This is a genomic window from Enterobacter sp. Res13-Sevr-PEC09-46, from assembly GCF_015672585.1.
In the GTDB taxonomy this organism is placed as follows: domain Bacteria; phylum Pseudomonadota; class Gammaproteobacteria; order Enterobacterales; family Enterobacteriaceae; genus Enterobacter; species Enterobacter hormaechei_C.
This window is the reverse complement of sequence record NZ_JADABR010000020.1, coordinates 1-57,671: the sequence shown is the minus strand read 5'-3', so window position 1 is coordinate 57,671 and position 57,671 is coordinate 1. Positions and strand designations below refer to the sequence as shown.

Below are 57,671 nucleotides of genomic sequence, written 5' to 3'. Positions count from 1 at the left end.
GAGTAGGTGTTGTGCAGGGTATGGGTCACGTCCTCTGCGGCTTCGATCATTTTCTTCTCTTTGACATACCACAGCATTTCGGACGGGGCTTCTGAGCCCGGCGCCATCATAAAGTCGTAGGTCAGCCCGTCAATCACTTCCTGCTGGCCGGTATGGGTAATGTAGTTGGTCGGCGGGATCAGGGTCACCGTACCCGCAGAGGTGGTGGTGCCAAGACCCGCCCCCACCTGGCCTTTTGCATCCGGCTTCAGCAGGTTGCCGTACATATAGCTCGCACGGCGGCTCATCGCATTCCCGGCCATAATGTTTTCGGAAACCGCTTCTTTCATAAAGCCTTCCGGGGCGTAGATCTTCACTTTGCCGGACTTCACGTCGGCTTCGTCAACCACACCGCGCAGGCCGCCGTAGTGGTCGACGTGACTGTGGGTGATCACCACAGCGACGACCGGTTTCTTGCCGCGGTTTGCATAGTAGAGATCCAGCGCTTCTTTCGCCGGTTCAGCGCTTAACAGCGGGTCGATAACGGTGATGCCCTTCTCGCCTTCAATGATGGTCATGTTGGAGAGATCGAGATTGCGGATCTGATACACGCCGTCGGTGACCTTAAACAGCCCGCCAATGTTGATCAGCTGTGACTGACGCCACAGGCTCGGGTTTACCGTATCCGGGGCTTTTTCACCCTCTTTCACGAAATCATATTTCGCCGGGTTCCAGATAACGTTCCCCTGCTCGCCTTTAATCATGTTTTGTGGCAGCGGGGCGATAAAACCTTTATGGGCGTTCTCAAAGTCGGTTTTATCGGCAAACGGTAATTTGTTATACAGGGCGTTATTTGCCTGCCGGGTTGTGGCAGTGGCATCCTGCGGCTGCACTTCCGCAAACGCGGAAAGCGACAGCGACGTCAACACACCGGCAAGCGCCAGATGTTTAGCAATTAGGGTTAATTTCATTGAATGGCCTCGTAGATTAATTGCGCCGCCTGGATATTTACTGTTGGCGGATAATTTTAATGCGAACTCATTGACGACCATTCTAATCAGAATACTTTCTCATCATAGTCCCATATGGGACTGGTTATTTATCGGTTCGTAATCCGGGGGCTATTGCTGCTATACTCGCTACCACGGCAGACGTTGCGGGGAGAGGCTTAGCGTGAATTTTCAGGATATCCATACCTATTATCAGCAACTCAATATTGGGCAATTCTTTCCGCACATGCTTTGTAAAGGCGAGGCCTTAACCGTTGCCGCAAATAAAAAATTCACCATCGAGCCTGGCTATATCTATTTTTGCACTGAAGGGTCGCTGACAATATTAATGCCTGATGATGGCCTAAATATTGGCAATACTATCGAGTATATGCCGATAGGGTTAATGGAAAGGTATTGTCCACTGGCGAAGTATGAATATCGCAGCAGTGCGAAGGTGAAGCTGGTGAGAATAGCCTGGGCCGACTTCGACCAGCTATTTTTCGAGGGCGGATCTGAGCGCATGCAGGCGCTGGCCACCATACTGACCTACATGTCCATTTTCACCATCGACCTGCACAATGAACGCAGGCAGGTCACCAGCTACCAGACCATCAAACCGATGCTGTACCGCTATCTCTATCGGCAGGAGACCCACACGGGAGAGAATGAGGGCCTGGCGCTGTTTATCATTAAGCGCACTAACCTGTCACGCACGCATGTCTTTCGCGTGCTGGCAGATCTCAAAGCCGGGGGCTATATCACCATGAAGCGCGGAAAGCTGGTGTCGATTGACCGGCCCCTGCCGGAAGCGTATTAAGCTCATCTTCACGCCTTGAGCAACATGCGGGAACGAACGGCCTTATTTATCCCGGCCAGCCGACTTGGGCCGTAAATTCTCATCGAAGACCAGCCGTTTGCGTCCGGGCTCTTCTTCCCGCAGCGGCTCCACCTGATGCAGCGTCTGCTTACAGCGATCCACCAGTACCTGATACTCCCGCGTGCCCTGCTTTTTCCACTCTATTTCCTGCGCGCTTAACTCACGAATCGCTTTCGCCGGACTGCCAAGAATTAAGTGATTCGCAGGCATCTCCGCTTTGGCCTTCACAAACGCCGCCGCCCCGACGATGCTGTTTTCGCCGATCGTCGCCCCGTCCATCACGACCGCATTCATCCCCACCAGCGCATTACGGCGGATAATGCAGCCGTGCAGGATCGCGCTATGGCCGATATGCCCGTCCTCTTCCACCACCGTGTCCTGCTCCGGAAAACCGTGCATCACGCAGTTATCCTGGATGTTCGCGCCGTCTTTCACCACGATCCGGCCAAAATCACCGCGCAGGCTGGCGTTAGGGCCCACGTAAACACCTTTTCCGAGGATCACGTCGCCAATCAGCACCGCGGTCGGGTGAACATAGCTCTCTTCAGGCACGACCGGCGTCAGACCATCAATTTGATAAACAGGCATACCCTCTCCTTATGTGATATTCAGACCACCAAAGCGCTGGTGATAAAGCGTGCCGGGAGCGGGCAGCTCGCCCACGGAGGTTTCCCCCTTCTCACTGACAAACGCCAGGGCTCCCGCCGCCACGCGCTGGTAGATGTTAATACACAGCTGTCGCGCGCTCTGTCCCGCCCAGTGCGCAGGAAGTAACTCCTCCGGCAACAGCGGATCTTTCAGCACCACGCGACGATAAAAATGAATGAGTAACAGCTGGATCTGGAAGCAGCGTTCCGGGGTCAAATCCTCAGGCGGCGCCTCTTTCAGCAGTGGCAGCAGCGGACGGAACGAGTTGATAAACGTTTCGTACATCGCGTTTTGTTCGGTCAGCTGCCAGCACTCTTCCACACGGGATCGTAGCGCCGCGCGTGACAAGGCCAGCGGCGAATGGGCTTCAAAGAAAATGACGTTTTCCGCCACGCCCGCGTCATGCAGCAGAGACTGCACGTCCGCCAGGTTCTGCGACGGCGAGGCCATCAGGCTCGGCGCAAGCGTGCCGAACCCTTGCCAGATGAGCTGTTTTTTCACGTCCGCGAGCGTGGTTTTATCCAGCCCCTCGGAAAGAAGCAGCAGCCATTTACCATCCCACGCCGGCAGTTCCGCACGGTAGATTTTATTTTCCGCGCGGCGGGTCAAACGCAGCCCCTTGTCGCTGAGACGGTAAAAGCTGCGACGGCCAATGCGGGACACGTCCAGCCAGCCCTCTTTGTTGAGGCGAAACAGCGCGGTGCGCACAAAGCGCTCCCCGAAACCCATCCCTTCCAGCAGAGCCGCCAGGCTGCCGAGCCAGATCTCTCCGCCGCGATGGGAAAGCGCATCGCCATACAGCGAGGAGATAAGCGACGTTCCGCTGACGGGAACAGAGCTGACTGCGTGCTGGATAAAGGCATCAAGTTTATTCATGTGATTCATTCTGTTGTTATTTTTTTCCTGGATGAATCATAGCATACGAATCTGGGGTGTACCCTCACCCTAACCCTCTCCCAAAGGGAGAGGGAACTTAATACACCCTCTCCCTTTGGGAGAGGGCTGGGGTGAGGGAAATTCAACCGTTGGCTGCCACTTTACGCAAATCAAACACCCGGCAGGCTTTACCCTCGGAGCGCGGTATACTGCCGCAGTTCACGATCATCACGTCGGTCGAGATCCCCACCATCGATTTAATCCGATGACGCAGCTGATGGCAGACCTGACAGCGCTGTTCATGGGTCAGCGTTAAGCTGCTCTGTTTCAGCTCGACCTTCACCGAAAGTGAATCAAGATGCCCGCGGCGGTTCACCTCCAGCTGATAGTGCGGCGAAAGGTGTTCGAACTTAACGATCTCCTCTTCCAGCTGTGACGGGAAGACGTTAACCCCGCGAATGATGAGCATGTCGTCGCTGCGCCCGCTGATGCGATCCATCCGGCGCATGGTGCGTGCGGTGCCCGGCAGCAGGCGCGTCAGGTCGCGGGTGCGGTAGCGGATCACCGGCAGCGCCTCTTTGGTCAGCGTGGTGAACAGCAGCTCACCCTGCTCGCCGTCGGCCAGCGGCGTGCCGTCATTCGGGTTGACGATCTCCGGGTAGAAGTGATCTTCCCAGATGGTCGGGCCGTCAGCGGTTTCAAGACACTCCATCGCTACGCCCGGCCCCATCACTTCGGAGAGACCATAGATATCCAGCGCGGTAATGCCCAGCCGTTTTTCAATTTCGCGGCGCATCGCCTGCGTCCACGGCTCGGCGCCAAACACGCCGACGCGCAGGGAACAGGCGCTGGCATCACCGCCCATCTGACGCTCCAGCTCTTCAATCAGGTTCAGGCAGTAAGACGGCGTCACCATGATCATATCCGGCTGGAAATCGCGGATCAGCTGCGCCTGCTTCTCCGTCTGGCCGCCGGACATCGGGATCACCGTCGCTCCCAGACGCTCGGCACCGTAGTGCGCCCCCAGCCCGCCGGTGAAGAGCCCGTAACCGTAGGCGACGTGAATTTTATCCTTCGCGCTGCCCCCGGCGGCGCGCAGGGAACGGGCGACGATATTGGCCCAGTTGTCGATATCATTCTGGGTATACCCCACCACGGTCGGCTTTCCGGTGGTGCCCGACGAGGCATGGATGCGTACCACCTGTTCCATTGGCACCGCAAAGGTATCAAACGGGTAGTTGTCGCGCAGATCCTGCTTGGTGGTGCACGGGAATTTTTGCAGGTCCGCCAGCTCGGTGAAATCGTCAGGGTGAACGCCCGCGGCATCAAACTTGCGTTTGTACATCGGAACGTTGTTGTAGGCGTGGTGCAGCGTCCACTTCAGGCGCGCGGTCTGCAACGCCTGCAATTCATCAATGGACGCGGTTTCGATCGTATCAAGCTTTGTTGTATTTATCATCGCAGGGTACTCACATTATTGTTCGCTCAAACACGCTCAAGGATCATGGCAATGCCCTGACCCACACCGATGCACATCGTACACAGCGCGTAGCGCCCGCCGCGTCGGTGCAATTCATTGCTTGCGGCCAGCGCCAGTCTGGCACCGCTCATTCCCAGCGGATGACCTAGCGCGATCGCCCCGCCGTTCGGGTTGACATGCTCCGCGTCATCCGGCAAGCCCAGCTGACGCAGCACACCCAGCGCCTGTGCGGCGAAGGCTTCATTAAGCTCAATGACGTCCATATCGGTGATACTGAGTCCGGCACGCTCCAGCACCTTGCGGGTGGCGGGCACCGGGCCTAATCCCATCAGGCGCGGCTCGACGCCCGCTGTCGCCATGGCCACAATGCGGGTGCGCGGGGTTAACCCCTGGGCAAGCGCCATCGGCTCGCTGGCGATAATCAGCGCCGCCGCCCCGTCGTTGACGCCAGAGGCGTTCCCCGCCGTCACCACACCGTTCTTACGGAACGGGGCTTTCAGCGCGGCAAGCTGTTCCAGGGTGGTTTCGGCGCGCGGATGCTCGTCCACGCTCACTTCCGTTACCGCACCTTTTTTCCCCGCCACCTGTACCGGGATAATCTCCTGCGCCAGAACGCCATTCTGCTGCGCCCGCGCGGTGCGCTGCTGGCTGCGCAGGGCAAATGCGTCCTGATCGGCACGGCTTATATTTAACAATTCCGCTACATTCTCTGCCGTTTCCGGCATGCTGTCAGTTCCGTATTGCTGATGCATGAGCGGATTCACAAATCGCCAGCCGATGGTGGTGTCGAAGATCTCCGCCTGACGCTGAAACGCCGCCGTGGCTTTGCCCATCACGAACGGCGCACGGGACATGGATTCGACGCCACCGGCGATCAGCAGATCGCCATCCCCGGCCCTGATGGCGCGCGCCGCAAAGCCAATGGCATCCAGACCGGAGCCGCACAGGCGGTTAATGGTGGTGCCGGATACCGTCTGCGGCAGCCCGGCCAGCAGCGCCGACATGCGCGCCACGTTGCGGTTATCCTCCCCGGCCTGATTCGCGCAGCCGAAGATCACGTCATCTATGCGCTCCAGATCGAGCTGCGGGTAACGCGACAGCAGCGCACGCAGCGGCACGGCACCTAAGTCATCGGCGCGCACGCTGGATAATCCTCCGCCGTAGCGACCAACCGGGGTACGCACCCCCTCACAAATAAATGCGTCACGCATCAGGCTTCTCCTGTCACACTGCCGCCAGTGCGGTGCGATTTCCCGCGAAAAAGAGCGACGGTTTTCTGGTGTTGGTTCTGAATTTCAATGTCGTAGACGCCGGTAAGTTTGCCCTGATGCTTCACCCGCGCGGTGGCGGTGAGCTTATCTCCGGCAAAGCCCGGACGCAGAAAATCGATGGCGCAGCCTGAGGCCACCGCCGCCAGCCCCTGACTGTTGCAGGCGTAGGCAAAGGCCGTATCGGCCAGCGAGAACAGCTGTCCGCCGTGGCAGGTTTTATGCCCGTTGAGCATCTGCGGGGTGATGGTCATGGTCACCACCGCGTAGCCCTCGCCCATGTCGATAATGTCCATCCCCATCGCCTGCGCGCAGGCGTCCCGTTCATACATCGCGCGGGCGTTATGCCAGGCGTTATGACTCATAGCTACTCTCCAGAAGCGCACGCTGGCGCAGCAGTGAACAGGGGCGATAGCGTTCCTCGCCGTAGTGACGTTGCAGATTCTCCAGCAGCGTTAACAGACGCTGCCAGCCAAGGCGCTCGCCCCAGGCGATGGGCCCGCAGGGATAGTTGACCCCTAAGCGCATGGCGGTATCGATGTCTTGCTCGCTGGCGACCCCTTTTTGCAGGGCGTCCAGCGCTTCGTTGGCAATCATCGCTACCGTGCGCCAGACCAGCAGGCCGGGGTAATCAGCAATCTGTACCACCCGTTTCTCCTGATGCTGCAACCAGTAAATGGCTTTCTGCGTGGCGGCGTGCGGGTTGCCAGGCGCGGCGGCTATCACAGCTACATCCCGCTCGATGCGGTCGACCACCACCACCGGGCAGCCGTGGCGCAGCGCCAGCGATTGCGCGGTTTCACCCTGCGTTTCGATCAGCAACAGATCGTCAATTTCCGTGACACCGTCACTTCTTCGCTGTACGCGCATCGGGCTGAAGCTGTCGCTGACCGGGGCGAGCCAGCTGACGGCGGGTTTCTCCTCCAGCCAGCGGTAAACGCCCTGCCCGCTTTTCTTACCCAGACGCCCCGCCAGCACCAGCTCCTGCTGCACCAGCGACGGCAGAAAACGACGCTCCTGCCAGAAGGCGTTAAACACGGAGCAGGTCACGGCAAAGTTGACGTCCTGACCAATCATGTCCGTCAGCTCAAGCGGCCCCATCGGGAAGCCTCCGCCGTCTCGCAGGGCGGCGTCGATCACCTCGGGCGTTGCCACCTGCTCTTCCAGCGCGCGCCAGGCTTCCGAGTAGAACGGGCGCGCCACGCGGTTGACGATAAATCCCGGCGTGGACTGGCAGCGTACCGGCTGCTTTCCCCAGCTCAGCGCCAGCTCGCACAGTGCATCGGCCACTTCGGGAGAGGTCGCAAGCCCGCTGACCACTTCCACCAGCTTCATCACCGGGGCAGGATTGAAGAAGTGCAGCCCGGCGACGCGTTCAGGGTGGTTTATCTCCGCCGCAATCGCGGTAACGGAAATGGACGAGGTATTGCTGGCAAGCAGCGTCTGCGGCGGGCAGATCTCTGCCAGCTGGGTAAACAGCGCTTTTTTTACCTCAAGCCGCTCGGAGGCCGCCTCGATCACCAGATCGGCTTTCGCCAGAGCACTGATAGTCGTCACCGGCGTCAGGCGGGCGAGGATCAGTTCCCCGGCGTCGGCAGAGAGTTTTCCGCGCGCAACGCGAGAGGAGAGCCGCTGACGAATGCCGTCGATGGCGCGGGAAATCGCCGCTGCATCAATGTCGTACACCAGAACCGGATGACCGTGGCTGGCTGCCACTTCGGCAATACCGGCGCCCATGGTGCCGCTGCCAATGACGGCGACCGTATGGATATTCACCATCTTATTTCCCCGTAAAGTTCGGCGCGCGTTTTGCCAGGAACGCGCTGACGCCTTCCCGGTAGTCGTCGCTGCGTCCGGCCAGACGTTGATAGTCGCGCTCCAGATCAAGCTGGGCGTCGAGGGTATTGGTTTCGGCGGCGTTAATCGCCTGCTTGATCAAGCCCAGGCCAAAGGTCGGCTGCGAGGCAAAATGCAGCGCCATCTGCTGTGCGGTGACGGAGAGCTGGTCGTCGTCCACCACCTGCCAGATCATTCCCCAGGCCTGTGCCTGCCCGGCGCTGAGCTTATCGCCCAGCAATGCCAGCCCCATGGCGCGGGCGCGTCCGGCCACGCGCGGCAGCAGCCAGGTGCCGCCGCAGTCCGGTACCAGCCCGAGCTTGCTGAAGGCCATCACAAAGCTGGCTGAACGGGCCGCAATCACCATGTCACAGCCGAGGGCCAGCGTGGCCCCCGCGCCCGCCGCCACGCCGTTAACCGCGCAAATCACCGGCTTCGGCAGTTTTGCCAGGCGGCGCACCAGCGGGTTGTAAAAAGTCTCAACGGACATGCCCAGATCGGGCGCGGGGCCGTTCGGGTCGACGTTACGGTCGTTAAGATCCTGCCCGGCGCAGAAACCGCGTCCTGCCCCGGTGATCAGCAGGCAGCGGATGGCGTCATCGCGCTCGGCCTGCTTCAGGCATTCGGAAAGCTGCTGGTGCATGACGTCGTTAAAGCTGTTCAGGCGCTCCGGGCGGTTCAGCGTAATGGTCATTACGCCCTGCTCAACATGGCTCAGAATAGATTCCACAATTAGCGTCCTTTAAAGTCTGGGGTGCGTTTTTGTAAAAAGGCGTTGATACCTTCCCGGCGATCGTCGGTGGCCGCGAGCAGCGCAAACAGCTGACGCTCCTGCGCCAGCCCGGCCTGAAGCGGGACTTCCTGCGACTGGCGAAGCGCCTGCTTCGCCGCCTGTAGCGCCAGCGGCGAGTGGCGCGCCATCAGCGCCGCCTGCTTCAGGGCGTACTCCAGCGTCAGCGAGGCCGGGTAGACGTCGCTGACCAGCCCGGCGCTGAGCGCCTGAAGCGCCGTGATGCTTTCGCCCGTCAGCACCATTTTGCTGGCCAACGATTTGCCCACGCTGCGGATCAGCCGCTGGGTGCCGCCTGCGCCCGGCATGATCCCGAGGGTGATTTCCGGCAGGCCAAAACGGGCGTTATCGCCGGCAATCACGACATCGCAGAGCAGCGCCAGCTCACAGCCTGCCCCCAGCGCGAAGCCGTTCACGGCGGCAATCAGCGGTTTGGTGAAGGCGTTGATCCGCGCCCACAGCTGCGGGCGGATATCGTTCAGGGTGGCGGGCAGGTCTTTCTCCGCCATTTCGTTGAGATCGGCCCCGGCGGCAAAGCAGCGTTCGTTGCCGGAAATCACACAGACGGCGATCTCAGCATCCGCGGCGGCGGCCTCAAGCTGCTCCGCGATTTGCAGGAGCAGCGCATTGTTGAGCGCGTTGCGCGCCGCCGGACGGTTAAGCGTCAGCTGCAACACGCGGCCATGACGGGTGACAATCAGTTCACTCATGCCATCCCCTTCGCATCAAAATCGACGATAACATCGGCGGTTAACGGCAGCGCCTGACAGCTCAGCACATAGCCTGCGGCCAGCTCGTCCGGCTCCAGGCTGTAGTTGGTCGCCATATCGACTTTTCCGCGCAGCACTTTGCATTTGCAGGTGGCGCATACGCCGCCCTTGCAGGCGTAAGGCAGATCCGCCCCCTGACGCAGGGCCGCGTCAAGAATGCTCTCGTCGTCCGCCGTCAGGGTGATCTCCCTGTCGCGCCCGTCCTGACGGACGGTGACCTTCTGCCCGTCGGCCTGCACGCTGGCTGTCCGTTTAACGGCGGTACCCGGCGTGTTAAAGCGCTCAAGATGGATCGCTTTTTCCGGCATACCCAGCGCTTGCAGCGCCGCTTCGGCCTCATCCATCATCGCCGACGGGCCGCAGATGAAGGCTTCATCGTACTGACGGAAATTCACCAGCGTTTTTGCCAGCGCCTGGAGCTTTTCCCCGTCAATGCGGCCATGGAGCAGATCGCTGTCGAGCGTCTCCTGGCTGAAGATGGCGATCAGCTGCAAACGCTGCGGGTATTTATCTTTCAGGTCCGCCAGCGCCCGGCGGAACATCATGCTCTGGCTGCTGCGGTTGCCGTAAATCAGGGTGAAGTGGCTGTGGGCTTCAGTGGCCAGCGTAGCGGACATAATCGCCAGCATCGGGGTGATCCCGGACCCGGCGGCAATCGCCAGATAGTGGCCTTCGCGTTCGGCCTGCGGCTGATAGCCAAACTGCCCCTGGGGCACCATCACCTCCAGCGCCATGCCCGGTTTGATCTCGTCCCGGGCATAGCGGGAAAAACGTCCGCCCTCGATGGCTTTGACCGCCACGCTGATCTCACCGCACGCGGTGCTCCGGCAGATGGAGTAGCAGCGGCGCAGTTCATCCCCGCCAGGACTGGCTTTCAGGGTCAGATGCTGACCGGGACGGAAGCGGTACGCCTCCTGTAACGCCTGCGGCACCGCGAAGGTAATGGTCACCGCGTCGCGGGTTTCGGGTTCTACTTTTGCCACTGTTAATGAATGAAACGTTGTCATGGCAGCCTCAAATACATTTGAAATAGTCGAAGGGCTCACGGCAGGTATTGCAGCGATAGAGCGCTTTGCAGGCCGTAGAACCAAATTCACTGATAAGCGAGGTATCGGTGCTCGCACAGCGCGGGCAGCTCACCTCTGCGGGAACGTGGGCATGGCAGCTATGGCCGACAGGCGGGCTGATGCCATATTCACGCAGGCGCCTGCGTGCATCGTCGGTCATCCAGTCGGTGGTCCAGGCTGGCTCCAGTTGCAGCACAATATGTACCGGGCTAAAGCCGTTTTCGGTCAGGGTTTCGCGGATCGCCCCCAGCAAATGCTCCGTTGCCGGACAGCCCGAATAGGTTGGCGTGAAGCCGATGACCCAGCCTTCCCCCTGCGCCTTCACGCTGCGCACCATGCCTAAGTCGGTGATGGTCAGCACCGGCACTTCCGGGTCGGGGATCTGGCTTAACAGCGCCCAAATCTGCGGGATTTGTGCAGGCGCGATGTCGACGAGGCGTTGCATGGCGTCCTCCTTTACCACTGCTGGCCGGGGTAAACGCGCTGGAGATACTGCATCTCTGCCAACATCGGCCCGAGGTGTTCAGTATGTAGCCCCTTCTTGCCGCCCGTGCGATACGCCACCTCTTCGGGCACGCGGAGGGTGGCTTCCGCCAGGCCAGCAAACACTTCGCGCTCCCACGGGTCCCGCAGGTCGCGCGGATCAACCGCCACGCCGTCATCAATTAGCGCCAGCTCGACGTCGTCGGCGTCGAACAGTTCAGCCGTAAAGCGCCACAGGCTATCCACCGCCTGCTGCATTTTTTGTGCGGAGGTTTCTGTTCCGTCCCCCAGCCGCACCAGCCAGCCGCGGCTAAAGCGCAGGTGATAGCGTGCCTCCTTAATGGCTTTTGCCGCGATGGCGGCAAGCTGACTGTCGCTGCTATGGATCAGCCGCTCGTAGAGCGCCACGTTCCACGCATCCATCAGATACTGACGGGCAATGGTGTCAGCGAAGCTGCCGTTTGGTTGTTCCACCAGCAGCAGATTGCGGAACTGACGCTCATCGCGGCCATAGGCCAGGGTGTCTTCATCGCCCTTACCCTCCCGTTCAGCGGCGTAGGTCAGGAAATTGCGCGCCTGCCCGAGCAGATCAAGGCCGATATTGGCGAGCGCCAGGTCAATTTCCAGCTCCGGCGCATGGCCGCACCAGGCGCCCAGACGCTGTGAGAGCACCAGACCGTTGTCGCCCAGACGCAGGGCATAAGCAGATACGTTCTTCATCCCCAACCTCACATATGCTCAATGCCATCAGGGATGGTGTAAAACGTCGGATGGCGGTAGACCTTGCTTTCCGCCGGATCGAAAAACTCCCCGCTCTCTTCCGGCTGGGAAGCGACGATTTCACTCGCCTTCACCACCCAAATGGAACAGCCTTCGCTGCGGCGGGTATAGGCATCGCGCGCGTTTTCCAGCGCCATGCGGTCGTCGGCAGCGTGAAGGCTGCCCACATGCCGGTGCGACAGCCCCTGCTTCGAACGGACAAAAACTTCGTATAACGGCCAGTAAACATTGCTCATGGTTGATTCCTCTTATGCGGCCTGGCGGGCGCGTTGTTTTTCCGCGTGGGCCAGAGCGGCTTCACGCACCCATGCGCCGTCGTCCCAGGCTTTACGTTTTGCGGCCAGACGTTCGTGGTTGCAGATCCCGCGCCCGGTGATCACCTCGTCAAATTCCTGCCAGTCGATTTCGCCGAAGCGGTAGTGGCCGCTCGCTTCATCGAAACGCAGGTCGGGGTCCGGCACGGTCATACCGAGCATCTCCACCTGAGGCACCGTGTTGTCCACGAAGCGCTGGCGAAGCTCATCGTTGCCAAAGCGTTTGATCTTCCAGGCCAGGCTGCGGGCGCTGTTTGGGGAGTTGTCGTCGTTGGGTCCGAACATCATCAGCGCGGGCCACCAGAAACGGTTGATGGCGTCCTGCAACATCTGCCGCTGGGCTTCGCTGCCCTGCGCCAACGCCATGCAGGCCTCAAAACCCTGACGCTGGTGGAAGCTCTCTTCTTTACAGATTTTCACCATCGCCCGGGCATACGGACCGTAAGACGTACGGCACAGCGCCACCTGGTTCACAATGGCCGCCCCGTCCACCAGCCAGCCAATGACGCCGATATCGGCCCAGCTCAGGGTCGGATAGTTGAAGATGGAGGAGTATTTCATCTTGCCGTCGAGCATCTTTTGATAGATGTCCTCCCGGGCGCAGCCCAGCGTTTCCGCCGCGCTGTAGAGGTACAGGCCGTGTCCGGCTTCGTCCTGCACCTTCGCCAGCAGAATGGCTTTCCGGCGCAGCGTCGGCGCGCGGGTGATCCAGTTTCCTTCCGGCAGCATGCCGACAATCTCAGAATGGGCGTGCTGTCCAATCTGGCGGATCAGCGTCTTGCGGTAGGCATCCGGCATCCAGTCCTGCGGCTCGATGGCCGTCTCCTGTGCGATGCGTTGCTCAAAGCGTTGTTCTTGCGTCACATAACCACCTTTGTGATTCGTTAAATCACCACAAATAGCAAAATGGTGAATCATTTGGTTTCTTAAAAGTTACACAAAGGTTAAATATAACCCCAAGAAGCGTTTGTTTATTTTGTGACGACGCTCGCAAGCCTTTTCATGAAAGGCCGATAACGCAAGGCTTCTGGGTGGTCAGGTTAAGCAATACAGATCACAGCGTTAACAATTCATTAAAACTCAGCTTGATTTTTATGATTCACGATCAAACTATTGATAGTGAAATCACGAAACATCTGGAGAGAAGAAATGCAGCAGTTAGCCAGCTTCTTGTCCGGCACCTGGCAATCGGGCCGGGGCCGCGAGCGCAACATCACCCACGCCATCAGCGGGGAAACGCTATATGAAGTGACCAGCGAAGGGCTGGATATGGCGGCCGCGCGCCGTTACGCCATTGAACACGGCGGAGAAGCGCTCCGTGCAATGAGCTTTATCGAGCGCGCCGCCATGCTGAAGGCGGTGGCCAAACATCTGCTGAGCCAGAAGGATCGCTTTTATGCCCTGTCAGCCCAGACCGGCGCGACGAAGGCCGACAGCTGGGTGGATATTGAAGGCGGTATCGGCACCCTCTTCACCTACGCAAGCCTCGGCAGCCGTGAGCTGCCGGACGATACCCTGTGGCCGGAGGATGAACTGATCCCACTGTCGAAGGAAGGCGGCTTTGCGGCACGTCACGTGTTAACGTCGAAATCCGGCGTGGCGGTGCATATCAACGCGTTCAACTTCCCGTGCTGGGGGATGCTGGAAAAGCTCGCGCCCACCTGGCTTGCCGGGATGCCCGCCATCATCAAGCCCGCCACCGCCACCGCGCAGGTGACTCAGGCGATGGTGAAAGCGATCGTCGAGAGCGGACTGGTGCCCGACGGCGCCATCAGCCTGATCTGCGGTGGCGCGGGCGATCTGCTGAACCAGCTCGACAGCCAGGACGTGGTGACGTTTACCGGATCGGCCAGCACCGGGCAGAGTCTGCGCGTCCACCCGAATATCGTCGCGCATTCCATTCCGTTTACCATGGAAGCAGATTCTCTCAACTGCTGCGTGCTGGGTGAGGACGTGACGCCGGAACACCCGGAGTTTGCGCTGTTTATCCGAGAAGTGGTGCGCGAGATGACCGCCAAAGCCGGACAAAAATGTACCGCCATCCGCCGCATCATCGTGCCGGAAGCGCAGGTTGACGCCGTCAGCCAGGCGCTGATTGCGCGGCTGGAGAAAGTGGTCGTCGGCGATCCGGCCCAGGAAGGGGTGAAGATGGGGGCCCTCGTCAACGGTGAGCAACGTGCTGACGTGCAGGAAAAAGTCGATCATCTCCTTGCCGCGGGCTGTCAGATCCGTCTGGGTGGTAAAGCTGATTTGCAGGCGGCTGGCGCATTCTTCCCGCCCACCCTGCTGTTCTGCCCGCAGCCGGACGAAACCCCGGCCGTCCACGCCATCGAAGCCTTTGGCCCCGTTGCAACCCTGATGCCCTGCCGTAACACCGAACACGCCATGCAGCTGGCGCGGGCGGGCGGCGGCAGCCTGGCGGGAACGCTGGTTACGGCAGATACCCGCGTGGCGCGGCAGTTTATTGCCGGGGCAGCGCGCGCCCACGGACGTATTCAGATCCTCAACCAGGAATCCTCGAAAGAATCCACCGGCCACGGTTCACCGCTGCCGCAGCTGGTGCACGGTGGTCCGGGACGTGCGGGCGGCGGCGAAGAGCTGGGCGGCCTGCGCGCGGTGAAGCACTATCTTCAGCGCACGGCCATTCAGGGCAGCCCGTCCATGCTCGCCGCGATCGGTAAACAGTGGGTCCGTGGCGCGGAGGTGCAGGAAGATCGCGTTCATCCCTTCCGTAAATACTTCGAGGAGTTACAGCCGGGCGACAGCCTGCTGACCCCGCGTCGTACCCTGACGGAAGCGGATATCGTGAATTTTGCCTGCCTGAGCGGGGATCATTTCTACGCCCATATGGACAAAATTGGCGCGGCGGAGTCGATTTTTGGTGAGCGCGTGGTACACGGTTATTTCCTGATTTCCGCCGCGGCGGGGCTGTTTGTCGATGCCGGGGTTGGGCCGGTTATTGCCAACTACGGCATGGAAAACCTGCGCTTTATTGAGCCGGTCAAGCCGGGTGATACCATTCAGGTGCGCCTGACCTGTAAACGTAAAACGCTGAAGAAACAGCGCAATGCCGAGGAAAAACCCACCGGCGTGGTGGAATGGGCGGTGGAGATCTTCAACCAGCACCAGCAGGCCGTGGCGCTCTACTCCATCCTGACGCTGGTGGCGCGCCAGCAGGGTGACTTCTGACCCACCTCTTTCTTGCCGGGTGTCGCTCCGCTTACCCGGCCTACAACTACCTGACCGGGGTGTGATATCCCCCGGTCTTTTTTTAACCTGGCAAGACTGACAAACAACCTGGCAGATGCAGGCAAACGCTTTTCGTGCGCGCCTGTCAGGATAAGGCTGACACAACACAATAAACACAACAAGATGAGGTCTGCGATGGGAAGCAATTCTTCTTTTTCTGCCCGTAGAACGGCACTGGCCATGGCCGTTGCGCTCTGTTGCGCCTGGCAATCCCCTGTTTACGCTCACGGCAGCGAGGCGCATATGGTCCCGATGGACAAAACGCTTCAGGCGTTTGGCGCGGACGTGCAGTGGGATGATTACGCCCAGATGTTCACCATCGTCAAAGACGGTGCCTTTGTGAAGGTCAAACCCGGCGCAAATACCGCCATCGTTAACGGCAAACCGCTGACGCTCCAGGTGCCCGTGGTGATGAAGAACAATAAGGCGTTTATCCCGGAGACCTTTATCAACGATGTTTTTCAGTCCGGTCTTGATCAGACATTCCAGGTTGAAAAAAGCCCCCACCCGTTAAACGCGCTGACGGCTGATGAAATCAACCAGGCCGTAGCCATTGTGAAAGCCTCTGCGGATTTTAAACCCAATACCCGCTTTACCCAGATTGCGCTGGCTGAGCCAGAAAAGGCCAAAGTCTGGGACTTTGTGCTTAACGGCACGGCGGTGGATGCGCCCCGCCAGGCCAATATCATCATGCTTGATGGTAAACACATCATCGAAAGCCGGGTGGATCTGAAGGACAAAAAGATCCTCCGCTGGGAGCCGATCAAAGACGCGCACGGCATGGTGCTGCTGGATGACTTCAATACCGTGCAGCAGATCATCAATGAAAGCCCGGAGTTTGCCGCCGTGCTGAAAAAGCGCGGCATTACCGACCCGAAGAAAGTGATCACCACTCCGCTTACCGTCGGCTTTTTTGACGGCAAGGATGGGCTGAAACAGGAAGACCGCCTGCTGAAAGTGATCAGCTATCTCGACGTGGGCGACGGTAACTACTGGGCGCACCCGATCGAAAACCTGGTTGCGGTGGTGGATCTCGAGCAGAAGAAAATCCAGAAGATTGAGGAAGGCCCGGTCGTGCCGGTTCCGCTCACGCCGCGCCCTTATGATGGCCGCGACCGCGTTGAAACTGTGAAAAAACCGCTGGAAATTATCGAGCCGGAAGGCAAGAACTACACCATCACCGGGGATAGGGTGCACTGGCAGAACTGGGATTTTCATCTGAGCCTGGACTCACGCGTCGGCCCGATAATCTCCACCGTGACCTATAACGACAACGGCAAAAAGCGACAGGTGATGTATCAGGGATCGCTCGGCGGCATGATTGTGCCGTACGGCGACCCGGACATCGGCTGGTACTTTAAAGCCTATCTGGACTCCGGCGATTACGGCATGGGTACCCTGACCTCCCCGCTGGTGCGCGGCAAGGATGTTCCGTCTAACGCCGTGATGCTCAACGAAACCATCCCGGATTACACCGGCGCGCCAATGGAGATCCCCAGGGCGATCGCCATTTTCGAGCGTTACGCCGGGCCGGAATATAAGCATCAGGAATTAGGTAAACCCAACGTCAGCACCGAACGCCGCGAGCTGGTGGTGCGCTGGGTCAGCACCGTGGGTAACTACGATTACATCTTCGACTGGGTATTCCACGAAAACGGCACTATCGGCATTGATGCAGGGGCTACGGGCATTGAAGCGGTGAAAGGCGTGCAGACGAAAACCATGCATGATGCCACCGCGAAGGATGACACCCGATACGGAACGCTGATCGACCATAATATTGTCGGTACCACCCACCAGCACATCTACAACTTCCGTCTGGATATGGACGTGGACGGCATCAACAATAAGCTGGTGGCCATGGATCCGGACGTCAAACCGAACACCGCTGGCGGACCGCGCACCAGCACCATGCAGGTTAATCAGTATGATATTGATACCGAAAAGCAGGCGGCACAGAAGTTTGACCCGGGCACCATCCGCCTGCTGAGCAATACCAGCAAAGAGAACCGCATGGGCAACCCGGTCTCGTATCAGATCATCCCTTACGCGGGCGGTACACACCCGGTAGCGTCCGGCGCGAAGTTTGCCCCGGACGAGTGGATTTATCACCGCCTGAGCTTTATGGATAAACAGCTGTGGGTGACGCGTTACCATCCCGACGAGATGTACCCGGAGGGAAAATACCCGAACCGTTCCACGCACGATACCGGCCTCGGCCAGTACAGCAAAGATAACGAGTCGCTGAACGACCAGGATAACGTCATCTGGATGACCACCGGCACCACCCATGTCGCCCGTGCCGAGGAGTGGCCGATAATGCCGACGGAATGGGTGCACACGTTACTCAAGCCGTGGAATTTCTTTGACGAGACGCCAACGCTCGGCAAGAAAAAAGAGCAGAAATAACCCACCGACCGGGCGTAATGCCCGGTTTTTCATCCGCTTACTTGCTGAATTACTCTCCCCGATTATAGTTATTGTTACCTCGCTTAATCCTTTTGCATTTCTTGACACACTTTCACCAGGATTCGAAGTCCCCACAAACAACGTCACAGTTTACTGAGAGGTTTTAGGATGAGAATCAATGAGATCGTCAGGAGTCTCGCGCTGGCGGGATGTTTTATTTCTGCCAGTTCCGCCTGGGCCGCAGAAGCACCTAAGGATGCCACCGCAGCAACGCAACAGGCCAACAACGCACTCTTCAACCAGCTTCCTTTCTCCGATAACACCGATTTTACCAACGCCCACAAAGGGTTTATTGCCCCGCTGCCTCAGGACATTATCAAAGGTGAGCAAGGCAACACCGTCTGGGATCCGCAGCAGTACGCTTTTATCAAAGAAGGCGATAAGGCGCCCGACTCGGTTAACCCGAGCTTATGGCGTCAGTCCCAGCTGATTAACATCAGCGGTCTGTTTGAAGTGACCGAAGGCGTCTACCAGATCCGTAACCTCGACCTGTCAAACATGACCATTATTGAAGGTAAAGAAGGCATTACCGTGGTCGACCCGCTGGTGTCGGCGGAAACGGCCAAAGTCGGGATGGATCTTTACTATAAAAATCGCGGTAATAAGCCTGTGGTCGCCGTTATTTACACCCACAGCCACGTTGACCACTATGGCGGCGTGCGCGGCGTGGTGGATGAAGCAGATGTGAAGTCCGGTAAGGTGAAAATCTACGCGCCCGCCGGATTTATGGAGGCCGCCGTCGCGGAGAATATCATGGCGGGTAACGTCATGAGCCGCCGCGCCAGCTATATGTACGGCAACCTGCTGAAGCCGGATGCGAAGGGCCAGGTCGGCGCGGGTCTCGGCACCACCACCTCCGCCGGGACGGTGACCCTGATCGCCCCGACCAATATCATCGAGAAAGATGGTCAGAAAGAGGTGATCGACGGCCTGACCTATGATTTTATGCTCGCGCCGGGATCGGAAGCGCCTTCTGAGATGCTCTGGTATATCGAAGAGAAAAAGCTGATCGAGTCAGCGGAAGATGTCACCCATACCCTGCACAACACCTACTCCCTGCGCGGCGCGAAAATTCGTGAGCCGTTGCCATGGTCGAAATACATCAACCAGGCGATTGTACGCTGGGGTGATAAAGCCGAAATCATTATGGCGCAGCACCACTGGCCGACATGGGGCAACGACAACGTGGTTAACCTGCTGAAAAGCCAGCGCGACCTGTATCGCTACATCAACGACCAGACCCTGCGCATGGCGAACGAAGGGCTGACCCGTGACGAGATTGCCGCCAACTTCAAACTGCCAAACTCCCTGGCCAATACCTGGGCAAACCGTGGCTATTACGGTTCTGTCAGCCATGACGTTAAAGCGACCTACGTGCTCTATTTAGGCTGGTTTGACGGCAACCCGGCGACCCTGGACGAACTGCCGCCTGAAGAAGCCGCGAAGAAATTTGTGGACTACATGGGCGGTGCGGATGCCATCCTGAGCAAAGCGAAAACCGACTTTGACCAGGGGAACTACCGCTGGGTGGCTCAGGTGGTCAGCAAAGTGGTCTTTGCCGATCCAAATAATCAGGCCGCGCGAAACCTGGAAGCGGATGCGCTGGAGCAGCTGGGTTATCAGGCTGAATCAGGCCCGTGGCGTAACTTCTACCTGACCGGCGCCCAGGAGCTGCGTAACGGCGTGGTGAAAGGACCGACCCCGAACACCGCCAGCCCGGATACCGTGCGCGCGATGACGCCAGAAATGTTCTTTGACTATCTGGCGGTGCACATTAACGGTGAAAAAGCGGCGGATGCAAAATCGGTGTTTAACATCGACCTCGGCAGCGACGGCGGTAAATACAAGCTGGAGCTGGAAAATGGCGTGCTGAACCACACGGCGAACGCCGAAGCGAAAGACGCTGACGCGACCGTGACCCTCAACCGCGATACGCTGAATAAAATCATCCTGAAAGAAGTGACGCTTAAACAGGCGCAGGATAACGGCGATATCAAAGTGACCGGCGATGCCGCAAAACTTGATGCCATGCTCGGTTACATGGATAAATTTGAATTCTGGTTTAACATTGTGACCCCGTAAAGGCAGCACTCGCGGGCGGACGTTCCGCCCGCTCAAGGAAAATTCTCTTCAATGGAAAAAAGACATCCAGCCACACCCGAACCCGCGATATGGCCTACCCGTAAATCAATGGTTGTTCACGGGCTGGCCGTGAACCTGCCGTGGCTCGCCTTTGTGAATGCCAGCTTTGCCCTTATGGTCCTGCTGCGCAATTCGCTGTTCGGCCATATCGATGCCCTCCTGCACATCAGCCCCCCTCTGCGGCAGATGATTGACGCCTCCATGCTGGGCGTGGTGATCCTTTCCGTGGCGCTGGTGATCATGGCCTGGCGCCACATCCGCGGCGTCAGCGCCGTTTTGTTTATGTGCAGCCTGCTGTGGTCGATAAGTTGTTACTGGTTTATCAACGTGTTACAGCTTCCTCATCCCTGGCCTATATTCGTTACCCTGCTGATGGCCGGTATGACCGCGCTCTATTTTCACCCGGTGGCACTGCTCTGCTTCACCGTTCCGCTATGGGTAAGCCTGCCCGTTGCCAGCATGCTGCTGAATCAGGAAATTAATTATCGCTTTGCCGGGCTGTGGGTGGTGTTCACGTTCATTCTCGTGTGCGGGCGCTATATCCTGTTGAGCTGGTTTGAAGAGGCGTGGCGTCGCAACCAGCAGAATCAGCGTTTAATTTCACGGCTGGATGCGCTGGCCCATCAGGATCCGCTGACGAAAACGGCCAACCGCCGGGCGATGGAGCTGGTGCTGGAAAATGCCGTAGAGCAAGGCAAACGCTTCGCGGTGCTGATGCTGGATGTCGATTACTTCAAACTGTATAACGACACCTACGGTCACCAGGCGGGAGATGCCTGTCTCGCACGGGTGGCAGAGGTGCTGAACACTTCGGTGCGCACGCCAGAGGATGTGGTTTCGCGCTACGGTGGCGAGGAGTTTGTGGTGATCCTCTTTGACTGCGAAGAAAGTATTGCTGAGAAAGTCGCCGCGCGGATCCAGGCTGGCCTGCGCACCGCAGCCATTCCACACAGCGCGTCGAAGGTGAGTGAATGTGTGACGGCGAGTATAGGCATTGCAGGCTATTCCGCAGGGCTGGCTGGCCCGGAAATCATCGCCCGCGCCGATGCGGCGCTGTACAGGGCGAAAGAGGCCGGGCGGGATCGGTGGTCGCTGTAAGTTACGCCGGGTGGCGCTGCGCTTACCCGGCCTACAAAACCAACCTTTTCCTTGCTCCCGTAGGCCGGGTAAGGCGTAGCCGCCACCCGGCGTTTTTTTAATACCGCACACACACCGACTTGGTTTCACACCAGCCGTCCAGCCAGTCGGGGCGGAAATCATCGCCCGCGCCGATGCGGCGCTGTACAGGGCAAAGGAGGCCGGGCGGGATCGGTGGTCGCTGTAAGTTACGCCGGGTGGCGCTGCGCTTACCCGGCCTACAAAACCAACCTTTTTCCTCGATCCCGTAGGCCGGGTAAGGCGTAGCCGCCACCCGGCGTTTTTTTTAATACCGCACACACACCGACTTGGTTTCACACCAGCCGTCCAGCCAGTCGGGGCGGAAATCATCGCCCGCGCCGATGCGGCGCTGTACAGGGCGAAGGAGGCCGGGCGGAATCGGTGGTCGCTGTAAGTTACGCCGGGTGGCGCTGCGCTTACCCGGCCTACAAAACCAACCTTTTTCCTCCATCCCGTAGGCCGGGTAAGGCGTAGCCGCCACCCGGCGTTTTTTTAATACCGCACACACACCGACTTGGTTTCACACCAGCCGTCCAGCCAGTCGGGGCCGAAATCGCGCCCGGTGCCGGACTGCTTCATGCCGCCGAACGGCAGGTTGGCGTCTATCAGCGTGTGGCTGTTCACCCACACTGTTCCGGCCTGTAACCTGTCGGTATACGCCAGCGCTTTACTGATGTTCTGCGTCCAGACGCTGGCCGTTAAGCCATATTCAGTGTCGTTCGCCAGCTGAAGCGCCTCTTCCCCATCGGCCACACGAACCAGGTTCACCACCGGCCCGAAGACCTCTTCACGCGTCAGTCGCAGATGATTATCCGGGTTGACCACCAGCGTTGGCGAAACGTAATAGCCTTTGCCGTCTGGCCCCCGGTTCCCGGCGATCAGCTCCGCATTGTGCGCCTTCGCCTCATCCAGGAACGCCTGAACCTTATCGCAGTGGGCGCGCGACACCAGCGGGTTGATAAACGCCTCCGGCGACATGCCCGGCCCGACGCTGAGGGATTTCACGGCCTGTTCAAACCCGCTGACCAGCGTGTCGAACAGCGGAGCCTCAATATAAATGCGCGAGCTGGCCGCGCAGACCTGCCCCTGGTTCAGGAAGCTGCCGGTCATCAGCCCTTCAATCACCCACGCCGGGTCGGCATCTTTCAGCACGATGGCCGGGTTTTTGCCGCCCAGCTCCAGCGTCACGCCCGTTAGCGTGTCCGCCGCCGCGCGGGCAATCTGCTTGCCCGTCGCCGTCGAACCGGTAAAGCTCACTTTGGCAATGCGCGGGTGCGAGGTCAGCGCCGCGCCACAGACGGCGCCACTGCCGGTCACCACGTTGAACACACCCTCCGGGATCCCCGCCTCGCTCGCCAGTTCCGCCACCCGTAACAGGGTGAGCGGCGTGGTTTCCGACGGTTTGATCACGATGGAGCAACCTGCCGCCAGCGCGGGCATCACTTTCCACATGCCAATCATCAGCGGGAAGTTCCACGGCACAATCCCCGCCACGACTCCCACCGGCTCTTTACGCGTCCACGCCTGATAACGCGCGCCCTGCGGCAGTGGAATCGAGAGATCGAGAGTTTTACCGGCAATTTTGGTGGTCAGCCCTGCCGTGTAGCGCATCCAGTTCAGGGTGCAGCCCACCTCGAAGGCGCGGGAAATGTTAATCGATTTCCCCTGCTCCAGGGTTTCGAGCTGTGCCAGCTCTTCGCCATGCTGTTCCACCAGATCCGCAAACCGCAGCAGGATGCGTTCCCGCTCTGCCGGCAGCCGTCCGGCCCAGCTTCGGGCGACAAAGGCGCGCCAGCCAGACATCACCGCACGATCGACATCATCGACGCTGGCATCGGCGGTGGTGGCGATAACCTCTCCGGTCGCCGGGTTGTAGACGTTCAGACGCTTTTCGCTATCGGATGCCGCCTGACGCCCTTCGATCCACAGGCCGTGCTGGCGATCTAAAAACTGCTGCACGCCCGGCAGGATGGCGACGTGTGATTCGGACATAGGATACTCCTTCGTTATGCTTCGCAGGGTGTGTATGCAGTCTAAGAGGGGATTCGCATTCCTGCTTTTGTCTGTGTGACATTCGCTTTGCCAGCTGTGACAGGGTCCGCAAATCGTGATAATTCCCGCTTATATCGCTGTAACCGTTGAGTGTTCTTTCCTATAGTCAGCCTCGTAGCCCTGACAAAATGCAACATAAATGCAACAATGCGAAAACAGTGACGGTGCAGCGAGAACATCAATGGCGTGTGCAAGCGAACAGGACATTTTTCAGCAGTGGCTGGCGCAAATTAACCAGGTTTGTGGGCGCTTTGCGGCACGTCCGTTAGAGGGGGCGTTTCTCGGCGAGCTGGAAACCAGCTACACCCAAAGTCTGAAGCTGAGCACGGTGACCGCCGCAGGCGTTAACCTGTTTCGCACCCGTCAGGAGATCAAAAACGGCAACGACGCCTGGTTCTACACCGTGTTTCAGCTGGAAGGCAGCGCCGGAATCGAACAGGACGACCAGCGCGCGATGCTGAAAGCCGGGGATATCACGCTGATTGACGCCTCCCGCCCGTGCTCCATTTACTGGCAGGAGCGTTCCCGCCAGATTTCGCTCCTGCTCCCGCGACAAATCATTGAGCAACACGCGCGTTTTCAGGAAGTGAGGTGCGCGCTGCCCCTCTCCCGCAGTCTGCCTACCGTACAGCTGAGCTACCGACTGCTACAGGAGAGCATGGGCAATGCCGATCTCAGCGCCAGTGAAAGCGAAGCGGCGCTTGAGGCGATGGTGTGTCTGCTGCGTCCGGCCTTCCAGCAGCATGACGAGGTGCTGCCGCGCAAGGAGCGTCAGTTCCGCCACGTTTTGTCCCTGATTGATGATCATATTCAGTCGGAGGCGTTAAGACCGGAGTGGATAGCCTCAGAGAGCGGCATGTCCGTGCGTAGCTTGTACCGCATGTTTGCCGGGAAAGGGCTGGTGGTAGCGCAGTATATTAAGAACCGTCGCCTCGATTTATGCGCTCAGGCGCTGCGTTCCATCAGCGATGACGAAAAGCTGGCGGGGATTGGCTACAGCTGGGGTTTCACCGACCATAGCCATTTTTCCACCGCCTTTAAGCAGCGTTTCGGGGTTTCGCCGGGCGAATACCGCAGGCGTTATCGCTAGCTATTTTTTCAGCCACTTGCCGTTAATTCCCTTCACGTACTCACCCGGCTGCGCGCGGGCCACCAGCTTTTGTCCCGCCATTTTCGCCACCTCGTCGACGGGTAAATTATTACTGTCAGCCAGCTGCTGGTAACTTTCCGTGCGTGCGGCGTTGATACGGTTCACCAGCGCCAGGGTTTCAGCGTCGTGCTGAACGGGCGCAAGATAGCCGCTCAGGGTTTCCCCTACGCGCCCCTGGGCACGCGCATCGTTGAGCGTAAGCGTGGCGGCGTGAACGTTCATCCCCAGCGCCAGTAACATCAGAGCTAATCGTTTCATGACATCCTCAGAACAGATCGCTGCGGGATTTCAGCAGGGCTTCAACGTCTTTATCCACCTTGATATGGATTTCATGCTCGATTTTCACGTTCATGTTGATGGTGATCGGCTCTTTGGGCGCCGCCACTTCAATGCGCGGCGTGCAGCCTGACAGCAGCGCGACGACGGCCACGGTGAGTACACCAGCCCTCTTTTTCATTGTTGTTCCTCACTTTCCTTGCCTGTCGAACCGCGGAGAAGGGGTATCGCCGCATGTTGCTCAAACCATGTTTGCAGATTGTCCCCAAAGCGCAGGCTGCGCCAGAGGGTAAAAATGTTCTCTTCATGGGTGTAATTCAGGTTTACGAAACTGCTTTTGCCCTCGACGCGGCTGGTGCCTTTAATGGCCGCCTGCATGGTTAACACACCCAGATTATCCACATTGAGTTTTGTCCACGACTGCGAAATTTCCATATAGCGGAGCCAGTTGATCGCCGCCCCGGCAACCATGTTGTCTTTCACAATGGCATCCGCCGTGTCCTGGTCGATGCGCAGCGTCATCGGCCCCGGGTTGGTCAGCCAGCCATCTTTAATGATCCATTTTTCATTGTCCAGCCAGAACGGCAGCGCGCCGCTCACCGGGCCGGACATGGCAAACTGCTTCGGATTCACCGCGCTTATCAGTTCGCTGGAGGAAATATTATCCACGCGCAGTAAAGCCGGATCATGCTGCGGCATTCTCAACTGCTGCATGGTGATTTTCCCGCCGAGCGCTTCCACCTTCACGTTGGTGAGCAGGAGCGGGTTCGCTTCGGTCCAGGGATAATCGCCCTGGAGATCCGCGGTGATATTTCGGGCTGTGACCAGGTTTTTCACCTCGTCGATTCGTAACGTTACCGGCCCGCGCGTGCCCAGCGACCAGGTACCCTGGCTTAAGCGGAACGGCAGAACAAAATCCACGCCGTTGATCTCGTTATCCGGCATCCATGCGCTGCCCGCTTTCAGCACCCCGTGCCCCCCGGCCTCAAACCCCTGATCGGGGGCCGCGGAGAAAGCCACCTGCGCGTACATTTCGCCGCCGCGCAGGGTCATTTTCCAGTCTGGCGGGATCAGCGGCTGAAACACCGTAAGAGACTGTTTTGGCCACCAGGCCTGACCGCGAAGGCGTTCGCCGTCCCAGCGTCCATTCACCTGGACCGGGCCGATGTCGTCCGCATGCAGGTTCCCTTTAAACTGGAACACCGTCGGGTCTGTCCCGTCAACGCTGAAGGTCAAAACGGACGGCGGCAGCACGCTTCCGCCTGAAAAGCTTGTTTGCCCGGCGTTAAGCGCGAGCGCGCCGCTAAAGGTGGGGTTATCCGGGTCCCGCGACCAGCGCACCGGGTGATCCAACACCAGGCGCGGCTTGCTGACCAGCATCGTACCGTACTGCAATTTGTCGAACCCCGTGGAAAGATCGGTCAGTTCGATAACGTTGTCGCGCCACTCCCCGGTTCCCCGGACATCCCAGCGCGCGTTCATTGGCGTGAAATTCCCTTTACCCCAGTAGCGCCACTGCCACAAACCGTTGTCCGGTAAAAAGTCGTTAGCCTGGCCGTCCAGATGCAGCTCAAAATCGCCCATTTCGTTTTCATGCGCCCGCAGAATGGCTTGCAGGCGGCCGTCCACGCCCTTCTGCGTGAGCTTCACGCCCGCCAGCGGCCAGCGGATCTCATCGATATCCAGCGAGTCGATGATGCGCCCGCGCGAGCGCAATAAAGCGCCGGGTTCAAACGTAAGCTGCGGATCGTAAAGGCTGCCGGTCAGCATCGCCGGGAGCCTGGCATACAGGATCAGATCGTTTTGCTTGGCTTCCCCGCTCAGGTGCAGCGGCATAGCGCTGTTATCCATACTGAGCGAGCCGGGACCGATATTCAGCACCGCGTTGCCCTTACCCGCATCCCCCTGGGTCAGCACGTTGAGCCGCCCCGTGAAGGTGGCTTTCTCCAGCCCCTGCTGCCAGTTATCCACTTTCAGCCCGACGCGTCCGCTCATTGGCACGCCGGAGGCTAACCAGTTCCAGCGTCCGTCGCTGATGGTCAGCTGCTGAGCGGTGATCTGCCACGGTAAATCGAGCAGCGGCTCGGGGTTGTCCCGCGCCATGACCACCAGCTGGCCCTGATTGTCCTCCCAGTCCAGATCGGCATCGACCAGCGAGGATAACTGTGGCACGTTAAAGGTCGCGACCGTATGCCCTTTCACCGGCACGCCGTCCGGCACCAGCGGCAGGGTAAATTCACCGACCAGCTTCACGGGCTGCGGCTGATCCGGCAGTTGCACATCGAACTGGCTGATGGAAAGGGTCTGGCCGCGCAACTGCCCCTTAATGCTCACCTGCTCGCCGTTATAGGTGATGTCCTGGCGGGCTGGCGTCAGAGAAGCTTGCAGTTCACCCTCCCACTGCTGCCAGGGAGAAAGGGTAAAGCGATGGATGGTCAGCCAGGTGTTGGGCAGGATGGCCTGCCACTGCGCCAGCGTTTTCGGCGCCACCGTAGATGGCGCCGATTGCGGTAATTTGCTCAGGCAGACAGAGTTAAGTTCAAGTGCGCCAATATCCAGATCCCAGCGGCTGGGGTGTGACAGAGTCACGTTTTCCACGCGGGCAATTTCACACTCTTCTACCAGATAGCGGAGATCGGGGATGATCAGGGCGTGACGCGTGAGCCGTGGGCTTTTTTCAAACGCGATGCGCGTTCCGACGGGGAGCCAGATCCCGGCGAGCGTGGGTACCCACTGGGCGAGCGTCATCAGCAGCGTCAGCGGCACAAGAAATAGCAGCAGTAATAGCGCGATTGCGGCTTTGTATTTACCCTTCATGGGCAGTTAATATCCTGATTTTGCGAAAAAAATAAGCCGTTCTTGCCGCTCATTGTCGCATGTTTAGCCAGTCAGTTGAAGGTAATGCCATTTTTAAGAGTAGATGCTCTACAATAATTCATAGAACTTATTGATTTCAATGAATTTTGAAAAATTGTAAGATAATTTTAAACATGCTAACGTGGTTCCAAAATCACTGGAGAAAGTCTTATGAAACTCGCGGTATATAGCACAAAGCAGTACGACAAAAAGTATCTGCAACATGTTAACGAGACGTACGGTTTCGATCTTGAATTTTTCGACTTTCTGCTAACTGAAAAGACGGCTAAAACCGCCCACGGCTGCGAAGGCGTGTGTATCTTCGTTAACGACGACGGTAGCCGACCGGTGCTGGAAGAGTTGAAAAAACAGGGCGTGAAATACATTGCCCTGCGCTGCGCGGGCTTTAACAACGTCGATCTCGATGCCGCCAAAGAGCTGGGTCTGAAGGTCGTTCGCGTCCCGGCCTATTCTCCGGAAGCCGTGGCAGAACATGCGGTCGGGATGATGATGTCGCTCAACCGTCGTATTCACCGTGCCTATCAGCGAACCCGTGATGCTAACTTCTCTCTGGAAGGGCTGACCGGCTTTACCATGTACGGTAAAACCGCAGGCGTCATCGGTACCGGCAAAATTGGCGTGGCCGCCCTTCGCATCCTGAAAGGATTTGGCATGCGCCTGCTGGCGTTTGATCCGTACCCAAGCGCCGCTGCGCTGGAGCTGGGCGTGGAGTATGTCGATTTGAAAACGCTCTTCTCGCAGTCTGACGTTATCTCCCTGCACTGTCCGCTGACCCCGGAGAACTATCATCTGCTTAACCAGTCGGCGTTCGACCAGATGAAAGACGGCGTGATGATCATCAATACCAGCCGCGGCGGGCTGATCGACTCTCAGGCGGCTATCGAAGCGTTGAAAACGCAAAAAATCGGCGCGTTGGGTATGGATGTGTATGAGAACGAACGCGATCTGTTCTTTGAGGATAAATCTAATGACGTGATCCAGGACGACGTGTTCCGTCGCCTGTCTGCCTGTCACAACGTGTTGTTCACCGGACACCAGGCGTTCCTGACCGCCGAAGCGCTGATCAGCATTTCGGAAACCACGCTGGGGAATTTGCGTCAACTCGAAAAGGGAGAAGCGTGCCCGAACGCGATAGTGTAAGCCTGGTAACCCGGGTGGCGGCTACGCCCTGCCCGGCCTGTGGATTGCGTTAATTGTAGGCCCGGTAAGCGCAGCGTCACCGGGCTTTTTGGCTTCAATCCTGCCACGCGCAGGATAGTCTTAGCTGACGTTTGCCGTTCTGATTTATCCAGTGTCCCGAAACAGGTAATAATTTCGCTTAAATAAGTTTGATTTTTACCTCATACCCCTCGAGGCCTGTCATGGCTTCACGAGCGATAAACTCAATTTCAGACACTTCCTGCCCTGTTTTTTTACGTAACTCTGAAATTTTTTTGGTTATAAGCGCTGAAATTTCTTCTTCTGCCTTGTGCGTCAGTGCGTCAACGTTCATGTTTACCTCTTGCAACCGTTTACTGTTTCCATTCTCCAGCAGGCGACAGCTAACGATTAACTGCCTTTCACCATAACTGTATGTAAAGAGTAGACTATCTGTGTAACGTATGCTGCCGTCGCATTTAAATATGCATTTAGATTGCATTATTTAAACAAGGTGTTATTGTCCCAAAGCCTTAGAGCACAAAATAGATAAATATAAGAAAAGCTTTGACTCACACTCGCCCCGCATCAGGGGCATTTTTTTGGCTGTCTGTAAGCAAAAAACCCGCCAGAAGCGGGTTTTTGTGTTATTTGAGAAAATTATTTAAAGACTTCTGCGACGGCCTGGAAGTTAGGGCCATGCTCGCGGGCAGCGATGATGACGTAGTATTTCCCGCCCTTCTCGTCTGCCAGTTTTGAGAGTTTTTGATGAAGATCTGAAGGTGAAGAAATTTGTCCACCTGAAGCCCCTACAGATACATTACCAAGGTATTCAAGCTTGAAGTGGTGCGCTTCATCCTTGGAAATCATATCTGCCGCAGATGCGCCGAAGCTTGCTACTGTTAAAGCCAATACACTCCCTAATAGTGCTTTTTTCATATCATTCCTCCTGTTGATGAATCTATATATTTAACATTAGCAGCAAATATGTAAATGATCCGTATCAATATTGTAGAAGGATTGAGCATCACGACCAGCCATCACTGACCTGAACAGCGGGTACAGCAGGTTCATCTACTATACTGACCTGTGCAGTCGCCATTTATCTGCCGGTTGCGCCTGAAGCAATTGAAACTTACCTGTACCATGACCATCAGGAGAACAATATGCACACGAGTAAAACCCTGAAAAGGCTGCTAGCCGTATCAGCAGTTGCAGCAATGTTCAGCACCGTTGGCGTACAAGCCCAGACAACCAGCGCCGCGCAAACTCAAACTGCGGGCCAGGCTCAACCGGACGCCAGACTCAGCTCCGGCGACGAGAAAGCATTGAAGGACATGGCGCAGGCCAATATCAACGAAGTTGCCGCCGCCAGGCTCGCCCTCGACAAGGCCCAAACCAGTGAAGTGAAAACATTCGCCCAGAAAATGGTCGACGATCACGGCGCCGCGCTGACCAAAGTCAAGACCGTTGCCCAGAAAAAGGGCGTGGAGCTGCCGACCGAACCAGACGCCGCGCATAAAGCCCTGAACTCAAGGCTGGAAAACCAGCGCGGTGACGCTTTTGACAAAATGTATATGGAATATGCTGGCGTGAAGGACCACGAGAAGGTGCTGTCGAAGCTTAAAAGCGACGCCAGTAAAATCGACGATCCAGATGTGAAGGCTCTGGCCAACGAGCACACTCCGGTCGTTGAGCAGCATCTGAAGTCCGCCGAGCAGATGTCAACGCGTGCTGGCGCATCAGCCGATAAATAACGCGTCGGTAAAACGACTGCTACTGCAAAATAAAGTGGGGCCCGCAGGCCCCACGCTTATTTCCCCTTCCTGATGAATTATTCCGGCAAGGCGTAGACCACCACCTGATCGCCCACCTGATCCTTCAGGATCGTATTCCCGCCTGCCACGAAGGCCACATACTGGCGACCTTTATATTCATAAACAGACGGGTTCGCTACCGCCGGAGCTTCGGCCTGATCGGACCACAGCTCTTCACCGCTCTCGACCGAGTAGGCACGCACTTTGGCATCCATTGAGGCACCGATGAAGATCACGCCGCCCGCCGTCACTGCCGGACCGCCAATGGTAGGTGAACCCCAGCTTTCCGGCATGAAGAAGCCATACTGCTGGGAGGCGCCAACCGGACGACGCCATTTCACATCGCCCGTGTGCATGTCCAGCGCCACGATTTCACCAAACGGCGGTTGCCAGCACGGCATGCCAAGCCAGTTGCTCGCCACCAGCAGACGCATACCGTACGGGGCGCCTTCCTGTGGGGCAAAGCCGCTTTCGTTGCCGGAGTCTTTGTCTGCGTTATCGTAATCCTCACGGCTGTACAGCTTCACGTACTGGACGATATGCGAGGTGTTGACGATGGCGATCTGTTTTTGCGGATCGAACGCCACCCCACCCCACTGGACGCCGCCGGCGCTATCGGGATAGGTGAGCGTGCCTTCGCCTTTGGTGGTCGGCGGGGTATACATTCCTTCATAGGTCAGGTTATCCCACAGACGGGAGCACTGGCCGCCACCGACGATATCCGCCAGCTTCCAGATTTCCGGTTTTTTCGACTGGTCGAGCAGCGGCGCGGGTTTGGTCGGGAATGGCTGCGTGGGCGAGAGAACTTCGCCCTGAACCGACCCATCACCCTGCGGAACCGGACGTTCTTCGATTGGCCATACGTCCTCCCCCGTCAGGCGGTTAACCACAAACAGGAAACCCTGCTTGGTGGCCTGCACCAGCGCCGGGATCTGCTTGCCGTCTACGGTGATGTCCATCAGCGTCGGGGCGGAGTTGATATCGTAATCCCAGACGTCGTGGTGTACCCACTGACGTGACCAGACCACTTTACCGGTGTTGATGTCCAGGGCGGTGGTCGAGGTGCCAAGCGGAATAGCGTCCACGCGGTTGCCGCCCCAATAGTTGGGAGACGGCGATGAGACCGGGAGATAGACCAGCCCGTTGGCCTCATCGGCGGACATGTGCGTCCAGACGTTGGCAGTACCGGTACGCTTGCGGATCTCTGCCGGGATCGCCTCAAAGGTCCACTCAAGCTTACCGGTCTGGGCGTTGACTGAAAATACGGTGCCCGGAGGGGCTTCGGCATAGGCCCAGTCCTTCCCGGCCCAGCCCACCAGCAGATGGTTGCCGACAACGGTTGGCGGTTGCAGGACAGAGAGCGGATACTTCGCGTTAACGGTATTCCACTGGTTCAAATCCAGCACGCCGTTGTTCGCAAAGCCGCTGCACGGTTTGCCTGAATCGGCGTCCAGCGCAAAGAGCTTGCCGTCAACGGTGCCCATATAGACCATCTTCTGGCATGCCTCACCTGTCACCGGATTTTTGGCCTGCCAGTAGGAAACGCCGCGATTTTTCAGCACCGGCTGGGTCAGCGCCTTGCGCGACGATTTGGTGTCATAGTGCCACTTCTCTTTACCCGTCCCCGGATCCAGCGCAATCAGGCGATCGAATGGCGTGCCGATATAGAGCGTATCGTTGGCGAAAATGGGCGTTGCGGACCAGACGGTAGCTGGCGTATCGCCTTTACCATCCGAGACGTCGCCGGTATGGAACTCCCAGACTTTCGTTAATTTCCCGACGTTATCCGCCGTAATTTGGGTCAGGGGACTGTATTTCTGCGCGTTAAGCTGGCCGTGGAAGCTGTCCCAGGTGGCGGTGCCGGGCACCAGCGGCGTCGCTGGCTGGCTGGCCGAGGCGACTCTCTTTCCATCACCGCTGCCGGTTGAGGCATCGTCGGTGGTTTTTGTGGTTCCGGGCGCCTGCTGATCGGCCGCATCAATGTTCAGTGATTCCTGTGTCCCCTGCGAGGCTTCAGCGGCCTTATCCTGCGCCTGTAGCGCGAGCGGAGCGACCAGCAGCGCCAGCGCCGTCATGCTGACTTTTATGAAGGGATAATGCTTATCGTTGTGCACGGGCGGCTCCTCAGCTTCTGACGGGATGGTTGTAACGAGCGGAATGGCTGCTCAGCATAATCAGACCAATCAGGCCGACCACCATGGCTGCCGTTATGATGAACTGGTGCAGCAGCGCGGCGGCGAAAGCAATACCCGCCAACACCACCAGGGTGACAATAATCAGAAAAACGCGCGCCCCGCGACGCGATGCCGCACGTAACATAAAGGTCAGGATCGCCAGCACTACGCTGGCAATGACCACGCCCAGTGCGCCAATGGTGCCAGTGACGCCGGTAAGCGGCGTCCACCAGGCGTATAGCGCCACCGCGAAGGCTATTATCGCGGTCAGCAGCAGCAAAATGCTACCGACCCGCGAGGATTGAGAATGCAACATACCAGGAAACCCCCTCTAAAATGCAAAATTGACCATTATTAAGGCGTTTTCGTGAATATATACCCCTGCTGCCCGCCGCTATTAAGGGAACGCGACGTGTGGAGCGGCGGCATATTTCACTAAACGTAACTGAGTATAGAAGAGGATTTTCTTATGGGGCGTTTAATAGCAGGCATACGACGTCCTGAACCCCTTCGCCACCATAAAGAGAGCGTTATGTTACAAGACGGTTCGAAAGCTACGAGCGGGTTACGCGATTGTCTACATTCTGTTTTTTAATTTCAGGCATAACGGGATAATTTCACGCCCAATAAAATAATTAAATAAGCCCCCCTTCAATATGATGGCGCCTTATGGTACTTAATAAAACAGGGTGTTTATTCTTTAATTAACAGACGTGCAGGCAGGGAAAGTCAGTCGTTATTTGTCCGTTAATTTAACAAATCCCTTTCTTAATTAACCGCCTGTTAAAGCATCGTCAAAGAATAACGATAGTTATTGCAGGCATACACATAAGGTTTTCGGTATGCAACATCAAACCCCTCCCACCCGTGACGTAATGGCGCAGCGACGACTACAGACAGATAAAAACTAAATAAGTCGTCGCCCCTCTAACAACGCGGTAAAATATGATGAATAAAGCCACAACTCTCTCAGCTAATATTACAACACGCTCTAACTGGCACTGGCAGGATAATATCTGGACGCTGGGCCTTTATGGTACAGCCGTCGGAGCGGGAACACTGTTCCTTCCCGTGGAAATCGGCACCCGTGGTCCGGTTATTTTTCTGGTTATGCTCCTGCTGGGGCTGCCGTTATCCCTGATCCCCCATTTACTCCTTTGTCGTGTATATATGCGTGAAGAGAAGACTGAAAACGGCACGTTGCCGATCTTCGGCTCCTTCTTCAGCGGAAGGGGTGAAAAGCTGATCACCCTGTTCTATTGTGTGACCTTCTTCCCGGTAACCCTGGTTTACGGGGTGGCGCTGATTAATGCGCTGAGTAATTTACTGGTGGAGCATCTGCATATTACCGCCCTCAGCCGTGGGCCATTGTCGTTTATCGTGGTTGCTGCGCTGTATGTGGTGCTTAGCAAGGGCCGGGACAGAGTCGTGGCCATTATGAGCGCACTGGCGCTGCCGTTCGCGGCATCTGTACTGCTGATCGCCGTATCACTTATCCCGGGATGGCATCTGTCTAACCTGACCGATACGGCCGCTGAAATGAACGCCACGCCGCTGCCGGTAACGCTGAAAAATATCTGGCTGACGCTGCCGCTTATTACCTTCTCGTTTTGCTGCGCGCCTATGGTCTCCCCGCTGAGCTCTTACTACCGGGAGAGGAAAGCGGAGGGTGAGAAAAAGGCACTGTTCGTGATCCGTATCGCCTACTTAGCTATCTTCGCCAGTATCCTCTTTTTCGTGCTGAGCTGCGTGCTGGGGATCCCCCATGACAACTTTGTGCGAGCGAAGGCGGAAAACCTGAATGTGCTGTCGGTGATGAAGGGAAACGGTGATTTCAGCCTGATTTACCACATTGCCCCGCTCATCGCTATCATCGGTATGACGAAATCCTTCCTCGGCGTAGGTCTGTCGGTCGCACAAACGTTTGGCCAGTTGGCTGCCAGCGTATCCGGCAAAAAGGCCAACGCCAGCAAGCGGCTGGCCTCTCTGGCGCTGTTCCTGCTGACCTATGGCATTGTTTATGCCAATCCGGATGTGCTCAGCCTGATTGAAATGTTCTGCGGACCACTGATCGCGGTGATCCTGTTCCTTATCCCGGCGTACCTCATATACACCCGCCCCTCGCTGGCAGAGCTTCGCGGCGTGACGGTGTTTTTGGTCGTATTGGGGGGGCTGGCAACGCTGTCTGCATTGCTCTGGACAATGCTTTAGTCTGAACGCCGTTTGACTGTACCCATATACAGTAGTATTGTACGTTCAGGCTGAATCACATGCGTAATATCCATAAGGTAAACAATCATGTTTGTGGAACTGGTTTATGACAAGCGAAACGTACAGGGGCTGGAAGGAGCCAGGGAAATCATTCTGGCCGAACTGACAAAACGCGTGCACCGGATTTTTCCTGATGCCAGCGTGACGGTTAAGCCAATGCAAGCGAACGGCCTGAACAGCGACGCCAGCAAAAGCGACCGTGAAAAGCTCAACCGCATGCTTGAGGAGATGTTCGAAGAGTCGGACATGTGGTTAATACAAGAGTAACCGGGCGCAAAGCCCGGTTCTGGCTTCGGGAGACAAAGAGCATACAACGTTAACTTTGCGTAATTTCTTCCGCTATCGCGACGTACCGATTTACGCCTCCATGGTTCCCCCAGCATAATCCCACCGATCCGATTGTAAGACATATCCAGCGCGCGCCACATTTTCTTCCTGCCCTGTACTTTCAGTCTGACTGACTGGAGGTTTCTGTGTGTGGCCTTTTATGAAGAATCCGGTTTGGGGTTATTCGAGGTAGCCCGCTGAAAAGGAAACGTGAGCAAGCTCATCCGCTATGAACGAGGAACGGACGATCTAAGGGGTGTTCATTTCCTGGCCATTCGTTTGCCAAGAGCAAAGCAGACCATTGGCAGGGGAAGCGTCACTACCAGCAGCATCCATAGCAAAGTATATACTGTGTCCACCCCGTCATTTTGCAGATTGGTATACAGCTTTACCGGTATACCCTGCGGGAAATAAGCAAAGATCATCACGATCCCGAACTCGCCTACCGCGCGAACCCAGGCGAGTGTTACGGCAGAAGCCAGCCCAGGCAATGCCAGGGGTAATGTAAGAAAACGAAAGCGGTTCCAGGGAGAAGCTCCCAACGTTTGTCCCGCTTCAAGAATATTTTTGGGAACAGTGGCAAACGCCGAACGCGACACCACGATAAAATAAGGCAAAGCGCCGTAAACCTGAGCCAGCACAAACGCCGCCGGATTATTTACCAGCGTAGCTCCCAACAGTGAAAGCCAGCGGCCAATCACGCCATAAGGCCCGAAAGCCGAAACCAGCAAAATTCCCATTGCCAGCGGTGGCGTCAGCAGAGGGATCATCACCAGCAGTTCACCGATCAATCGTTTTCGACCCGTGGCTTGTGACAGCCACCATGCCACCGGCATGCCGATAAGAATGATAATTCCGAGCGCCAGCACACCCAGTCCCATTGAGACGGCAATGGCGCTGTCGTCGCGCCAGGCCAGCTTCAGATGATGCCAGGGCGTGACGCTAATCAGCGTGATAAAGGGGATACTTAACAGCAGGATAGCGGGCAGAGATAACCACCCCGCCACCCAGCCCGGTTTTCTTAGCGGGCGTATAAGCTGTCTCCTTTAGGTTCGGCGTAGCCAAACGCTTTGAACAATTTCTGCCCCTCGGCGCTTTGCATGAACGATACGAACTTTTGTCCCTGTTCTACACCATTCGGCGCGTTTTTCAGCACCGCCGCATAGAACACCATTGGTTGAGTGTGCAGAATTTGATCCTGGCCTTTGCTGTCTTTAATGGTAAAACTGACGGTGTCATACCACTGTTTCGTCATCGCCGGGTTGCTGAGGTTTATTTCATCCGGCAGCGCGACATACGGCAAATGCGCTGAGCGAACTTCACTCTCGTATCCCGCTGCTGCATCCACCTGACCGCTTTCCAGACGCGCCAGCAGCCCTCCTTCCTGATGAGTCTGCTGTGGGTTTTGCAGCGAGCCTAAAATTTTATCGGTGATGCCCGGCATGTTGTAATACTTTTCCGCCAGCATCAGGCTAAACACAATATTCTGGCCTTTTGGGTCGACATAAGGATCGGTGCGGCCAAATAAGACATCTTTCTGCGTCAGCAGAGTCAGCCACGAGCCGTCTTTCTTTCTGTTGGCCTGTTCAAACTGCGCTGCATGTTTACCCTCAGGACTGTAAGCGACCACCATGCTGGTACTGGCGACAGGGACCGCCTCATCTATCAGCCCGGCGTCTTTGAGAATTTGCATCGGCCCCGGGGTGATGGAGACAAACACATCAGCCTCAATTTTGTGGCTTGCAAGCAGGCGTGCCATCCCGTATGCACCCTGACCCTGCCCCTGATAGCCGTCGTTATTTGCTCTGGAAAAAGCCGGACCTAACCCCTGGTCCATTACTTTGCCCATGGAACCGGCATAAGTCACCCTGATATCCTTTGCCAGCGCCATGGATGGCATTTGCAGCAGCGCAACCGCCACCAGCACAACCTGCATTCGTTTCCTGGCCATAAACACCCTCTCGTTATATATTCTTTTATATATCGAATTTTCCAGAAAAATCACCGCAATGACAACCTCCTCAAGCGCGCCGTTGATGCAAGGTTGAATAAAAGGAAATCGGTCTGGGTGGTGCATGGTCGACTTAGTCAGATGTTGTCATCCAATTGTGGGCAATTGTTCATGAAACATGCTGCGTAAACTCCTCGTGGCTTTGCGTAGAAGAATCTTGAACTCATTGTCATCAATGTCTTTTGCACAGTTGTAGCCCAGCTCGCTATATAGTTAAATATATAGCGATTAAATAACTTCTGAGGGTTGTATGAATTTGTATATGTTTTATGTCGGCGGAAATGCCGGTAAATCCAATATTGAGGTCCACGACATCCAGTTTGTGGCGGCACGTAAGCCCAATGATGCCTGGCCTGCACTGCGTGAAGCATGGTTTGGTGATAGTGATAAAATTCATATAGACGGCTATAGCCGTATCACGTGGGCCGACGGATACTCTGTCACGCTTTCCCCGGAGCCGCCCCAGTCTACGAAGAGATTATTTTTCGTCAATGCGGGTGGTTACAGGCCGGATACGCTTGCAGAACTGCACGAATATGATCTGTTCGTCGCCGAAAATGCCCGGCAGGCTAAGGAGAAAGCATTACTAACGCTACTTTGCGGTGTCGATCAACAACATAAGGATAATTTAAAAGAGGTTGATGATTGCCTGTTGCTTGAAAAGGTTGGAGGGTTGTTTATTCATCTGACACCCTGCGATACAGGGCACCGCGATCTTCCAGAGTGGCAGGGATATTTACCGATAGGCGCATGAAACTGCATAAAGAGACGCATCGCTTCAGGATGAAACAGGTCCCCTTTTAGTATTGCTCAGGATGCCCCTCGAGTCTGAGGGCGTCCTGTTCATTGAATATTTACGCTTTTGCGTCTGGCTGTTTTATTGCATATCCAACATACGTCTTCTTTAACTGATCCAATGTTTCCGGCACCAGGCTCGTCACCCGTTCAAACCGGCACTTTATTCGTTACCAGGATGGCAATGGCATGGCGGCCATCGCCGTGTCGTTGCCGCTGGTGGGGCCGAAGCGCATTTCGGAACAGGTGATGGCCAGGATAGCGATAAGCTGATTAGATCAGAATGTGTAACTCATGCTTACCGAGACGCTACGCGGTTCGCCATAGACGGCAGAGTCATCGAGGTAGGAGTAGTATTCGCGGTCGAACAGGTTACGAACGTTTGCCTGCACCGCCAGCTGTTTCGTCAGCTGATACTGCGCGAACAAGTCGACGAGCGGATAGCTGCCCTGATAGAGGCGCTGCGTCTCGCCGTCCGGACCGGTGACATCTTTGTACACCTGATTCTGCCAGTTCACGCCGCCGCCTACGGTCAGATCCGGAAGCGCCGGGACGCGGTAACGGCTGAACACCTTAAGCTGCGTCTGCGGCGCAAAGCTGTTGAAGCGGCCATCTGAATCACGGGCAACATAGCGGGTCGCGCTGAAGGTAAGCTGTAGATTGTCGGTAACGGCACCGTTCACCTCAAATTCCGCCCCTTTGCTCACTGCGCCTTTGGTTGCGCGATAAGCTTGTTCGCTGGATCCATTAACGAATACCCCGCTGATTTCCTCCCCCGCGTTCTCCTGTTCTATGCGGAATACGGCAACGTTGGTGGTCAGTCGACCGTCCATCCAGTCTGCCTTCAGGCCGGTTTCATAATTTTTACCGGTGACGGGAGAGAGCCATGCACCCTCTTTCGTGCGTTTGGTTTGCGGGGCAAAAATTGAGGTATAGCTGGCGTAAGCGGAAAGGCTGTCGTTGATGTCATACACCAGCCCGCCGTAAGGGGTGGTGTTGTATTTACGCATATCGCCGCTGCTGCCATCTGAGCTGTACTGGGTATAACGTGCGCCAACGATTAGCGACAACGGATCCGCCAGCGACAGGCGTGCCGCCGTATACGCCGATTTTTGCCGCACGATATCATCCGCATTTTGATACCAGTCGCCCCACTCCGGCTCGGCCACGCTGCCGTCCCAGCTGTTGTTGAAGATGCCAATCTGAGCACTGTCCATTGGCCCGTCTTTGCTGAAGGTAGCATTGTGCTGTCGGCTATAGTTGGCTCCGGCCATCAGCTGATGTTGACGCCCGAGAAGTTCAAAAGGCCCGCTGGCGTAGGCATCAAAGGCGTCCAGAGTGCGCTTGCCGCGATCCTTACTACCCCAGCCTGATGCGCCTTCTCCGGTGGTGGCGTCCGGATTGCCCATCACATAAAGCAGGGTATCATTGAACGTTTGCTCGCCGTGGGTTCCATTGAAACGCACCGACCAGCCGTTATCCCAGTTATGGGTGAGGTTAGCAAAAACTTTACGCGACTCAACGGAGTATCCCGTCCAGTCTGCCGAGGTATTGACGTTGCGATCGTAATGGGTACGGCTGCCGTTACTGTACAGGCTGGGTAATCCGCCCCAGGTCGGGTTGGCTGTGTTTGTTTGCTGATAGTCCCAGCCCAGCGAGGCCGTCGTGTGTTCCGTTACATCGCCTTCAATGACGCCATAGAGAAATTTCTTGCGCTTGCCATATCTGTCAAGCCAGCTGTCCTGATCCTGATAACCTGCCACGACGCGCCCACGCAGGCTGCCATCGGAATTGAGGGGCGCGGAGATGTCGCCCACATAACGCTGTTTGTTCCAGCTTCCGTAACTTGCGCTGACGTTGCCCCTGAAGGTTTTACTGTCGGCACGTTTACGCACCATGTTCACCGTTGCTCCCGGATCGCCAGCGCCGGTCATCAGGCCGTTTGCGCCACGCACAATCTCTATACGATCATAAATGGCAGTATCTTCCTGCGCATCGCCAAAGTTCCACGCGTCGCCCATTGATGTGGGGATCTCATCGTAGGCGAAATTGGTGATTTCAAAGCCGCGGGAAAAGTAGCTGGAACGCTCGCTATCAACCTGCTGCGACGAAACGCCGGTGGCATTGGTAAGTACCTGGTCAATGGTTTGCAGGTCTTGATCCTGCATACGCTGGCGCGTCACGACGCTGACTGACTGGGGGATATCGCGCGGGGTCAGCAGCATTTTGGTGCCTGAACGCGTGGTTTTTACCGCATAATCCTGCTGCGAGTCGGCGCTCCCGTTCCCGTCACCGTAGACAACCATCTCTTGTTCTTGCGTATTTTCATCCGCCTGTGCCGGATGCATGACGGCGGACATTGCCAGCGCAAGCAGTGAAAGTGAGAAGGAAGCAGGAATTAACCCTGCGGGCGCTTTCGCGCGATTAGCCCTGCCTTTAAAAATCATCATGTTACCTGTCTGTTGTTGTCGTTATGTGCAAATCATTCATCCAAATAAGAATGGAAATGATAATTATTTGCTTTATTATGCACAGGTAATTTTGTAAGTTAAATGTAAATAAATGTATATTTATCAAAATCAGCGCGGCTCGCGCATGACAGGAACAAAAAATGAACACATTCCATTGGCTAAAAGGAAAGACATGGGGCTTAAGCATTCTTACCGCGGCGTTAACCCTGAGCGCAACGGCGTCAGCAGCCCTCCCGGGTTCGGCTGAGCTCAAGCAGCGCGAACTCGCTGACGGTCTGTATGAGATGGTTTACTCCCCAACGGCAAACGCGTTGTACGTTGCGAGCGCACAGAGTTTCAAAAACGTCAACGGCGGGGTGCTCTATAAACTGGATCCCACAACGCTTGCCACGCAAGGTGAAACCCACACCGACCTGAAAAACTTCGGCATGGCAGCGGACGATAATGGCAAGGTCTACTACACCACCAACACCCTTGATGGCGGGGTATCGAAAGTGGACGTGCAAAGCGGCAAGGTGCTACAGCGCCTGATGTTTGAAGGCAAAGACAAGGATGGCGACCCGGTTGGTGCGCGTGAAATCCTCTTCCACAAGGGACAACTGTTTATCGGCGGCGTTGCCGACCCTGGGTTTATCTCCGTGGTTGATGCCAACACCATGACGCTAAAAGCCCGAATCGAAAATGCCGGGAAATGGGTGACGGGGATTATTTATTCGCCGCTGACAGACCGCCTTTATGCCGCCAATGGCGGCGGTGAAATTCTGGTGATTAACCCGGAGACGTATAAAATCGAACAGCGCTGGACGCCGGGAGATAAAAAAGCGTATTTGTTCCTGAATATGGCAGAAGATCCGGCCACCGGGCGCCTGTTCGTGACTGATGATTCAAAAGCCAAAACCACACTGGTATTTGATGAGCGCAGCGGGAAAGTTATCAAGCGTCTTAAAGGCGATGCGCTGGGAATTAAGTTTAACGCTGAGCGCAACGAAATTTTCATCACTCAGCGCGAATCCAGGAAGGTGTTGCAGCTTGACGCCGGGAGCTATGCTGTGAAAAACAGCTGGACGTTCACCAGCCATCCCAACAGTCTTCTGGTAACACCGGACGGTAAAACGTTATACGTAACCGTGAAGCAGGACTTCAATGACGACAACACGACGAAAGGCCCGGATAGTGTGGTTCGTATTTCATTAAATTAAACAATATACAGCCATCCTGTGAGGGATGGCTGACTTATAAACGTGGACGCTGAAGCAGTATCTTTAGTCCGGCCAACGGATAAAGCCGAGTTAAAGCGCCAGATGTTCTAAAGTCGCGGGGATCCTTACTGGGTAAAAGTAAAGGTGTAGCTACGTGAAGCTGACCCCTATCCTCCTGCAAATTTCGCAGAATTAAGGATTCATTTTGGGAAAGAAAAAACCGGGCCTCGCGCCCGGTTCTGTTCCCACACTAAAAAGCCTTACGCACTCAATCCGCGATTCTCCAGCATCGGTTCGATCTTCGGATCGTGCCCGCGCCAGTTCCGGTAAAGTTCAGCTAAATCAGTGCTGTTGCCGCGGGACAAAATCGCCTCGCGGAATTTCTGTCCGTTCACGCGTGTCAAACCGCCCTGCTCGACAAACCACTGGTAGCCATCGTCCGCCAGCATCTGCGTCCAGAGATAGGCGTAATAGCCCGCCGCGTAGCCGCCGCCGAAGATGTGGGCGAAATAGCTGCTGCGATAGCGCGGCGGTACGGCTGGAAGATCCAACCCCTCTTTTTTCAACGCGGCGGCTTCAAAGGCTTCCACGTCTTCAACGGGCTCCTGAATGCCGTGCCAGTTCATATCCAGCAGCGCGGCGCTCAATAGCTCCGTCATGTCATAACCCTTATTAAACTGGGTCGCATTGAGCATTTTTTCCCGCAGCGCATCCGGCATCGGTTCGCCGGTTTGATAGTGACGAGCAAAGTGCGCAAACACCTGCGGATGGCTGGCCCAGTGTTCATTGATTTGCGAAGGAAATTCAACGAAATCACGTGGCGTGTTGGTGCCTGAAAGCGTGGCATAGCGCTGGCTGGCAAACAGGCCATGCAGGGTATGGCCAAACTCGTGGAACAGGGTAATCACATCATCCCAGGAGATCAGCGCGGTCTGCCCGTTCGCCGGTTTTTGATAGTTGCAGACGTTATAAATCACCGGACGCGCGGCAAACTCATAAGACTGCTCAACAAAATTCCCCATCCACGCGCCGCCCGCTTTGGAATCACGCGCGAAAAAGTCGCCGTAGAACAGCGCCATGCCTTCACCCGTGTGGTCGAAAATCTCCCACACGCGTACATCCGGGTGGTAAACCGGAATATCGAAACGCTCGACAAAGCGGATACCGAACAGCTGCGTGGCGGTCCAGAATACGCCATCTTCCAGCACGGTATTGAGCGCGAAATAGGGTTTGATCTGCGACTCATCCAGCGCGTATTTCGCTGAGCGCACGCGTTCGGCATAAAACGCCCAGTCCCAGGCCTGTACCGTAAAACCACCCTGCTCGTCGTCGATGACCTTCTGAATATCCGCCTGCTCCAGCGCGGCCCTGCCGCGTGCCGCAGGAACTATCCCGCGCATGAATTCGAGCGCGGCTTCCGGCATTTTCGCCATCTGATCGGCAATGCTCCAGCTCGCATAGTTGTCAAAGCCGAGCAGCTGCGCCTGTCTTGCCCGTAACGCGGTAAGCCGACGGATCAGCTCGCGCGTATCGTTTTCGTCGCCTTTCTGAGTGCGTTCCCAGCCCGCGCTGAACAACTTTTTACGGGTCTCGCGCAACGACAGCGCCGCCAGCGCGGGCTGTTGCGTGGTATTCAAAAGTGGGATCAGCCAGCGATCCGTCAGCCCTTTTTCTGCGGCAGCGTGAGCCGCGGCAGCCACCTCCTCCGCACTGAGCCCGTCAAGCTGGTGAACATCGTCCACCACCAGCCCTCCCGCCTTGTTCGCCGCCAGCAGGCGCTGGTTGAACTGGCTGGTCAGGGTGGCGGCTTCGGTATTCAGGGCTTTCAGCTCGGCTTTTTCATCGGCATTCAGACGCGCGCCAGCAAGAACAAAGTGCTGATACATCTCCTCCGTCAGTCGTCGGGATTCGGCATCCAGCGCCTCGCGATCCTGCCAGACGGCTTCCACGCGGGCGAAAAGCGTATCGTTTAGCCAGATATCGTTCGCCAGCCCGGCCAGTTCGGTGGAGAACTGCTCGTCCAGTGCCTGAAGATCATCGTTGGTGTGTGCGGACGTCATGGCGAAGAACACGCTGCTCACGCGTGACAGCATGGCCCCGCTCTTTTCCAGCGCCAGCACGGTATTGTCGAAGTCCGGCGCGGCGCGCTGCGCGATAATCGCGTCAATGTCTGCACGCTTCAGGCGCATTGCTTCATCAAATGCCGGACGATAATGGCTGTCGTTAATCGCATCAAAACGTGGCGCCTGATAAGGCAACAGGCTAATTTCAAAAAAAGGATTGTTGACCGACATCGTTTACTCCTGAGCACGGTATTTCTCCCCAGAGTAGGCCAGCCTGCGCCGGCCTGCAATGGCGTCATACAAATGTTGCCTTAACGACGTGCCGGAGAGCGTGCTATGTTAGTACAACACAAAAAGCGTTGAGGAACAGTGAGATGATTATTTTAGTTACCGGGGCGACAGCGGGTTTTGGTGAAAGCATCACGCGTCGCTTCGTCGCCAACGGACACAAAGTGATTGCAACAGGGCGTCGTCAGGAGCGTTTGCAGGAGCTAAAAGACGAGCTGGGTGACAGCATTCTGACCGCGCAGCTGGACGTGCGCAACCGCGCCGCCATCGAAGAGATGATTGCCAACCTGCCTGCCGAATGGCGTGAAATTGACGTGCTGGTCAATAACGCTGGCCTGGCACTGGGCATGGAGCCTGCCCACAAAGCCAGCGTGGAAGACTGGGAAAACATGATCGACACCAACAACAAAGGGCTGGTGTACATGACCCGCGCCGTGCTGCCGGGCATGGTTGAACGTAACCGTGGCCATATCATTAACATCGGTTCCACCGCCGGAAGCTGGCCTTACGCGGGCGGCAACGTCTATGGCGCGACCAAAGCCTTTGTCCGCCAGTTCAGCCTGAACCTGCGCACCGACCTGCACGGAACCGCGATCCGCGTGACCGATGTTGAACCGGGTCTGGTAGGAGGAACTGAATTCTCCAACGTGCGTTTCAAAGGCGACGACGCGAAAGCGGATAAAACCTATGAAAACGCGAATGCGCTGACGCCGGAAGATATCACCGAAACCGTCTGGTGGGTCGCGAATCTGCCGAAGCATGTCAACATCAATACGGTTGAGATGATGCCCGTCAGCCAGTCCTATGCCGGACTCAGCGTGCATCGCGGTTAATTTACCCCACCCGGCCTGCGGGCCGGGTATGTGATGGCAGGGAAAAGAATGGTAGTATGTTCAGGTTAACTCTCTGAGAAATCACAACCCATGGCCGCTGAATCGCAACTTAATCCTACCCAGCCCGTTAATCAGCAAATATATCGCATCTTACGCCGTGATATTGTCCGCTGCCTGATCCCACCGGGAACGCCACTCTCAGAAAAAGAGGTTTCGGTACGTTTTGACGTTTCCCGTCAGCCCGTACGTGAGGCGTTTATTAAGCTCGCAGAAAACGGCCTTATTCAGATCCGCCCTCAGCGCGGCAGCTACGTAAATAAAATTTCGCTTTCGCAGGTACGGAATGGCTGTTTTGTTCGCCAGGCCATCGAGTGCGCCGTGGTGCGTCGCGCCGCGTCGCTCATCAACGATAACCAGTGCTACCTGCTGGAGCAAAACCTGCATCAGCAACGAATCGCCATCGACCGCAAACAGTTAAACGACTTTTTCCAGCTGGACGACGAGTTCCACCAGAAACTGGCGCAGATCGCCGAGTGCCAGCTCGCGTGGGATACCGTCGAAAACATCAAAGCTACCATCGACCGCGTGCGCTACATGAGCCTCGACCATGTTTCTCCGCCAGAGATGTTGCTGCGCCAGCATCATGATATTTTCAGCGCGCTGGAAAAACGCGACGTGGAAGCCGTAGATAAAGCGATGACGCTTCACCTTCAGGAAATTAGTGAGTCAGTTCAGTTAATTCGCCAGGAAAACCGCGAGTGGTTCAGCGAAGAATAAAACTTCGCCGCCCCCTTTCGGTTGCGGCGAAGTAATTAGCGGACCACTAATACCGGAATAGTGGCGTAGCGCAGGATAGTTTCAGCATTCGAACCCAGCAGATGGGTTGTAATGCTCGGATTTTTTGATCCGATAACAATGACATCATATTTCCCCTCTTTGCTGAGCTTGATGATTTCATCGCGTACGTTGCCGAAGCGAACTTCACAGTCAATATTGTCCGGGGACATATCAAAGAGCCGTTTCAGCGCCTTCATCTTCTTATCAGACTCGGCGGTCATATACTCTTCGAACTTCTTAATATCGGCATTGAACCCCCGCAGTAACGAACGGCTGCTGTTAGGGAGAATGTTGACCAGGGTGATCGTCGCGCCTTCCGCCTTCGCGAGGTTGACCGCGTGGCGTACCGCTTTATCGCTCAAATCCATTTCAAACACATCAACAGGCATCAAAATTTTCTTATACATAAGCCTGACTCCTTTTCCGATGAAGGGTTATTTTCTGCCTCCAGAATGACATTGTGGATATAAACAAAGCCTAAACACTTGCACCCGGAAACTATCAATTAAGGAAAATAACTGTCCGCTTTGTAAAGTGGTGTCCTGAACCGTCAACGCCTGCATGAAATAAGAAAAAAGTGTGAGCTTGATCAAAAGCAAATAATTTCGTTAAAGAGAGGCGTATTAATAGTGCCCCGTGAACGGCAGCCGTTGAATTAGCGCCGTAACGGATAAGTACGAGAGGAGAAAATACCATGATGACATACGACCGTAACCGAAATGCAATCACCACTGGCAGCCGCGTCATGATTAGCGGCACAGGCCAGTTCGGCGTGATTAAAGCGATCCACAGCGACGGCCTTAATGCCGAGCAGGTGCGCCGTGGTAAAACGGTTGAAGTCGAAGGATGCGAAGGTAAGTTCGAACCGATTGAGCTGATTCGCCTGGGGATGCACTAAGCTGCGCCCCGACATGCCGCCGCGGACGGCGGCATGTCATCGCGTTAAAGCCGGGAGGCGTACTCAGCAACCGTGGCCTTCGCGCCTTTTTGCAGCAACGTTTGATAGGCCTGCATGACCGCAGCCACAAACACCGCGTCCTTCGGCAGCTCGTTACCGAAAATAGCCTCAATGCCCAACAGCGCGCTAACGCGGCTTTCGCCTTCAGCGCTACCGTTTACCGCCGCCTGAATCACCGCCAGCTGCGGATCGCTCACCTCAATCGCGTTACCCTGCTCATCCACACCGCCGACATAACGCATCCAGCCCGCAACACCGAGGGCCAGCAGCGGGAAGGGTTTCTGGTGGACAAGGTGCCAGCGCACGGAATCGAGCATCCGCTGCGGCAATTTCTGGCTACCGTCCATGGCGATTTGCCAGGTGCGGTGACGCAGGGCCGGATTGCTGTAACGTGCGATCAGCTGGTCGGCATAGTGAGCTAAATCCACCCCCTTCACTTTCAGCGTCGGCGCCTGCTCTTTCAGCATCAGCGCATGCGCGGCTGCGCGATAATGTTCATCTTCCATGCAGTCGTTAATGTGCTGATAACCGGCCAGGTAGCCGAGATAGGCCAGGAACGAGTGGCTGCCGTTAAGCATACGCAGCTTCATCTCTTCAAACGGAATGACATCAGAAACCAGTTCCGCACCGGCCTTTTCCCACTGTGGACGTCCGGCGACGAAATTATCTTCAACCACCCACTGGCGGAACGGCTCGCAGGCGACACCTGCCGGATCGCGTACGCCGGTCAGCTGTTCAATTTTATCCAGCGTTTCAGCCGTGACGGCGGGCACAATACGGTCCACCATGGTTGACGGGAAGGTGACGTTCGCTTCAATCCAGTCGGCCAGTTCGCCGTCAACAGCGCGCGCGTAGGCGCAGGTGACATTGCGCATCACATGGCCGTTTTCCGGCATGTTATCGCATGACATCACGCTGAATGCTGGCAGCCCCGCCGCCTTACGCCGCGCCAGCGCTTCAACCACTACGCCTGGCGCAGATTTCGGCTGATGGGGGTTTTGCAGGTCGGCAACGATTAACGGATGATCGAACATCAGTTGTCCGGTTGCCGGGGAGTGGCAATACCCTTTCTCGGTGATGGTCAGGGAAACAATGGCGACCTGCGGATCGCACAGCGCCGCCAGCACGGTTTCAAGGCCGTCGACCTGCGCATGCAGCGCATTTTTGACGACGCCGACCACGCGCGCCGTCCACGCATCGGCAGACATCTCTGCTACGGTATAAAGATTATCCTGTGCCTTCAGATCGGCGATCTGCTGTTCGCCGCCAATCAGGTTAACTTCGCAGTAACCCCAGTCGCTGCCCTGTTCTGCGGCGAGTATATCGGTGTACACCGCCTGGTGCGCACGGTGAAACGCGCCAAACCCTAAATGAACAATGCGTGCCTTGAGGCTGTCGCGATCGTACTGAGGACGCGTTGCCTTCGCCTGTAATAAACGGTTTTCCATGATTGAGACTCGTTAATTATGAACGCTGAGATCCGCAGCCGCTCTGGTGACAGTGCGGCTGCGCCGGTTGACTAAACCAACTAGAATGGCAGTGTCATTACTTTATCCTGCCGATCACAATACTGGTTATGCTGCCATGAACATTGATTTACATTAACTTTCGGCCAAGTGGTGTGATATAAAAATCAAGTTGTGTGACATCTGGCAAAAGATATAAACCAGATCATACAGGGGTGCGCACCGTCTGCTCGCCGGACCGGACCGTCGGCTCACGCCACAACCTGTCGTAGGAATAGCCTGTTAAATCTTCCACGACCCGGCGAGCTTCGGCGGATACGCGTTGGGGAGAGCCGTTGGCTTTCAGGCGATCCAGCTCATCCACAAAGATTTTGTGCGTACGCTTGTTCAGGTTGAATGTCAGAGCCTGCCACAGGGCCAGGATAAGCAAGGCAGCAGTGCCGATGAACATCAGCATTGCGATGGTGTGGATGGCTTCGGTTGGCTGTGTCTGGCTCCCTTTTACAAATCCGCCGCTTTGTAACAGGAGACCCACAATAAAGGTGGCAATAGCGACCGTGGTTTTTCGGGAAAATGTCATTACCGCGGCAAACAGTCCCTCACGACGCTGACGGCTGACCATTTCATCGATATCTGGAATGAACGGGAACACGTTCCACGGTGTAAACTCAAGGACGCAGCGCCCCACCTGATACACCCCGGCCAGAATGACCAGCGTCGCGACGGTATTCAGCGCAGGGATCTGGTACACGGCAAAGAAGCCCCCCAAACAGAGCAACATCAGTGAATAGGCAAATACATATAGCTTTGATGGCCCATATCTGATGATCCCTATACCCGCAATTAACGTGACGGGCAGCCCCACAATACTCATCGACAGCAGCGTGCCTGCCAGTGAGGAAGAGACATTCAGACAGTAGACGCAGAAAAATACAAATACCGTGTTGTAGACATCTTTGCCGGTAAACGACAGCAGATAGATGGCGAGATGTTTCCTGAAGGCCCGGATTTTCAGGGTGGAACCATACTCCTTAAAAAGTCGTCCAAAGGCAGCCAGCTTCTCCCCTGCTGTTTGTGGGCGTGTGTTTTTTTCCAGCCCGGAGAGCATTTCCGGCGTCAACTCGCGTTCCCAGGTCACTTTCCACGAGATGAATACACATACCATAAACAGTACAGCAAAAATAACGCCGTTTATGAGGTAGGCATGGGCGCTGTTTTCCCCGAAATAGCCGATCAGTAATCCGGGAATAAATGTCGCCAGAAACGTCCCGGACGCTGAAAGAAACATGCGACAGGTAGAGAGTTTGGTCCGCTGGTTAAAGTCTTTTGTCATTTCTGACGGTAACGTTTCCCACGGGATCAGTACCATTGCAGCAATAATTTCAAATGCTAGATAGACGGCGAGATAAAAACCGTATGTCATGCCATCAAGCCACAGCAATGCATAGACCAGCATCAACGGTGCACCGATCAGCAAAAAGAAACGTCGGCGACCAAATTTTTTACCAAAATAGTTTTTGTAAAAATGGTCAGTGAAACTTCCCATAAACAAACTAACGATAGCATCGACAATGCGCGCTATAGCAACAATAGACGCCGCTTCAACCGGTGACAACCCAACAAATGTCGTATAGAAGAATAATAACCAGGCGCCGATAACGGTAAAGGCACCGCCGCCCATAATATCCGTTAGTCCGTAGCCGATACTAACCGGAATAGTAATTTTTTTTGCAGTACGAGACATGTTCCATCCCCACTCAGTGAGTAGAATTTAGAATCTGAAATAGTTTTCAGCATTATCATGGCAAATATTTTTAACCATCTTCGTTAGGATGGCGTTATTATCCGGAACTTCACCACGCTCCACCCAGCCGCCAATGATATTGCACAAAATACGACGGAAATAATCGTGGCGAGTATACGAAACCAGACTACGGGAATCGGTTAACATACCGACAAAATTCATTAATAGCCCCTGATCCGCAAGGCTATGTAGCTGGTTTTCCATTCCGCGTTGAGTGTCGTTAAACCACCATCCGGAGCCAAACTGTATCGGCGATTTAACGCCCAATTCCGCAGTCTGAAAATTAGCGATAGTCGTCGCGACAATATCGTTATAGCTGGCGTTGAGGTTATATAGAATGGTTTTGGGCAAAGCTTCAGCCTGCGCCATTGCATCCAGGAGTTGGTTGAGATTGGCCGCAAGATTCGACTGATCGGTCAGCGAGTCAAAACCAGTATTACTACCCAAAGAACGGTACATGCGGGAATTATTATTGCGAATCGCACCGAAGTGTATCTGCATTGCCCAGTTATGCTGCCTGTAATTATGCGCCAGCATAATAAAAATGGCACTGTCAAGAATCGCATTATTACGGGCGTCCAGATTTTCACCCCGGCGCTTTCGGGCAAACACGGATTCAACCTGTCTTTCATCTGCTGACTGAAAATGGATCTCCACGGGTCCGTGATCGGAAATTCGGCACCCCATTTCGTGGAACCAGGCAATACGCTGGCTCATTCCCTTAACAAAATCGCTGAATGTCTGGATTTTAGATCCTGTCGTCTCACCTAATCGATCGATAAAGTCGGCAAACTGTTCCGCGTTCTGCGCAAAAACATCGTCCGGACGAAAGGTCGGTAATACCTTAACGTTGAACGTCGCGTCATCACGCAATAATTGATGGTAGCGTAAATCATCAAGCGGAGCATCTGTCGTGCAAATAACTTCTACCCTGGAGCGTTTAATGAGTTCCCTCGGCGTAAAATCAGGCTGCTGCAATAGCAGATTACAGTGCTCCATTATTTCACGCCAGTTATGCCTGCCCAGCGGTTCGTCACAGTTAAAATAGTGGTGAAGTTCTAAATGAGTCCAGTGATAGAGCGGATTTCCATAGCTCGCTTCGACCGTTTCAGCCCATGCCGCAAATTTATCCTCCGCCGGGGCATCGCCCGTAATGTATTTTTCGTCAATACCGTTGGCGCGCATGGCGCGCCATTTATAATGATCGCCAGCCAGCCAGAGTTCGGCAATATTATCGAGATTTTTATTCTCGAAGATATCTTTCGCGTCCAGGTGACAGTGATAATCAATAATTGGCAGCGCTTTCGCGACGTTACGATAAAGTTCAACACCTCTCGCATTGCCAATCATAAAGTTATCGTTAATAAAACTCATGACAGGGCTCCATATTTCCGCTGCTTCGCTGCGGTATCGCTCTGGCGCAGGGGTTCAGCTGCATCTTCCACCAGGCTCAAATCGCGGTCGCGCACTTCTGGCATCAGCAAAGCGGAGACCAGCCCAATCAGCGAGTACGCCACCAGCATCGCCACAATCGGCCACCAGGACCCGGTCATATTGCAGAAGATCCCCGCCAGCACCGGACCAAAGCCTACCGCCACGAGACCGCCCGCCTCTTTGGAGATCGCCATGCGGGTAAAGCGGTTTCGCGAACCAAACATCTCCGCCATGGTGATGTTTTCCAGCGCAAACAGCCCGAGCACCGCAAAGTTATGAATAACGATGATAGAGAGCATAATCACGCCCGGCGCGTAACTCTTATCGACGATAATCGACAGCATCGGGTAAGCCAGAATAATGGCTGAAATGTTAAGGATGATATATGGCAGACGGCGCCCCACTTTATCGGACAGCCAGCCCAGCAGCGGGATGGAGACGAAGCCAAGAATCGAGCTGATCATCAGCGCATCGGTTGGGATCGCCTTATCAAATAACAGCGTCTGTACCAAGTACCCGGCAAGGAAGGTCTGGATAAGCCCAGAGTTACCGGCCTGACCAAAGCGCAGCCCCGTCGCCAGCCAGAACGATTTGCTCTTAAACATCGCGCCGACCGAGGTATCCTGCGCAGCAACCGGCGCAACGGATTCGGCATCGTTTACCTTCTCAAACACCGGGCTCTCTTTAAGGTTCATACGCAGCCAGATGGCGAAGATCATCACAACCACGCTGGCGAGGAACGGCACGCGCCAGCCCCAGGCAATAAGTTCTTCACGATCGAGGGCAAAGAACATCACGGCCCAGATCGCCGTGGCGCTCAGCGTCCCGCAGTTGGTGCCCATGGCCACCAGCGAGGAGATGATGCCGCGTTTACCCTTCGGGGCGTATTCGGCCAGCATGGTGCCTGCGCCGGAGATTTCAGCCCCCGCGCCCAGCCCCTGAATAATACGCAGCGTCACCAGCAGCACCGGTGCGAAAATCCCGATCTGCGCGTAGGTTGGCAGGACGCCGATTAAGGTGGTGCAGATCCCCATCATGGTGATGGTGATAAACAGCACTTTTTTACGGCCAATTCTGTCGCCCATTCTGCCGAAGATAAATGCCCCGACAATACGCGCGATGTAGCCTGCGCCGTAGGTGCCCATCGCCAGGATCAGCGCCATGGCCGCGGACTGCTCAGGGAAGAAAATTTCATGAAACACCAGCGCGGCGCCAAGGGAGTAGAGCTGGAAATCCATAAACTCCAGGGCGGTGCCCAGCCAGCCAGATACGGCGGCTTTCACCAGATCTGACGTACTTCTTTGAGGTTGTGCTTGAGTCATAATGGCTATCTCTGCAAGGTAAGATGCGTACCACTGAGAGCCTGTCTTCGCAGGCTCTTAACCGCGTGAATTATTATTGGTCGAACGTGAGCAAGACTTTGCAGCACTGCCGCTGGTCTTTTTCAAACAGTTCGATGGCGTCTGTAACGTGGTGATAGTCAAATGTATGGGTGACCAGTTTTTCAGGGTCGATCAGCCCTTTTTCCAGCCAGTCAATGACCACCGGGAATTTGTTGGCATTCAGGCGTGAAGAGAAGATCGACAGCTCTTTGCCGGTGATCCCCTGCTGCACGATCTGGCTCGGGTCGCTGGAGAAGCCCATCAGCACGATGCGCGCCGCCGGAGACGCCAGCGTAATCGCTTCCTGTAAAATGGACGGATGACAGGCAGCATCGATGATTAACGTCGGCTTGATGCCTTTTTCATCCAGCGCGGCCTGTAAAGAATGCTCGCCGTTGTTGAAGACCCAGTCTGCGCCGCTGCGTTGCGCCATCTCCAGCCGCTCATCAATGCGATCCACCACGATGACCTGCTTCACCTTGTAAACGCCCTTCAGCGCCTGCACGGTGACCAGCCCCATCGGGCCTGCGCCGTAAATCAGCGCCACGTCCTGTTCGGTGGGTTTCGCCTGCCCCGTCACGTTGGCGGCAATGGTGAATGGCTCAACCATCACCGCGTGGTGGTCAGGGATCGCATCCGGAATGCGCCAGGCATTTTTCGCCGGCACCACGGCGTATTCGCTGAAGCCGCCGTCACGGTGGACGCCCAGCACCACCAGCGAAGTACAAACGTTCGGTTTTCCAACGGAACACGGGTAGCAGTGCCCGCAGCTGATCACCGGATCAACCGAAACGCGCTGGCCCAGTCGGGTGCCCTCCACGCCTTCGCCAACCGCGTCTATTTCGCCAAAGAACTCGTGACCGATTACCCGCGGGTATTTCGCAAACGGGTTATGCCCGCGATAGATATGGCTGTCTGAACCGCAAATACCGGCGAGCTTAATTTTGACGCGGACGTCGCCTGCGCCCGGCAACGGGAGAGGACGCTCTTCAATCACCAGCACATCCGGCTGTTGGATCACTACGCTTTTCATCATTCGCTCCTCGTTTACCAGTTCCAGAGGGTGCCGTCTTCCAGACGAGCCACCGGCAGATAAGCCGGATCGTACGGGTATTTCGCCGCCAGCTTCTCATCAAACTCAATGCCCAGCCCTGGCTTGTCGCCCGGGTGCATATAGCCGTTATCGAAGCGCCAGCTGTGCGGGAACACTTCCAGCATCTGCTCCGAATACCCCATATACTCTTGCACGCCAAAGTTCGGTACCCACAGGTCAAAATGCAGCGCCGCGGCGTGGCAAATCGGCGACAGATCCGACGGGCCGTGTGAGCCGGTACGCACCTGATAAAGTGAGGCAAAGTCCGCAATGCGACGCATCCCGGTGATGCCGCCCGCATGGGTTATGGTGGCGCGGATATAGTCAATGAGCTGCTCTTCAATCAGCTGCTTGCAGTCCCAGATGCTGTTGAACACTTCCCCCACCGCAATTGGCGTGACGGTGTGCTGGCGGATCAGGCGGAAACACTCCTGGTTTTCAGCGGGAGTCGGATCTTCCATCCAGAACAGACGGTACTCTTCAATGCTTTTGCCGAATCGCGCCGCTTCGATGGGCGTCAGACGGTGGTGCATGTCGTGAAGGAGATGTTCATTGAAGCCGAACTGACTGCGCACTGCGTCGAACAGTTTCGGCGTGAAGTCGAGGTATTTTTCAGTGGACCATAGCTGCTCTTCCGGCCAGGCGCCCTTGGTCGCTGGCTCATACGCCAGCCCTTTTCCTTTTGCCATGCCGTAGGTGGTTTTCATTCCCGGCACGCCGCACTGCACGCGAATTGCCTTGAAGCCCATCTCTTTATGACGGGCATAATCTTCCAGCACGTCGTCAATGGTGTGCCCGGTGGTGTGACAATAAACCATCACCCCTTCCCGGGAGGCTCCGCCCAGAAGCTGATAGAGCGGCATGTTCGCGGCTTTCGCCTTAATGTCCCACAGCGCCATATCCACGGCAGAAATCGCTGACATGGTGACCGGACCACGACGCCAGTAAGCGCCTTTATAGAAGAACTGCCAGATATCTTCGATGCGGTGCGCATCGCGGCCAATCAACTGAGGGCACAGGTGATCTTTCAGGTAGGAGGCAACGGAAAGTTCACGTCCGTTCAGCGTGGCATCACCCAGGCCGACAATGCCCTCATCGGTGGTGATTTTAAGGGTGACAAAGTTACGCCCCGGGCAGGTGACAAATACTTCAGCCCCGACAATCTTCATAATCCATTTCCTTACATCGCTCGTTGTGATGCAGGAAATTTACGCAACTACACTACTACCATACAAGTATAATGATCGTAAAATCAGCGGGCGATCACACTATAAGGACGCTTATGCGCGTCCCCAACCGGCCACGATGATCAACATGCCGCACAGGGCAATCAGCGCGCCTGCCCAGTCATACAGGCTTAGCCTGACGCCATCGACAACGCGCAGCCACAGCAGCGCGGTACAGACGTACACTCCGCCGTAGGCCGCATATACCCTCCCGCTGGCGGCCGGATGCAGGGTGAGCAGCCAGACAAAAAGGGCCAGGGACACACCCGCCGGGATCAGCAGCAGCGCGGAAGCGCCCCGCTTTAGCCAGAGCCACGGCAAAAAGCATCCGATGATTTCGCACAGCGCGGTCGCGAAAAAAAGCAGCGTCGTTTTGAACATTTTTCTCGTTTCGTGAGGATTGATTTAGACATCATACGCGATAATGTTCACATCGTTCCCATACCTGCCGCGCGGGTATGACACCCTTTCGGATTGGTGTAGAATCCAACGGGGTAATCCGATTGTCTGCACCCGTTTAAAGGAAACGCTATGACTACATTAAGCAAACGCCTTTGTCTGACAGCCGTACTGGCGCTGTCATCGTTCGCCTTCGCCGCAACGGCATCAGCCGAAACCAGCAAACTCATCATTGAGTCTGGTGACAGCGCGCAAAGCCGTCAGAACGCCGCCATGGACAAAGAACAATGGAATGACACCCGCAGCCTGCGTCAGAAAGTGAATAAGCGCGTGGAAAAAGAGTGGGATAAAGAAGACGTCGCGTTTGATGCCCGCGACAAATGCCAGCAAAGTGCCAACGTCAACGCCTATTGGGAGCCTAACACCCTGCGCTGTCTGGATCGTCGCACTGGCCGCACGGTAGCACCGTAATGTCGACGCCGTGTGACGTTAAGCTCCGTCCGCTGGAGCGCGAAGATTTACGCTTTGTTCACCAGCTCGACAACAATGCCAGCGTGATGCGCTACTGGTTTGAAGAGCCTTATGAGGCGTTTGTCGAGCTGTCCGATCTCTACGACAAGCATATCCACGATCAGAGTGAACGCCGGTTTGTGGTGGAGTGCGAAGGTGAGAAAGCCGGGCTGGTTGAACTGGTTGAGATCAACCACGTTCACCGTCGAGCGGAATTTCAGATCATTATTTCACCGGAGCACCAGGGGAAAGGTCTTGCGTCGCGGGCGGCAAAGCTGGCGATGGATTACGGGTTTAACGTCCTGAATCTCTACAAGCTTTACCTTATCGTCGACAAAGAGAACGAAAAAGCGATTCATATCTACCGTAAGCTGGGCTTTATGGTGGAAGGTGAACTGATCCATGAGTTCTTTATTAACGGCGAATACCGTAACACCATCCGCATGTGCATTTTCCAGCATCAGCATCTGGCCGGGCATAAGTCCTCCTCCGCCAGCCTGCTTAAACCCACCGCGCAGTAACCTGCGCGGTTTTATTCTCAATAATATTCAATGCTGTTTTTGATGGTGTACTTGTGCTCAACGGCAGGTTTGACGCTGTCATCGGTGATCACCAGCTCACAGCTCACCGGGTTATTGTGGCGATCGTAATCACAGCTCTGCTTTACATTGCCCATCGGTTTATCGTTCAACAGGCTTACCGCCGTATAATCCATGCGCTTGCGCAGATCTTTCGACGGCACCGACTTGACCGATAAACGCTTGTCGCCGGAAACTGTAGTTTTACCCAGCGGGTAGCCGTCGGCGTCATACTGGTACTTCACTTCCATCTCTTTGCTGTGCGCGGCAACCACAAACCCGTTATCGTCGGTGTCCCACGTCAGGCCGGCAGACGGCAGTTCCGCCAGCTGACATTTTCCCTGCAACTTTACCTTCTGCTGCTGGGTTTCCGCATCGACGTAGTAGTTAGCATCCAGCACCAGCGCAACGCCCGTATTAGCGTCGAGATCGTGCAGTTCAAGCGTATCGAAACACCCTTCCGTTGACATCGTGCCGGTCACACGTTTAGAGACTTCACCCTTATCGTTGAACAGCGTCTGGGTAAAATCCTTCACCGGCCCGCGCAGAGGATCAAAGTCAAACTCGTTCGAAAAACTCGCCATCTCCGGCGTAAATGACAGCGGCGCGGTGTTGTTGTCGCATCCCACCAGTACCGTTGCCAGTAGCGTTATCGCTGCGTATTTGTTCACATCATTTACCGTTCAAAGAGAGATACAATCATATTAGCAAATACAGCAACTTACATAACAGCACTTCATTTGATTCTTTGCGTTGTATAAATCCGTCGTTTGCATTGACGAGACCTGCCAAAGTGGCTACTTTGGGCGCGGAAGATTCCACACTATTATAAAATTAGATTCTTAAATTTTCGGGTTAACATCATGATTTACGACTGTTTTTTATACTATGACGAAGATATGTTGCTCGACATCAGATTACATACTCTCGCTGATGTCGTTGACCGTTTTGTCATTGTAGAAGCAACACACTCTTTTACGGGCATACCGAGAGAATTGCATTTCGATATTACAAAGTTTGCCAAATTCAAAGACAAAATCATTTACGTGCCTTTTGACGCGCAGC

General features: G+C 56.0%; 52 protein-coding genes and 1 pseudogene (1 of these 53 running past the window's edge). 18 read left to right on the top strand and 35 right to left on the bottom strand.

The genetic code is table 11. The features are described from left to right. A protein-coding gene (locus IMQ56_RS13985) for an alkyl sulfatase dimerization domain-containing protein (RefSeq protein WP_017693471.1) crosses the window boundary here: on the bottom strand, positions 1-950 show its start. The gene continues 1,027 nt to the left of window position 1, outside the view; only the first 950 of its 1,977 coding nucleotides appear in the window; the start codon lies at positions 948-950; its stop codon lies off the left edge, out of view. A gap of 202 nt (positions 951-1,152) precedes the next feature. Between IMQ56_RS13985 and IMQ56_RS13980 the strand changes: the two genes are divergently transcribed. Continuing rightward, positions 1,153-1,788: a helix-turn-helix domain-containing protein gene (locus IMQ56_RS13980; protein WP_196064007.1), complete on the top strand. Its 636-nt coding sequence runs from the start codon at positions 1,153-1,155 to the stop codon at positions 1,786-1,788. Positions 1,789-1,830: 42 nt separating this feature from the next. On the opposite strand, the gene paaY is transcribed toward IMQ56_RS13980, so the two are convergent. The 13 genes from paaY to paaA form a co-directional block, all read right to left on the bottom strand. Next, a complete protein-coding gene (paaY, locus tag IMQ56_RS13975; protein WP_006810541.1) occupies positions 1,831-2,436 on the bottom strand; it encodes a phenylacetic acid degradation protein PaaY in 606 nt (201 codons plus the stop codon). A 9-nt stretch (positions 2,437-2,445) separates the two neighbouring features. Next, a complete protein-coding gene (paaX, locus tag IMQ56_RS13970; protein ID WP_032103751.1) occupies positions 2,446-3,381 on the bottom strand; it encodes a phenylacetic acid degradation operon negative regulatory protein PaaX in 936 nt (311 codons plus the stop codon). Positions 3,382-3,514: 133 nt separating this feature from the next. Beyond that, the gene (gene paaK, locus IMQ56_RS13965; protein ID WP_196064008.1) at positions 3,515-4,831 is read right to left on the bottom strand and encodes a phenylacetate--CoA ligase PaaK; all 1,317 of its coding nucleotides are present in this window, start codon (positions 4,829-4,831) and stop codon (positions 3,515-3,517) included. Positions 4,832-4,857: 26 nt separating this feature from the next. Next, positions 4,858-6,063 carry a 3-oxoadipyl-CoA thiolase gene (pcaF, locus tag IMQ56_RS13960; RefSeq protein ID WP_017384512.1) on the bottom strand — a complete coding sequence of 402 codons (1,206 nt, stop codon included), beginning with the start codon at positions 6,061-6,063 and terminating at the stop codon, positions 4,858-4,860. Next, on the bottom strand, positions 6,063-6,485 hold the full coding sequence (gene paaI, locus IMQ56_RS13955) for a hydroxyphenylacetyl-CoA thioesterase PaaI (protein WP_017693477.1): 423 nt from the start codon (positions 6,483-6,485) through the stop codon (positions 6,063-6,065). Before paaI ends, pcaF begins: the two co-directional genes overlap by 1 nt. Continuing rightward, the gene (paaH, locus tag IMQ56_RS13950) at positions 6,475-7,899 is read right to left on the bottom strand and encodes a 3-hydroxyacyl-CoA dehydrogenase PaaH (protein WP_063136288.1); all 1,425 of its coding nucleotides are present in this window, start codon (positions 7,897-7,899) and stop codon (positions 6,475-6,477) included. Before paaH ends, paaI begins: the two co-directional genes overlap by 11 nt. Before the next feature lies 1 nt (position 7,900). Further along, on the bottom strand, positions 7,901-8,689 hold the full coding sequence (gene paaG / locus IMQ56_RS13945) for a 2-(1,2-epoxy-1,2-dihydrophenyl)acetyl-CoA isomerase PaaG (RefSeq protein WP_134691090.1): 789 nt from the start codon (positions 8,687-8,689) through the stop codon (positions 7,901-7,903). Then, a complete protein-coding gene (gene paaF / locus IMQ56_RS13940; protein ID WP_063136287.1) occupies positions 8,689-9,456 on the bottom strand; it encodes a 2,3-dehydroadipyl-CoA hydratase PaaF in 768 nt (255 codons plus the stop codon). Before paaF ends, paaG begins: the two co-directional genes overlap by 1 nt. Continuing rightward, the gene (paaE, locus tag IMQ56_RS13935) at positions 9,453-10,523 is read right to left on the bottom strand and encodes a 1,2-phenylacetyl-CoA epoxidase subunit PaaE (protein ID WP_033486769.1); all 1,071 of its coding nucleotides are present in this window, start codon (positions 10,521-10,523) and stop codon (positions 9,453-9,455) included. The genes paaF and paaE overlap by 4 nt, the downstream gene beginning before the upstream one ends. Positions 10,524-10,530: 7 nt before the next feature. Further along, a complete protein-coding gene (paaD, locus tag IMQ56_RS13930; RefSeq protein WP_015570596.1) occupies positions 10,531-11,028 on the bottom strand; it encodes a 1,2-phenylacetyl-CoA epoxidase subunit PaaD in 498 nt (165 codons plus the stop codon). Between the two features lie 11 nt (positions 11,029-11,039). Next, on the bottom strand, positions 11,040-11,786 hold the full coding sequence (gene paaC, locus IMQ56_RS13925; protein WP_047056693.1) for a 1,2-phenylacetyl-CoA epoxidase subunit PaaC: 747 nt from the start codon (positions 11,784-11,786) through the stop codon (positions 11,040-11,042). A gap of 8 nt (positions 11,787-11,794) precedes the next feature. Further along, the gene (gene paaB / locus IMQ56_RS13920) at positions 11,795-12,082 is read right to left on the bottom strand and encodes a 1,2-phenylacetyl-CoA epoxidase subunit PaaB (protein ID WP_003857353.1); all 288 of its coding nucleotides are present in this window, start codon (positions 12,080-12,082) and stop codon (positions 11,795-11,797) included. Positions 12,083-12,094: 12 nt separating this feature from the next. Then, positions 12,095-13,024: a 1,2-phenylacetyl-CoA epoxidase subunit PaaA gene (paaA, locus tag IMQ56_RS13915; protein ID WP_032103760.1), complete on the bottom strand. Its 930-nt coding sequence runs from the start codon at positions 13,022-13,024 to the stop codon at positions 12,095-12,097. 285 nt (positions 13,025-13,309) lie between these two features. On the opposite strand from paaA, the gene paaZ reads away from it, so the two are divergent. The 4 genes from paaZ to IMQ56_RS13895 all read left to right on the top strand — a co-directional run bounded on the left by paaZ (position 13,310) and on the right by IMQ56_RS13895 (position 21,118). Then, on the top strand, positions 13,310-15,349 hold the full coding sequence (gene paaZ / locus IMQ56_RS13910; protein ID WP_196064009.1) for a phenylacetic acid degradation bifunctional protein PaaZ: 2,040 nt from the start codon (positions 13,310-13,312) through the stop codon (positions 15,347-15,349). Between the two features lie 195 nt (positions 15,350-15,544). Continuing rightward, on the top strand, positions 15,545-17,818 hold the full coding sequence (gene tynA / locus IMQ56_RS13905) for a primary-amine oxidase (RefSeq protein ID WP_047056690.1): 2,274 nt from the start codon (positions 15,545-15,547) through the stop codon (positions 17,816-17,818). A 168-nt stretch (positions 17,819-17,986) separates the two neighbouring features. Next, on the top strand, positions 17,987-19,960 hold the full coding sequence (locus tag IMQ56_RS13900) for an alkyl sulfatase dimerization domain-containing protein (RefSeq protein ID WP_023296555.1): 1,974 nt from the start codon (positions 17,987-17,989) through the stop codon (positions 19,958-19,960). 51 nt (positions 19,961-20,011) lie between these two features. Next, on the top strand, positions 20,012-21,118 hold the full coding sequence (locus IMQ56_RS13895) for a GGDEF domain-containing protein (RefSeq protein ID WP_196064010.1): 1,107 nt from the start codon (positions 20,012-20,014) through the stop codon (positions 21,116-21,118). Positions 21,119-21,670: 552 nt separating this feature from the next. Here the strand turns inward: IMQ56_RS13895 and IMQ56_RS13890 are convergent. Beyond that, entirely contained in the window at positions 21,671-23,170 is a 1,500-nt protein-coding gene (locus IMQ56_RS13890; protein ID WP_032104042.1) for an aldehyde dehydrogenase family protein, read from the bottom strand. Positions 23,171-23,411: 241 nt separating this feature from the next. Here IMQ56_RS13890 and feaR point away from each other — a divergent pair, with 241 nt between their 5' ends. Then, on the top strand, positions 23,412-24,320 hold the full coding sequence (gene feaR / locus IMQ56_RS13885; RefSeq protein ID WP_196064011.1) for a transcriptional regulator FeaR: 909 nt from the start codon (positions 23,412-23,414) through the stop codon (positions 24,318-24,320). Here feaR and IMQ56_RS13880 read toward each other — a convergent pair whose 3' ends face one another. The 3 genes from IMQ56_RS13880 to IMQ56_RS13870 are packed head-to-tail and all read right to left on the bottom strand — an operon-like array spanning position 24,321 to position 27,473. Next, a complete protein-coding gene (locus tag IMQ56_RS13880; RefSeq protein ID WP_006808832.1) occupies positions 24,321-24,638 on the bottom strand; it encodes a YdbL family protein in 318 nt (105 codons plus the stop codon). Between the two features lie 7 nt (positions 24,639-24,645). Next, a complete protein-coding gene (locus IMQ56_RS13875; protein WP_003857369.1) occupies positions 24,646-24,837 on the bottom strand; it encodes a YnbE family lipoprotein in 192 nt (63 codons plus the stop codon). Then, positions 24,834-27,473, bottom strand: a complete 2,640-nt coding sequence (locus IMQ56_RS13870) for a YdbH family protein (protein WP_163296640.1) — start codon at positions 27,471-27,473, stop codon at positions 24,834-24,836. The genes IMQ56_RS13875 and IMQ56_RS13870 overlap by 4 nt, the downstream gene beginning before the upstream one ends. A gap of 210 nt (positions 27,474-27,683) precedes the next feature. On the opposite strand from IMQ56_RS13870, the gene IMQ56_RS13865 reads away from it, so the two are divergent. Next, positions 27,684-28,673: a 2-hydroxyacid dehydrogenase gene (locus tag IMQ56_RS13865; RefSeq protein WP_017384525.1), complete on the top strand. Its 990-nt coding sequence runs from the start codon at positions 27,684-27,686 to the stop codon at positions 28,671-28,673. 178 nt (positions 28,674-28,851) lie between these two features. Here the strand turns inward: IMQ56_RS13865 and IMQ56_RS13860 are convergent, their stop codons facing one another. Both IMQ56_RS13860 and IMQ56_RS13855 read right to left on the bottom strand, forming a co-directional pair. Then, positions 28,852-29,025 (bottom strand): addiction module toxin, GnsA/GnsB family, encoded by a 174-nt coding sequence (locus IMQ56_RS13860; RefSeq protein WP_074135682.1) that lies wholly within the window; start codon positions 29,023-29,025, stop codon positions 28,852-28,854. A gap of 305 nt (positions 29,026-29,330) precedes the next feature. After that, positions 29,331-29,609 carry a DUF1471 domain-containing protein gene (locus tag IMQ56_RS13855; protein WP_003857380.1) on the bottom strand — a complete coding sequence of 93 codons (279 nt, stop codon included), beginning with the start codon at positions 29,607-29,609 and terminating at the stop codon, positions 29,331-29,333. Between the two features lie 227 nt (positions 29,610-29,836). Between IMQ56_RS13855 and IMQ56_RS13850 the strand changes: the two genes are divergently transcribed. Next, positions 29,837-30,427, top strand: a complete 591-nt coding sequence (locus IMQ56_RS13850; RefSeq protein WP_017694065.1) for a DUF4142 domain-containing protein — start codon at positions 29,837-29,839, stop codon at positions 30,425-30,427. Positions 30,428-30,504: 77 nt separating this feature from the next. Here the strand turns inward: IMQ56_RS13850 and IMQ56_RS13845 are convergent, their stop codons facing one another. Then, positions 30,505-32,601 (bottom strand): pyrroloquinoline quinone-dependent dehydrogenase, encoded by a 2,097-nt coding sequence (locus IMQ56_RS13845; protein WP_047062778.1) that lies wholly within the window; start codon positions 32,599-32,601, stop codon positions 30,505-30,507. Positions 32,602-32,611: 10 nt separating this feature from the next. After that, entirely contained in the window at positions 32,612-32,977 is a 366-nt protein-coding gene (locus IMQ56_RS13840; RefSeq protein ID WP_047062776.1) for a hypothetical protein, read from the bottom strand. 632 nt (positions 32,978-33,609) lie between these two features. Here IMQ56_RS13840 and IMQ56_RS13835 point away from each other — a divergent pair. Further along, positions 33,610-34,872 carry an amino acid permease gene (locus IMQ56_RS13835; RefSeq protein WP_017384529.1) on the top strand — a complete coding sequence of 421 codons (1,263 nt, stop codon included), beginning with the start codon at positions 33,610-33,612 and terminating at the stop codon, positions 34,870-34,872. 87 nt (positions 34,873-34,959) lie between these two features. Beyond that, positions 34,960-35,199, top strand: coding sequence for a DinI family protein (locus tag IMQ56_RS13830; RefSeq protein ID WP_003857390.1), 240 nt, complete (start codon positions 34,960-34,962; stop codon positions 35,197-35,199). Positions 35,200-35,519: 320 nt separating this feature from the next. Here IMQ56_RS13830 and IMQ56_RS13825 read toward each other — a convergent pair whose 3' ends face one another. Further along, positions 35,520-36,266, bottom strand: a complete 747-nt coding sequence (locus tag IMQ56_RS13825; RefSeq protein WP_017384530.1) for an ABC transporter permease subunit — start codon at positions 36,264-36,266, stop codon at positions 35,520-35,522. A gap of 14 nt (positions 36,267-36,280) precedes the next feature. Continuing rightward, entirely contained in the window at positions 36,281-37,195 is a 915-nt protein-coding gene (locus IMQ56_RS13820; RefSeq protein ID WP_032104051.1) for an extracellular solute-binding protein, read from the bottom strand. Between the two features lie 325 nt (positions 37,196-37,520). Here IMQ56_RS13820 and IMQ56_RS13815 point away from each other — a divergent pair, with 325 nt between their 5' ends. Then, entirely contained in the window at positions 37,521-38,024 is a 504-nt protein-coding gene (locus IMQ56_RS13815) for a DUF1543 domain-containing protein (protein WP_023296544.1), read from the top strand. Positions 38,025-38,343: 319 nt separating this feature from the next. Here the strand turns inward: IMQ56_RS13815 and fhuE are convergent, their stop codons facing one another. Next, on the bottom strand, positions 38,344-40,512 hold the full coding sequence (gene fhuE / locus IMQ56_RS13810; RefSeq protein WP_045348164.1) for a ferric-rhodotorulic acid/ferric-coprogen receptor FhuE: 2,169 nt from the start codon (positions 40,510-40,512) through the stop codon (positions 38,344-38,346). Positions 40,513-40,676: 164 nt separating this feature from the next. Between fhuE and IMQ56_RS13805 the strand changes: the two genes are divergently transcribed. Continuing rightward, the gene (locus tag IMQ56_RS13805) at positions 40,677-41,735 is read left to right on the top strand and encodes a hypothetical protein (protein ID WP_017694072.1); all 1,059 of its coding nucleotides are present in this window, start codon (positions 40,677-40,679) and stop codon (positions 41,733-41,735) included. A gap of 260 nt (positions 41,736-41,995) precedes the next feature. Here the strand turns inward: IMQ56_RS13805 and dcp are convergent, their stop codons facing one another. Beyond that, positions 41,996-44,029, bottom strand: coding sequence for a peptidyl-dipeptidase Dcp (gene dcp / locus IMQ56_RS13800; RefSeq protein WP_196064012.1), 2,034 nt, complete (start codon positions 44,027-44,029; stop codon positions 41,996-41,998). A gap of 143 nt (positions 44,030-44,172) precedes the next feature. Here dcp and ydfG point away from each other — a divergent pair, with 143 nt between their 5' ends. Continuing rightward, a complete protein-coding gene (gene ydfG / locus IMQ56_RS13795; RefSeq protein WP_040117594.1) occupies positions 44,173-44,919 on the top strand; it encodes a bifunctional NADP-dependent 3-hydroxy acid dehydrogenase/3-hydroxypropionate dehydrogenase YdfG in 747 nt (248 codons plus the stop codon). Positions 44,920-45,009: 90 nt separating this feature from the next. Continuing rightward, on the top strand, positions 45,010-45,696 hold the full coding sequence (locus IMQ56_RS13790; protein ID WP_003857403.1) for a GntR family transcriptional regulator: 687 nt from the start codon (positions 45,010-45,012) through the stop codon (positions 45,694-45,696). Positions 45,697-45,731: 35 nt separating this feature from the next. Here IMQ56_RS13790 and IMQ56_RS13785 read toward each other — a convergent pair whose 3' ends face one another. Beyond that, positions 45,732-46,163, bottom strand: coding sequence for a universal stress protein (locus tag IMQ56_RS13785; RefSeq protein WP_015570611.1), 432 nt, complete (start codon positions 46,161-46,163; stop codon positions 45,732-45,734). 287 nt (positions 46,164-46,450) lie between these two features. Between IMQ56_RS13785 and ydfZ the strand changes: the two genes are divergently transcribed. Then, entirely contained in the window at positions 46,451-46,654 is a 204-nt protein-coding gene (ydfZ, locus tag IMQ56_RS13780) for a putative selenium delivery protein YdfZ (protein WP_003857405.1), read from the top strand. Between the two features lie 44 nt (positions 46,655-46,698). On the opposite strand, the gene IMQ56_RS13775 is transcribed toward ydfZ, so the two are convergent. The 7 genes from IMQ56_RS13775 to IMQ56_RS13745 form a co-directional block, all read right to left on the bottom strand. Next, on the bottom strand, positions 46,699-48,162 hold the full coding sequence (locus IMQ56_RS13775) for a mannitol dehydrogenase family protein (RefSeq protein WP_015570612.1): 1,464 nt from the start codon (positions 48,160-48,162) through the stop codon (positions 46,699-46,701). A 223-nt stretch (positions 48,163-48,385) separates the two neighbouring features. Beyond that, a complete protein-coding gene (locus tag IMQ56_RS13770; RefSeq protein WP_015570613.1) occupies positions 48,386-49,924 on the bottom strand; it encodes an MFS transporter in 1,539 nt (512 codons plus the stop codon). A gap of 27 nt (positions 49,925-49,951) precedes the next feature. After that, positions 49,952-51,358 (bottom strand): glucuronate isomerase, encoded by a 1,407-nt coding sequence (gene uxaC, locus IMQ56_RS13765; RefSeq protein ID WP_045334788.1) that lies wholly within the window; start codon positions 51,356-51,358, stop codon positions 49,952-49,954. Then, positions 51,355-52,740, bottom strand: a complete 1,386-nt coding sequence (locus tag IMQ56_RS13760; protein WP_032670001.1) for an MFS transporter — start codon at positions 52,738-52,740, stop codon at positions 51,355-51,357. Before IMQ56_RS13760 ends, uxaC begins: the two co-directional genes overlap by 4 nt. A 73-nt stretch (positions 52,741-52,813) precedes the next feature. After that, on the bottom strand, positions 52,814-53,833 hold the full coding sequence (locus tag IMQ56_RS13755; RefSeq protein WP_023296536.1) for a Zn-dependent oxidoreductase: 1,020 nt from the start codon (positions 53,831-53,833) through the stop codon (positions 52,814-52,816). 14 nt (positions 53,834-53,847) lie between these two features. Further along, positions 53,848-55,062, bottom strand: coding sequence for a D-mannonate dehydratase ManD (gene manD, locus IMQ56_RS13750; RefSeq protein WP_017384541.1), 1,215 nt, complete (start codon positions 55,060-55,062; stop codon positions 53,848-53,850). A 111-nt stretch (positions 55,063-55,173) separates the two neighbouring features. Then, positions 55,174-55,500: a YnfA family protein gene (locus tag IMQ56_RS13745; protein WP_003857412.1), complete on the bottom strand. Its 327-nt coding sequence runs from the start codon at positions 55,498-55,500 to the stop codon at positions 55,174-55,176. A 150-nt stretch (positions 55,501-55,650) separates the two neighbouring features. Between IMQ56_RS13745 and IMQ56_RS13740 the strand changes: the two genes are divergently transcribed. Then, positions 55,651-55,989: a DUF1283 family protein gene (locus IMQ56_RS13740; RefSeq protein ID WP_006808856.1), complete on the top strand. Its 339-nt coding sequence runs from the start codon at positions 55,651-55,653 to the stop codon at positions 55,987-55,989. Then, entirely contained in the window at positions 55,989-56,549 is a 561-nt protein-coding gene (gene speG, locus IMQ56_RS13735; RefSeq protein WP_003857416.1) for a spermidine N1-acetyltransferase, read from the top strand. The genes IMQ56_RS13740 and speG overlap by 1 nt, the downstream gene beginning before the upstream one ends. Positions 56,550-56,566: 17 nt before the next feature. On the opposite strand, the gene IMQ56_RS13730 is transcribed toward speG, so the two are convergent. Continuing rightward, a complete protein-coding gene (locus IMQ56_RS13730; RefSeq protein WP_017384542.1) occupies positions 56,567-57,277 on the bottom strand; it encodes a YnfC family lipoprotein in 711 nt (236 codons plus the stop codon). Between the two features lie 192 nt (positions 57,278-57,469). Here IMQ56_RS13730 and IMQ56_RS13725 point away from each other — a divergent pair. Next, positions 57,470-57,671, top strand: a pseudogene (locus tag IMQ56_RS13725) (benzoate transporter); the annotation flags it as partial.

What these genes read in the sequence shown, in the direction of transcription:
- IMQ56_RS13895 (WP_196064010.1), top strand. Translation starts at nt 20,012, where the DNA reads ATGGAAAAAAGACATCCAGCCACACCCGAACCCGCGATATGGCCTACC.
- paaH (WP_063136288.1), bottom strand. Translation starts at nt 7,899, where the DNA reads ATGGTGAATATCCATACGGTCGCCGTCATTGGCAGCGGCACCATGGGC.
- paaF (WP_063136287.1), bottom strand. Translation starts at nt 9,456, where the DNA reads ATGAGTGAACTGATTGTCACCCGTCATGGCCGCGTGTTGCAGCTGACG.
- feaR (WP_196064011.1), top strand. Translation starts at nt 23,412, where the DNA reads ATGGCGTGTGCAAGCGAACAGGACATTTTTCAGCAGTGGCTGGCGCAA.
- IMQ56_RS13775 (WP_015570612.1), bottom strand. Translation starts at nt 48,162, where the DNA reads ATGGAAAACCGTTTATTACAGGCGAAGGCAACGCGTCCTCAGTACGAT.
- paaZ (WP_196064009.1), top strand. Translation starts at nt 13,310, where the DNA reads ATGCAGCAGTTAGCCAGCTTCTTGTCCGGCACCTGGCAATCGGGCCGG.
- IMQ56_RS13875 (WP_003857369.1), bottom strand. Translation starts at nt 24,837, where the DNA reads ATGAAAAAGAGGGCTGGTGTACTCACCGTGGCCGTCGTCGCGCTGCTG.
- ydfG (WP_040117594.1), top strand. Translation starts at nt 44,173, where the DNA reads ATGATTATTTTAGTTACCGGGGCGACAGCGGGTTTTGGTGAAAGCATC.
- IMQ56_RS13740 (WP_006808856.1), top strand. Translation starts at nt 55,651, where the DNA reads ATGACTACATTAAGCAAACGCCTTTGTCTGACAGCCGTACTGGCGCTG.
- IMQ56_RS13830 (WP_003857390.1), top strand. Translation starts at nt 34,960, where the DNA reads ATGTTTGTGGAACTGGTTTATGACAAGCGAAACGTACAGGGGCTGGAA.
- IMQ56_RS13860 (WP_074135682.1), bottom strand. Translation starts at nt 29,025, where the DNA reads ATGAACGTTGACGCACTGACGCACAAGGCAGAAGAAGAAATTTCAGCG.
- IMQ56_RS13770 (WP_015570613.1), bottom strand. Translation starts at nt 49,924, where the DNA reads ATGTCTCGTACTGCAAAAAAAATTACTATTCCGGTTAGTATCGGCTAC.
- IMQ56_RS13870 (WP_163296640.1), bottom strand. Translation starts at nt 27,473, where the DNA reads ATGAAGGGTAAATACAAAGCCGCAATCGCGCTATTACTGCTGCTATTT.
- IMQ56_RS13850 (WP_017694065.1), top strand. Translation starts at nt 29,837, where the DNA reads ATGCACACGAGTAAAACCCTGAAAAGGCTGCTAGCCGTATCAGCAGTT.
- IMQ56_RS13880 (WP_006808832.1), bottom strand. Translation starts at nt 24,638, where the DNA reads ATGAAACGATTAGCTCTGATGTTACTGGCGCTGGGGATGAACGTTCAC.
- IMQ56_RS13900 (WP_023296555.1), top strand. Translation starts at nt 17,987, where the DNA reads ATGAGAATCAATGAGATCGTCAGGAGTCTCGCGCTGGCGGGATGTTTT.
- IMQ56_RS13855 (WP_003857380.1), bottom strand. Translation starts at nt 29,609, where the DNA reads ATGAAAAAAGCACTATTAGGGAGTGTATTGGCTTTAACAGTAGCAAGC.
- paaD (WP_015570596.1), bottom strand. Translation starts at nt 11,028, where the DNA reads ATGCAACGCCTCGTCGACATCGCGCCTGCACAAATCCCGCAGATTTGG.
- fhuE (WP_045348164.1), bottom strand. Translation starts at nt 40,512, where the DNA reads ATGATTTTTAAAGGCAGGGCTAATCGCGCGAAAGCGCCCGCAGGGTTA.
- IMQ56_RS13835 (WP_017384529.1), top strand. Translation starts at nt 33,610, where the DNA reads ATGAATAAAGCCACAACTCTCTCAGCTAATATTACAACACGCTCTAAC.
- IMQ56_RS13890 (WP_032104042.1), bottom strand. Translation starts at nt 23,170, where the DNA reads ATGTCCGAATCACACGTCGCCATCCTGCCGGGCGTGCAGCAGTTTTTA.
- paaX (WP_032103751.1), bottom strand. Translation starts at nt 3,381, where the DNA reads ATGAATCACATGAATAAACTTGATGCCTTTATCCAGCACGCAGTCAGC.
- IMQ56_RS13815 (WP_023296544.1), top strand. Translation starts at nt 37,521, where the DNA reads ATGAATTTGTATATGTTTTATGTCGGCGGAAATGCCGGTAAATCCAAT.
- IMQ56_RS13790 (WP_003857403.1), top strand. Translation starts at nt 45,010, where the DNA reads ATGGCCGCTGAATCGCAACTTAATCCTACCCAGCCCGTTAATCAGCAA.
- paaY (WP_006810541.1), bottom strand. Translation starts at nt 2,436, where the DNA reads ATGCCTGTTTATCAAATTGATGGTCTGACGCCGGTCGTGCCTGAAGAG.
- speG (WP_003857416.1), top strand. Translation starts at nt 55,989, where the DNA reads ATGTCGACGCCGTGTGACGTTAAGCTCCGTCCGCTGGAGCGCGAAGAT.
- paaC (WP_047056693.1), bottom strand. Translation starts at nt 11,786, where the DNA reads ATGAAGAACGTATCTGCTTATGCCCTGCGTCTGGGCGACAACGGTCTG.
- IMQ56_RS13805 (WP_017694072.1), top strand. Translation starts at nt 40,677, where the DNA reads ATGAACACATTCCATTGGCTAAAAGGAAAGACATGGGGCTTAAGCATT.
- IMQ56_RS13745 (WP_003857412.1), bottom strand. Translation starts at nt 55,500, where the DNA reads ATGTTCAAAACGACGCTGCTTTTTTTCGCGACCGCGCTGTGCGAAATC.
- IMQ56_RS13755 (WP_023296536.1), bottom strand. Translation starts at nt 53,833, where the DNA reads ATGAAAAGCGTAGTGATCCAACAGCCGGATGTGCTGGTGATTGAAGAG.
- IMQ56_RS13760 (WP_032670001.1), bottom strand. Translation starts at nt 52,740, where the DNA reads ATGACTCAAGCACAACCTCAAAGAAGTACGTCAGATCTGGTGAAAGCC.
- paaE (WP_033486769.1), bottom strand. Translation starts at nt 10,523, where the DNA reads ATGACAACGTTTCATTCATTAACAGTGGCAAAAGTAGAACCCGAAACC.
- paaB (WP_003857353.1), bottom strand. Translation starts at nt 12,082, where the DNA reads ATGAGCAATGTTTACTGGCCGTTATACGAAGTTTTTGTCCGTTCGAAG.
- IMQ56_RS13820 (WP_032104051.1), bottom strand. Translation starts at nt 37,195, where the DNA reads ATGCAGGTTGTGCTGGTGGCGGTTGCGCTGCTGCAAATGCCATCCATG.
- IMQ56_RS13840 (WP_047062776.1), bottom strand. Translation starts at nt 32,977, where the DNA reads ATGTTGCATTCTCAATCCTCGCGGGTCGGTAGCATTTTGCTGCTGCTG.
- manD (WP_017384541.1), bottom strand. Translation starts at nt 55,062, where the DNA reads ATGAAGATTGTCGGGGCTGAAGTATTTGTCACCTGCCCGGGGCGTAAC.
- IMQ56_RS13865 (WP_017384525.1), top strand. Translation starts at nt 27,684, where the DNA reads ATGAAACTCGCGGTATATAGCACAAAGCAGTACGACAAAAAGTATCTG.
- pcaF (WP_017384512.1), bottom strand. Translation starts at nt 6,063, where the DNA reads ATGCGTGACGCATTTATTTGTGAGGGGGTGCGTACCCCGGTTGGTCGC.
- dcp (WP_196064012.1), bottom strand. Translation starts at nt 44,029, where the DNA reads ATGTCGGTCAACAATCCTTTTTTTGAAATTAGCCTGTTGCCTTATCAG.
- ydfZ (WP_003857405.1), top strand. Translation starts at nt 46,451, where the DNA reads ATGATGACATACGACCGTAACCGAAATGCAATCACCACTGGCAGCCGC.
- tynA (WP_047056690.1), top strand. Translation starts at nt 15,545, where the DNA reads ATGGGAAGCAATTCTTCTTTTTCTGCCCGTAGAACGGCACTGGCCATG.
- uxaC (WP_045334788.1), bottom strand. Translation starts at nt 51,358, where the DNA reads ATGAGTTTTATTAACGATAACTTTATGATTGGCAATGCGAGAGGTGTT.
- IMQ56_RS13785 (WP_015570611.1), bottom strand. Translation starts at nt 46,163, where the DNA reads ATGTATAAGAAAATTTTGATGCCTGTTGATGTGTTTGAAATGGATTTG.
- paaI (WP_017693477.1), bottom strand. Translation starts at nt 6,485, where the DNA reads ATGAGTCATAACGCCTGGCATAACGCCCGCGCGATGTATGAACGGGAC.
- paaK (WP_196064008.1), bottom strand. Translation starts at nt 4,831, where the DNA reads ATGATAAATACAACAAAGCTTGATACGATCGAAACCGCGTCCATTGAT.